The sequence below is a fragment of the Cryobacterium sp. TMN-39-2 genome, from assembly GCF_004402745.1.
Taxonomy (GTDB): Bacteria; Actinomycetota; Actinomycetes; order Actinomycetales; family Microbacteriaceae; genus Cryobacterium; species Cryobacterium zongtaii.
Genome location: NZ_SOFX01000041.1, coordinates 1 through 52,729 on the forward strand (window position 1 = coordinate 1; position 52,729 = coordinate 52,729).

A 52,729-nucleotide genomic window follows, 5' to 3' on the forward strand; every position below is an offset into this window, starting at 1 on the left:
AGGCCCGCAGCACCGCCGGCGGCGCCGAGCCTGGCCGTCGCCGGGCGCGCAGGTGGTCGATCAGCAGCGCCACCGCCGCCGCCGGGTCGGGGGCCCGCCGCGCGGTCTGCCGCAGCGCGTTGGTGTCACCGAGCAACCCCTGGCTCTCCCGCACGGTGCCGGTCAGCTCGTCGGCGGGCAGGTCGAGGAACCTGGCGGCGGCGAACGGCGCCAGCTCGGCGGCGACGTGCCGGATCGCCGACGGGCTCTGGGTCATCAGGAACCGTGGCTGCAGCCCGGACAGGAAGCCCGCCCCGAGCGTGCGCGCCGCGCCGGTCTCCAGGTCGAATACCCGATACGGGTCGGACAGGTTAAGGATCAGGTGCAGGGCGGGCTGCGGGAAGATGCGCTCGTAGCGTTGCTCCGCGGGCTGCTCGAGGTACCACAGCCGCAACACGTCCGGGGCCAGATCGGCCGGCACGGGCACCTCGAGGTAGGCCATGCCCCCACCGTAGGACCGACGGCTGCCGCTGGCTACTCGACCGGGCAGGGTCTGCAGGAGTTGTGCGGCTCAGCGGTCGACGGCGTCGGTGACCGGCGGCTCGGCGGCGGGGTGCGCGGGCAGGCCGGCGGGCATCCGCAGGGCGTAGAGGGAGGTGGCGACGAAGAGCAGCCCGCCGAGCAGGAACGCGGCCGGGTACGAGACGGTGTCGGCGAGCAGGCCCGCCACGAGGGGGCCGACGATGGCGCCGAAGTCGGAGAACATCGAGAAGATCGCCACCGGGCGGCCGCCCGCGGTGCCGGCCGCGTCGCCGACGGATGCCGCCGGCGCGGTGCCCATGAATGCCGCGGCGACGCCGTAGACACAGAGCAGCGCGGTGAGCAGCCAAATGTTCGGGGCGAATGGGATCGCCGTGATCGTCACGGCCGCCACCAGGAAAGCGCCGATGATGGCAGGTTTCCGTCCGACGGTGTCGACGAACCTGGACGCGGGCGCCAGAGCAAGGGTCTGCGCGACCGCGGCGACGGCGAACGCGATTCCGGTCCAGGCGCTCGGTCCTTTGAGTACCTCGACGACGAGCACCGGCACCAGGGCGCCGCGCACCCCGAACGACGACCAGCCCTGGGAGAAGTTGGCCAGGCAGGCGGCGCGGAACCGGGGGTCGCGGAGCACGCTGCGGAGCGGCAGCATCGGTGTCGGAGCGCCCGTCAAGCCGGCGCCGGCGCGCGTGGCCGGCTGCAGCAGAACCAGCCCGATCACCCCGGCCACGGCGAGGGTGCCGGCGTAGAAGAAGAACGGCGCGGTCAGCGAGATGGTGGCGAGCAGGCCGCCGAGCGCCGGCCCGGCCATTCCGCCGATGAGGAAGCCGCCCTGGTAGAAACCCACGGCGCGGCCGCGGATGCCCGGCGCGGTGGTGCGCAGCAGCAGGGTCATCGCCGCGACGGTGAACATCGCCGAGCCGATGCCGCCCACGCCCCGCAGCAGCAGCAGTTGCGGGTAGCTGCCGGCGATGCCGACCAGGCCGCTGGAGATCGCCACGATGCCGATGCCCACGGCGAGGATGGTGCGTTCGCCGGCCCAGTCGATGAGCTTGCCGCAGATCGGGCTGGCGACGAAGCGCATCAGGGCGAACGCCGACACCACCGCGCCGATCTCGAGGTTGCCCACGCCGAAGCTCTTCACGTACACCGGCAGTACCGGCACCACGACGCCGAAGCCCACCATGACGAAGAACGCGATCACACCGAGCACGTAGACATCCCGGCCGAGGCGGGGTTCGTTAGCCGTTCGGCTGGTGGTGGGCCCGAACGGCAAACGGATGCGTCGCATCCCTCCAGATTAGGCGCTCGCGGGCCCCTGGAAGGTCGCCAGGGTCAGCGGGTGGGCACCGGCTGTGTGGCCGCGGGAATTCGGGCGGCCACCCCGCGGGCGCGCACGTCGCGGCGCCCGCCGATGGCCCGCAGCGCGTTGAGGATGGTGGCCAGGTCCACCAGCTCCTGCAGCAACGCGCCCACGGTGGCGGGGATCAGCCCGAACGCGGCGGCGATCATCAGGCCGATGCTGAGTGCGATGCCGAGCCAGATGCTCTGCAGGGCGATCCGCACGGTGTCCCGGCCGATCGCGACGGCCCGGGCGGCGCGGGACAGGTCGTCGAGCAGGATCACGGCATCCGCCGATTCGCTGGCCGCGGTGGACCCCTTGGCGCCCATCGCGATGCCCACGTCGGCCACGGCGAGCACGGGCGCGTCGTTGACGCCGTCGCCGACCATGATCACCGGCCGCTCCCGGATGGCCCGCACGGCGTCGACCTTGTCGGCCGGCAGGCAGTCCGCCCGTACCCTGGTGATGCCCACCAGCCGGGCAATGTGGTTCGCGGTCGGCCGGGTGTCGCCGGTGAGCATCACCGATTCGCGCACGCCCAGCCGTTCGAGCGCCGCGATGGTGGCGCGGGCGTTGTCGCGCACCTGGTCGCTGGCGACGATGCAGCCCGCGTACCGGCCGTCCACGGCCAGGTAGATGGCCAGTTCGCCGCCGGACAGGTCGGCCGGGTAGGCATCCGGGGCGTGCTCGGCCACAAACGACAGCTTTCCTACGACCACCTCCTGGTCGCCGAACCGGGCCGTGACGCCGTGCGCGGGCACCTCCACGGCCGACTCGGTGCGCTGCATCACGAGGCCGCGCGTTTCGGCGGCGGTGATGACGGATGCGGCGAGCACGTGCGACGAGTACTGCTCGGCCGACGCGGCCAGGCTGAGCAGCTCGTCCTCGCTGAACGGGTCCTCCGGGCAGACCCGGGCGATGGCCGGCGTGCCGTAGGTGAGGGTGCCGGTTTTGTCGAACACCACGGTCTTGGCGCGGGCGAGTTTCTCGAGCACTCCCCCGCCCTTGACGATGATGCCGTTGCGGGCCGCCCGGCTCATCCCGCCCATGAACGCCACCGGGGCGGCGAGCAGCAGCGGGCACGGGGTGGCGACCACGAGCACCTCGGCGAAACGCACCGGGTCACCGGAGACGAACCAGGCCAGGCCGGCGATCAGCAGCGCCCCCGCGGTGAACGGCACCGCGTATCTGTCGGCGAGGCGCACGACCGGGGCCTTGCTCGCGGCGGCCTCCGCCACCAGCGCCACGATCTGCTGGTACTGGCTGTCGGCGGCCAGGGCGGTGGCGCGCACTGTCGCTGCGGCCTGCCCGTTGATGGAACCGCTGAGCACAGGGTCGCCCGCGTGCCGCTCAACGGGCAGGCTCTCGCCGGTCAGCGAGGACTCGTCGAACGCGGCCGAGGCGGAGACCAGGTCGGCGTCCACGGGTACGATCTCGGCGGGCCGCACCAGCAGCAGGTCGCCGATCTGCACCAGGGTGGCGGGCACGTCGTCAACGTCGGAGGAACCGCCCCGCAGCAGGTGCGCGATCTGCGGCACCCGGTCGAGCAGGGCGTTCAGCTCCCGCTGGGCCCGCCCCGCGGCGTAGTCCTCGAGCGCGGCGCCGCCGGAGAGCATCAGCACGATCAGCAGGGTGGCCACGTACTCGCCCACCAGGATGGTCGCGATGATGGCCATGATCGCCAGCAGGTCCACGCCGAACGAGCCCTGGCGCATCCGTTTGATCATGCCGACGCCCTGGATGCCGACCACGACCAGGCCGAGGGCGGAGAACAGCCACTGCACGGCGACCGTCAGCCCGGCGGCCCACAGCAGCAGTCCGAGCAGGCCGATGAGGATGGTTGCCGCCACAACCGGATACCGGCGGAATGCTCCCGTGAGCGTGGACATGGCTCCATTGTCACCTCGGATGCCCGTAGGCACCAGCAAGGAGAGCCTCCGCTTGTCGCCGTACCCGTCGGGCGAACTGTTCCCGGTGCGGACAATTGCGCCCGGCGCACCGGGCACATTTGTCCGTTTCGGCCACAGTTGGGCGCAGAAAAGGCCCCGCCGGATCGACGGGGCCTTTTCGGGTGCGGGCGGGCGGGTTAGGCCAGGCGGGTCTGCAGGTTCTCGGCGATCGCGGCCAGGAACTCCTCGGTGGTGAGGTAGCCCTGGTCCGGGCCGACCAACAGCGCGAGGTCCTTGGTCATCTTGCCGCTCTCGACGGTCTTCACGACCACGTCCTCGAGGGTGTGCGCGAACTCGGCGAGCGCCGGGTTGCCGTCGAGCTTGGCGCGGTGCGACAGGCCGCGGGTCCAGGCGTAGATCGACGCGATCGGGTTGGTCGAGGTGGGCTTGCCCTGCTGGTGCTGGCGGTAGTGCCGGGTCACGGTGCCGTGCGCGGCCTCGGCCTCGACGACGCTGCCGTCGGGGGTGGAGAGCACACTGGTCATCAGGCCGAGCGAGCCGAAGCCCTGCGCGACGGTGTCGGACTGCACGTCGCCGTCGTAGTTCTTGCAGGCCCAGACGTAACCGCCCTCCCACTTCATCGCCGATGCGACCATGTCGTCGATCAGGCGGTGCTCATAGGTGAGCCCGGCGGCCTCGAAGCGGTCCTTGAACTCGGTGTCGAAGATCTCCTGGAAGATGTCCTTGAACCGGCCGTCGTACGCCTTGAGGATGGTGTTCTTGGTCGACAGGTAGACCGGGTAGTTGCGCTCCAGGCCGTAGTTGAGCGAGGCGCGGGCGAAGTCGATGATCGACTTGTCGAGGTTGTACATGCCCATGGCCACACCGCTGCCCGGCGCCTGGAAGACTTCGAACTGCTGCGGGTCGCCGCCGTCCTTCGGGGTGAAGGTCATGGTGAGGGTGCCTTCGCCCTCGAAACGGAAGTTGGTGGCGCGGTACTGGTCGCCGAACGCGTGGCGGCCGATGATGATCGGCTTGTTCCAGCCCGGCACCAGGCGCGGGATGTTTGAGATGATGATCGGCTCACGGAAGATGGTGCCGCCGAGGATGTTGCGGATGGTGCCGTTGGGCGACGCCCACATCTTCTTCAGGCCGAATTCTTCGACCCGGGCCTCGTCCGGGGTGATGGTGGCGCACTTGACGCCGACGCCGTGCTTCTGGATGGCGTGAGCCGCGTCGACGGTGATCTGGTCGTCGGTCTCGTCACGCTTCTGGATCGAGAGGTCGTAGTACTCGAGGTCGATGTCGAGGTACGGGTGAATCAGGGAGTCCTTGATGGCCTGCCAGATGATGCGGGTCATCTCGTCCCCGTCAAGCTCGACGACAGTACCTGCAACCTTGATCTTCGACAATGGATTCTCCTCAGTGAGTCGGGGCGTGGTGGCCGTCAACAATCCTAGCCGAGGGCGGTAACTGTCTCGACATCGAGACAGTTGGCCGGCGTTTCGGTGACGGTCGCCGAGTCCCCCACAAACCCGACTACCTGCCGCCGTGGCCGGGCGATAGCCTTGGGTGTATGCCTGAACTCCGACTTGAAGAACTGTCCGCGCGCAACATCGTCGCGGCCAATAACCTGAGCCTCAAGCCTGGTCAGGAGCAATTCATCGCGCCGGTCTCGTATTCGGTCGCCGCATCCGTGATCAACCCGGCCACCGCCTGGCAGCGTGTCGTATTGCTCGACGGCGAGGTCGCCGGGTTCATCCACGGTAATTTCGACCCCGAATCCGCCCAGGAGGAATTCCGCGCCTGCATCTGGCGGATCAACGTCGACGCCGAGGCCCAGGGCATGGGTGTGGGCAAGTTCGCCGCCGATGCCCTCGCCGAAGAGGCCCGTCACCGCGGTTTCGACCGCATCACGGTGATCTGGGAGCCCGGCGAGGACGGCCCTGAGGCCTTCTTCCACCGCATCGGCTTCGTCGACATCGGCGAAACCGAGTTCGGTGAGGTCATCGGCGCGCTCACCCTCTAGCCGGTGCGCCTCAACCCGGCCAGCCCGTTCGTGGAGGCCGTGCTCGACATCGTCGATGCGATCCCACCCGGCCGGGTGATGACCTATGGCGACGTCGCCGCCGCCCTCGGCTCCCGCGCCGCCCGGGTGGTCGGCCAGACGATGGCGCAATTCGGGTCGGATGCGCCGTGGTGGCGGGTGATCCGCGCCGGTGGGCATCCGCCGATCGGCCACGAGAGCCGGGCGCTGGTGCACTACCGGGCCGAGCAGACACCGTTGCTGCCCGGTCCCGGGCCGGAGTCCGGCTACAGGGTGGACCTCAGCCGAGCGCGCTGGCGTCCCTGACAGGGCCGGCCGGCCCGGCAGTGTCAGCGTGGGCGTCGGTGTCGGTGGGGCTCAGGCTGAGCTCGAGCAACCGGGTCCGCCACTCCTCGACCCGCCCGGGCTGGTCGATGCCCAGCACCGCCACCGGCGTCTCGCCACGGCGGTAGACGGCCAGCAGGTCGCCGGTGTCGACCCCGCCCGCCTCGATCGTCATCGACTCGCCACCGTGTAACCGGCCGGCGAACTGCACCAGGGCGCCGGCCTGCTCCGAGGTCAGCGTGGCGGGCGCCGCCGCCGCGCCCGGGTCGACCCCGAGCAGCGCGGCCATGGCGATCGACGGTCGGTTGCGGGTGTCGCTGAAGTGCGCGATGCGGCGGTGCGCCCCGGTTGCCGGGTCAAGCCAGGCCGCACAATCGCCGACCGCGACGATCCCGGGCACGCCGGTGGCGCCGGCCGAGTCGGCGACCACCCCGCCGTGCAGGTCCCGGCCACCCGGGTCGAGTGCGGAGCCGCCGAGCCAGCCGACCAGCGGCACCGCGCCGATGTCCAGCAGCACCAGGTCGGCTCCGATCTCTTCCCCGCTGCTCAGCCGCACCCCGGACACCCAGCCGGGGCCGATCAGCTCGGTCACCCGCAGGTCGGTGCGCACGGTGATGCCCCGGCGCTCGTGCAGCCCGAACACGGCGCCGGCGACGGTGGCGCCGAAGGCCGTGTGGAGCGCATCCGTGCTACTGCCGAGCACCGTCACCCGCAGACCCAGGTCACGGGCGGTCGACGCCACTTCGAGGCCGACGACCCCGGAGCCGACCACGACCAGGTGGGCGCCGGGCAGCAGTTCTTCGCGGAGCGCCAGGGCGTCCTCCACGGTGCGCAGCGTGTGCACCCCGCGGGGCATGGTCGACATGCGGCGGGCGGCGGAGCCGGTGGCGATCACCACGGCGTCGGAGTCGACGGTGCGGCCGTTGGCCAGCGTCACCCGGTGCGTGGCCGCGTCGAGCGCGACGGCCGCGACCCCCAGGCGCCAGTCGGCGTCGAGGTCGTCGTGAGGGGCCTCGAGCGCCAGTTCATCGATCGTGGTCTGCCCGGTGAGGAAGCCGCGGCCGAGCGGCGGCCGGTCGTAGGGCCGGTGGCGTTCGCTGCCGAGCACGGTGATGCGGCCGGTGTAGCCGTGGGCGCGGAGGGCGACGGCACTGGCGTGGCCCACCACTCCCGCACCCACGATGGTGACTGAGTCCATGCTGGGTGATCCCCCGATCAGTCAGGCCGACACCAACGGATGACCGCGCGGCGCCGGCTCGGGAACGAGGCTGCTCGTTCACGGCGGTTGTGTTCTCTGGCACCAGATTCGCTGCCAGCCCAGGGAGTGTCAAGCGCGTCGGGCCGGTTCCCGGCAAGTGGTTCCCGACCCTCAACATCCCCGAAACACCCCCGACTCAAACCACCCGCGAACCGCGACCCAAGCACCGAAAGCCTCAAGTTTCGGGTGCTTGGCTGACAGTTCGCGAGTGGTCAGACGAGGGACTCGCGCCAGGCGGCGTGCAGCCGGGAGAACCGGCCGGTTCCCGAGATGAGCATGTCGGGGGTGCCGTCCTCGACGATGACGCCGTTCTCCATCACCAGCACCCGGTCGGCGATCGCCACGGTCGACAGGCGGTGCGCGATGATCACCGCGGTGCGGTCGCTGAGCAGCGTCTGCAAAGCCTCCTGCACCAGCCGTTCGCTGGGGATGTCCAGCGAGCTGGTGGCCTCGTCGAGAATCAGCACCGCCGGGTCGGCCAGGAAGGCCCGCGCGAACGAGATCAGCTGGCGCTGGCCGGCGGAGACCCTGCCGCCGCGCTTGTTAACGTCGGTGTCGTACCCGCCGGGCAGGCCCACGATGAAGTCGTGCGCGCCGACGGCCCGCGCGGCCCCCTCGATCTCCGACCGCGTCGCATCCGGTTTGCCGATCGCGATGTTGTCGGCGACGCTGCCACTGAACAGGTACGCCTCCTGAGTCACCATCACGATGGCCCGGCGCAGGTCCTTGGGGTGCAGGTCGCGCAGGTCGACGCCGTCCAGCAGCACCCGGCCGTGCGACGGGTCATAGAACCTGGAGATCAGCTTCGCCAGGGTCGATTTGCCGGCGCCCGTCGAGCCGACCAGGGCGATGGTCTGCCCGGGTTCCAGGGTGAGGCTGAAGTGCGGCAGGATGACCCGGTCGGCCTGGTACTCGAACTGTACGTTGTCGAAGTGCACGGCACCCTTCGAGGTCCACAGGTCCACCGGCGTGACGGGGTCGGGCACACCGGGCTGCTCCTCGAGCACCCCGGAGATCTTCTCCAGCGCGGCTGCGGCCGACTGGTAGGAGTTGTAGAACATCGCCATCTCCTCCATCGGGTCGAAGAACCGGCGGGTGTACAGCAGCGCGGCGAGCAGCGCACCGATGGCCAGCTGCCCGTCGGCCACGCGGAAGCCGCCGACCAGCAGCACCGCGGCGACGGTGACGTTGCCGATCAGGATCAGCCCGGGATCGAACACGCCGAACAGTTGGATAACGCGGGCGTTGACCAGCCGGTACGACTCGACGAGCTTGCCGAAGACACCCTCGTTGCGCTTCTCGGTGCGGAACGCCTTGACCGCGCGGATGCCGGTCATGGTCTCGACGAACTGCACGATCAGGCTCGCGGACGCGGTGCGGGACTGGCGGAACAGGTGCTGCGAGCGCACCTGGAACCAGCGGGTCAGCGCGAGCAGTGGCACGAGTGCAACGAGCAGCACCAGCCCGCTGACCCCGTCGAGGGCGAAGAGGGCGATGCCGGTGAAGGCCATGTAGAGCAGGCCCTGCACGAGCTGGTTGATGCCGGAGTCCAGCAGCTCCCTGATCGCATCCAGGTCGCTGGTCTGCCGGGAAATGATGCGTCCGGAGGTGTACGACTCGTGGAATTCAAGGCTCAGCCGTTGGGTCTGCAGGAACACGCGCTTCCGCAGGTCGATGAGCACGGCCTGGCTGATCCGGGCGGAGAGCACGGTGTACCAGGCGATCAGTAGCGCCCCGGTGATGCCGGTGATCAGGTAGATCGCCCCGGTCGCCGCCAGCGGCACCCAGTCCTGTTCGAGCAGGGCGGGCAGGCCCTTGTCGATGCCGAACGCGATCAGGGCCGGGCCGGCGACCTGCGCGGCGGTGGACACGACGACGACGAGCATCGCCATGACCACCGACCAGCGCACCGGGAACAACAGCGAGCCGAGCAGGCGCAACGACCGGCGCCGGATCTGCGCGCTTTCGGCCTTGGTGTAGTCGAGGCGTTCTTCGCCTTCGACACCGATGACACTCACAGTGCTTCTCCCGCTCGCTCGGACTCTCGTCGTTCTTCGTCCTCCAGGCTGGAGATGACGAACTTGTAGTGCGGGCTCGAGGCCAGCAGCTCGGAGTGCGTGCCGACGGCGGTGATCTTGCCCGCCTCGAGCAGCGCCACCCGGTCGGCGAGCATCACCGTGGACGGGCGATGCGCCACGATCAGCGCGGTCGTGGACGCGAGCACCCGGCGCAGGGCGGCCTCGACCAGCGACTCGGTGTTCACGTCCAGCGCGGAGAGCGGGTCGTCGAGCACCAGGACGGCGGGTGCCGCGGCCACGGCGCGGGCCAGTGCCACGCGCTGTCGCTGCCCGCCGGAAAGGCTCATGCCCTCCTCGCCGACGAGGGTGTCGACACCGTTGGGCAGGTCGTGCACAAACGCCGCCTGCGCGATCTGCAGCGCCTCGGCCAGGGCCGCGTCGGCCTCCGGGCTGCGCTCGGCGAACTCCGGGCGGCCCAGCAGCACGTTGTCACGCACGGATGCCGAGAACAGGGTGGCGTCCTCGAACGCCATGGCGATGTGCCGGCGCAGCTCGTCGCGGCGGAGGGCCCGCACATCGACCCCGTCGAGGGTCACCGAGCCATCCGTCACGTCGTACAGCCGGGTGGTGAGCGCCGTCAGGGTGGACTTGCCGGAGCCGGTGAGACCGACCAGCGCCATGGTCTCGCCGGGTTCGAGCACCAGGTTCACCCCGTCGAGCAGGTCGGGAAACCGTTCGGGTGAGTCCGCGTAGCGGAAGTGCACGTTCTCGAACGCGAGCCGGCCGCGCGGGCTGGTGATCGTGACCGGGCGGGGCGGGTCGGTGATGGTGTTTGGCGTGTCCAGGATGTCGAAGAACCTGTCGGTGGCGGTGCGGGTGTCAAAGGTCATCGACAGCAGGAAGCCGATCGACTCCACCGGGAAGCGCAGCACGGTGGCGGTGGCGAAGAACGCCACCAGCTCGCCGACGCTGAGCTGGCCCTGGCTGGTCAGCCAGACGCCGGAGACCAGACAGAGCGCGAACGCGACGTCGGGCACCAGCAGCAGCCAGAGCCAGATCCCGGCGATGGCGCGGGCCTTCTCGATCTCGGTGCCGCGCAGCTCCTCCGCCTGGCTGGCGAAGCTCTTGAGCGCGAAGCTGCCACGGCCGAACGCCTTGAGCACCCGGATGCCGTGCACCGACTCCTCGACGGCGGTCGCCAGGTCGCCGGACTGGTCCTGGCTGCGCCTCGCGATCACGGAGTACTTCTCCTCGAAGACGTAGCCGTAGATCCAGATCGGGATCGAGCAGACCAGGAAGATCACGCCGAGGATCCAGTTCATCGACAGGAGGATCACCACGCCGGCGATGATGGTGAGGAAGTTCACCACGAGCAGCACCAGACCGAACGAGATCCAACGGCGGATCATGTTGAGGTCGCTGACGGCGCGGGAGAGCAGCTGCCCGCTCGGCCAGCGGTCGTGGAAGGTCACGGGCAGGTCCTGCAGCCGGGCGTACAGGGCGTTGCGCATCCGGGATTCGATGTGGGTGCCGGGAACGAGCACGAACCAGCGGCGCAGCGCGATCATGCCGGCCTCGAGCACGCCGAGGCCGAGCACGATGAGTACGGCGGGCCAGATCGGTGCAGTGTCTCCCTGGCTGAGGGCGCCGTCGACGAGTTGCTGCAGCACCTGCGGGATGGCCAGGGCCACCAGCGAGGCCAGCAGTGCCGCGAGCATGCCCAGGCCCAGCCGTGGCAGCGCGGGCTTGGCATAGGGATAGAGCCGCAGCAGGGTGCGGAAGGTGTTGGAGCGCGCAGCGGGCGTGGGCGCAGTGTGCGGCGGATGCTGTGGAGCGGTGGTGGTCATGAGAGAGGTTCCTGGCTGGGCCGGCTCCGGCGCTGAAGCGCCGGTGGGCTGGATGATGCGGGGCTGGGTGGGTGCGGGAGCCGCGACGAAGCCGTTGGTGCTGGCGGCGGTGCCGACGGTGCTCCTGGCGGCGTGCGGTGGTGCCCGGTGCCGGCGCGGAATGACCACGTCCGGAAGAGGAAGCGGGCGGTGACGCCCGCTGAAATGTGCGGCCCGCGCAGACGCGGGCGGGTGGGGTTCTCTGGCCGGGACCTTAGACGGAGGCGAGTCGGAGCGCCGGGACGAAGGCAGCGCCGGTCGCAATCGATGCGTACCTGGTGCGAGCTGTCTTGGTCATGTCGGCCTCCTGAGCGTTTCGTGTCATCGTCTTGTGCCCCCCTTGTTCAGGCAGCCTTTCAGGATAGGGCCACGGACGACTCCGGCGCAAGCAGAATTTTCGCTCAGCGAACGCGCACGCTCAGGCAGGTGACACAGCCCTCGAGCTTCTCGAACTCGGTGATGTCCACGGTCACGGCCCGATAGCCGAGCCCGGTGAGCAGCTCGGTGGTGCGCGGCGCGGCGGCCGACATCAGCAGGGTGTGCGCGTCGAGCACAACCACGGCGGTACCCTCCGCTTCGGGTACCGGCACGAACCTCTCGAACAGTCCCGGGTCGTCCACGAGCGGCGGGTAGCCGATGATGGTGCCGTCCGGCAGAGCGGTGATAGCGGTCTTGAGGTGCAGGGCGCGGGTCACCGGAACCGGGACCACGGTGTAGCCGAGGGGTTCGACGATGGCGGCAAGCTGCGCCGCACCCTCAGCGTTGGTGCGCAGGCTCTGCCCCACGTAAACGGTGGCGCCCACCTTGAGCACGTCACCGCCGTCAAGGGTGCCGGGCAGGTCGATCCGGCGCACCGTGAGTCCCAGGGCGCGCACGGCCGCCTCGGCACCGGCCGTCTCGCCGCGTCGGCTGGGCGCACCAGGGCTGGCGAGCACGGCGGTGTCGCCGAAGAGGATCACGGCATCCTCGATGAAGACGGAGTCCGGCTGGTCGGGTGCCGGATCCACCTCGGTGATGGCCCAGCCCTCCGACTGCAGCGCCGCCACGTAGCCGTCCCACTGCGCCCGGGCCAGCCCGAGGTCGATCGGCACACGATCGATGTGGGTGATCTCGCCCTCGGCGAGGATGTCGACGGGCCGGCGGACCAGCACGCGCCGAGCGGTGCCCGGCAGAGTCACATCGCCAGGGAGGGCCGAGTCGCCGGAGGTTGTCATGCGCACAGCCTAATCGCAGACGAATTGTTCCCCGTGCGGACAACGCCACATCCGCCACTTGCCGCAAAGCAACCTCTCACACGCCCCGAAAGGGGAGGATGCGGCAAGTCGGCGAGCGAAGCTATTGGGCGGACAGGAACTCGAGGGTACGCGCGACGACGACCTCGGGTTGTTCCTCGGCGATGTAGTAGCCGGTGCCCGGAACGTGCTCGAGCGTGAAGTCGTCGGCGTCCCCTTCGTAGCCGCCGAGTATCTCCGGGTGCTCCCGGTTCGGGTCGTTGTTGCCGTAGAGGACGGTCCCGTAGAGCGACAGAGTCGGAGTGGTCAGACGTGTGCCGCGGTAGGCGCCTGTGCTGCTGCGTTTGGCCTCGCTCAGAATGAAGTGCCGGTACAGTGCCGATCCGGCATCCGCTCGCGCCGGGTCCTTTAGCCGGGACACAAAGGCGTCGATGTCTTCGGGTGCGAAGACCGACGGGTCGCTCGTGTCACCGGTCATCAGCCGGCGCGGCAGCCGTTGTCGTCCGGTGCGGAGGAGCCAGGGTCCCAGACCCGGTATTGCGATGGCGAACATCGACCAGATCCGCCAGACGTACAACAGCGCCCGGGGGTGGAATTCGGGGTACGGGTGCGGGGTGGCAAGTGCGACGAATCTCTCGACTCTCTCGGGATGAGCCAGGCACACCCGAAACCCGACGATGCCGCCCCAGTCGTAGCCGAGAATATTCACCTTGTCGAGGTGCAACGCGTCGAGCAGCGCAACGACATCCGCTACCAGCTGCTCGCTCGTGTATCCGTCGGGCGGGGCCTCGGTCCAGCCGGCACCGCGCAGGTCCGGGCAGATCACCCGGTAGTTCGCGGCGAGGGCCGGGATGACCTTGCGCCAGGCCCACCAGTGCTGCGGGAACCCGTGCAGCAGCACGAGCGGCGGGCCGCTACCGGCCTCGGCCACGTGCATCCGCAGCCCCGGAAGATCGAGGAACCGATGTCGGACCCCGGCCAACTCCGGCCACGAGCCCGTGCCATCGAGGCGGCTTGTTCCATGACTGAATTTGCCCGAGGGCTTCATCGCACTCATGCCGCCATCATACTACGGACATAGTGCCTCGTCCACTATGTCTATAGTGAAAGGATGACCCCGATTCGAGTGCGCGTCCTGGAAGCCGCGATCGACCTCCTCGCGACGGGCGGGTTGCGTGCGCTCACCCACGTTCGTATCGACGAACGCGCCGACCTGCCGAAGGGGTCCACCTCCAACTACTTCCGCACCCGGGCCGCCCTGCTGATCGGCGTCTCCGAGTGGATCGTGGAGCAGGAGCTTCGTCCAGTGCGAGTGGCGTTCTCGCCGCGTTCGCCGGCCGAGCTCATCGACGCGATGTGCACCCTGCTCGAGGTGACGACCCACGAGAACAGGGAGCTGACCACGGCGAGGCTGGTGCTGTTCATGGAAGCCAACCACAACGCCGAGCTTCGAGAGGCGCTGTCCCGGGGCCGGGCGGCCCTGGGCGAGGGCATCGTGTCCGCTCTCGCCGAGATGGGCGCCCGTGATCCGCAGGCCGCGACGGAGGCCATTGCCGCCTGTTTCGAGGGCCTCCTCCTGCACCGCATCGCCCGGCACGACAGCACCGATCCCCGGCCGATCTTCGAGACCGTCGTGATGGGCGCGCTCGCCTGACCCGCACCCTTGCCCAGCCTCGGCGCCGCCCCGCAACGCCGACGCGGCCGCTCCCGAGTTGCCGCAGAGTGCCCTTTCGTGCGGCGCGAAGGGGCCGGATGCCGCAAGTCGGCGAACGCCACCTCTGTGAGTTGCCGCAAACCTCGCCTAAACGCGCCGCGACGAGGCAGGATGCGGCACATCGGCGGCCCGACGGAGGGCGCGAGACTAGCGCGGCGCGGGCAGGGTCTCGGGGGCGTCTTCCCAGTCCTGCACGGTGATGGACTCGGTGAAGTGCTGGGCGCGTTCCTTGCCACCCTCGTCGCCGGAGAACAGTCCCGGCGCCTCGATCACCGGGCGCGCGGGCTTGCGCGAGTGGCTCGACGGGCGCACCGGCGGGGTCTCCGGCTGCTGGCGCACCTCGACGCGGTTCAGCGGCAGGGCATCGGGGTTCTCGGCGTTGACCCAGTCGATCAGGTTCTCCCGCACGAAGCAGCGCAGGTCGAACAGGGTGGGTGCGTCCTGCGCCGTCACGAGCACCCGCACGCGCACGAAGCCGCCCACGGCGTCCGTCACCTGAAGAACGACAGCCCGGCCGTCCCACAGGTCGGTCTGGGCGACGACCCGGTTGAGCTCGTCGCGCATCGCGGCGGGGTTGACACGCCAGTCCAGGTCGAAGTCAATCTGGCCCAGCAGTTCGCTGTTGTGCCGGGTCCAGTTCTGGAACGGGGTGGTGGTGAAGTAGGTGGACGGCAGCACCATCCGCCGGTCGTCCCAGATGTGCACGACGATGTAGGTGAGGGTGATTTCCTCGATCTTGCCCCACTCGCTCTCGACGATCACGACATCGTCGACCCGCAGCGCGTTGTTGAACGCCAGCTGCATGCCGGCGAAGATGTTCGCCAGGGTGGACTGGGCGGCCAGGCCTGCCACGACACTGAGCAGGCCGGCGGAGGCGAACAGGCTCGCACCCACGGTCGCGGCGCCGGGAATGCTCAGCAACACCGTGCCGATGGCGCAGATGATGATGATCACAACGCCGATGCGGCGCAGCATCCGCAACTGGGTGCGTACCCGGCGGGCCACCCGGTTGTCGCGCACGTCGATGCGGTACTTGTTGGCGGTGATTTCCTCGGCGTAATACAGCAGCGCGCACAGCAGCCAGGTGGCGCTGCCGATGAACAGGGCCCGGAAGACGAAGCCCACCGTGGCCTCCCAAGCTTCGGGCACATCGAGGTAGCCGGCGACGGCCAGCCACAGCGCGCCGATCAGCACGGTCATGCGGAACGGCACCCGGATCAGCTTCACGAGCACCCGCGCCCAGGACCTGCGCTTGCCGACCATGCGGAAGGAGAAGGCGGCGATCGCGGTGATCGCGAGGGCGAGAACGATCGCCGCGACAACGGCAACCGGGAAAGCGGGCAGGGACAGCCCGAAAACTTCGATCACAAGGGACCTTTCCGTGTCAGGTCTGAGGAGGACTGCAACGGCGGTGTCACGTGGACCTCCCATCATGTCAGCCCAGACTGAGAAGAGCCACACAACGACGAACGCCGGGGCGACATCCGAGAGATACGGATGCCGCGCCCGGCGTCAGGTCACTGCCTCACGGTCAGTGGAAGAAGTGGCGCTCCCCGGTGAAGTACATCGACACACCGGCGGCCGTCGCCGCGGCGATGACCTCCTCGTCGCGCACCGAACCGCCGGGCTGCACGACCGCGGTCACGCCCGCCTCCAGCAGCACCTCGAGGCCGTCGGCGAACGGGAAGAACGCGTCGGACGCGGCCACGGCGCCTTCGGCCCGCTCCCCCGCCCGGCTCACGGCCAGGTGGCACGAATCGACCCGGTTGACCTGGCCCATGCCCACACCCACGGATGCGCCGGCGTGCGCGAGCAGGATCGCGTTGGACTTCACCGCACGGCAGGCCTTCCAGGCGAACTCGAGGTCGGCGCGCGTGGCGTCGTCGACCTCGGGGCCCGACACCAGGCGCCACTCGGAGGTGTCCAGGGTGTCGAAGGTGTCGGTCTCCTGCACGAGCAGGCCGCCGGAGATCTGGCGCAGCTCCAGCGACGAACGACGGTAGTCGGCCGGCAGCTCGAGCAGACGGATGTTCTTCTTCGCGCTGAGCAGCTCGAACGCGGCCGGCTCGAAGCCGGGAGCAACGAGCACCTCGGTGAAAATCTGGCTGACCGTCTCGGCCATGCCCAGCGTGACGACGCGGTTGGCGGCGATGACCCCGCCGAACGCGGAGACCGGGTCGCAGTCGTGCGCACGGTGGTGCGCAGACGCGATGGCGTCGGGGGCCTTGGGGTTCGCCACGGCGATGCCGCACGGGTTGGCGTGCTTGATGATCGCCACGGCCGGTTCGCTGAAGTCGAACGCGGCGCGCACGGCGGCATCCGCGTCGACGTAGTTGTTGTAGGACATTTCCTTACCGTGCAGCTGCACGGCCTGGGCGATGCCCTGGCCGCCCTCGCCGAGGTAGAGAGCTGCGGCCTGGTGTGAGTTCTCGCCGTAGCGCAGCACGGCGCCGCGGCTGGCTTCGATCGCGAGGGTTTCCGGGAACAGCAGGTCGGTGGGGTCGTCGCTGTCGGCGCCGACGATGGAGTCGAACGCCTCGAGGATCTCCTCGCCGAGCGACTCCGCGTCGTCCTGCCACTGGTCGTAGACGTTCTCGGTGAACCAGGCCGACACACTCAGGTCGTAGTTGGCGGTGTGTTCGAACGCGAGCGACGCCAGCTTCTGCCGCAGCCGAAGGGTGCTGCCGCCGGCGCCGACGGCCGTGATGATCTCCGGGTAGTTCTCCGGGTCCACGACGATGGCCACGTTGGGGTGGTTCTTGGCGGAGGCACGCACCAGCGCCGGTCCGCCGATGTCGATCTGCTCGATCACGTCGGCGGGTTCCGCACCGGACTCGACGGTTTCGACGAACGGGTACAGGTTCACCACCACGAGCTGGAACGGGGCGATCGACAGGTCGGCGAGCTGGTTCTCGTGCGCCTCGAGGCGCAGGTCGGCGAGGATGCCGGCGTGCACGCTCGGGTGCAGGGTCTTCACCCGGCCGTCGAGCGATTCCGGGAACCCGGTGACGGCGGCGACATCCGTCACGTCGTGGCCGGCGTCACGGATGGTGGCTGCGGTGGAACCGGTGGAGACCATCTCGACCCCGGCGGCGGCCAGGGCGTTGGCCAGTTCGACCAGGCCGGTCTTGTCTGAAACCGAGATCAGCGCGCGCTGCACGGGAATGACGTCCCGGTCGCGGTAGAGGCTCCGGGCGTTGGTGTGACCGCTCATATGGGGGAATGCTCCTTGAGATCGACGTGTCCGTTGGCGATGTCGAGCACGGCCTGCACGAGCAGGCGGCGTTCGACGAGTTTGATGCGGTCGTGCAGCGAGTCCTGGGTGTCGTCGGTCAACACCGGCACCCGTTCCTGGCTCACGATCGGTCCGTCGTCCACGCCGTTGTCGACAACAATGATGCTGGCGCCCGTCTGGGTCGCCCCGGCGGCGAGTGCGTCGCGCACCCCGTGGGCGCCGGGGAACTCGGGCAGGTAGGCGGGATGGGTGTTGATCAGGTGCGGCGACAGTGCGCCGACGACCCGCGGCGGCAGCAGCCGCATGAAGCCGCTGAGCACGGTGAGGTCGGGCTCCCATTGCTGGATCTGCTCGAGCAGCGCGTCGCCCCACGCGTCACGGTCGGCGTAGGAGGCGAACGGCACCGTGAAGGTCGGGATGCCGAATTCCTCGCCGAGAGCGAGCCCCTCGGCGTCGCGGTCTGCACCGATGGCGATCACCCGGGCGGGGAACTCCGCATCGGCGGACGCCTCGAGAAGCGCGCGCAGGTTCGAGCCTCCGCCGGAGATCAATACGACCAGTGACAGCACCATCCGAGCCTACCGTTTCGTTGAGAGTTCCTCGGCACCGGAGTCCGTGCTCCGGGCCCGTCGGCCACCGACGAGCATACCGAGTGCGGCGGCGATGCCCACCTCCAGGGTGGTCAACGCCCCGACGAGCAGCGGGTTGGGACCGACTTCGGCGAGCCGCCCCGGTCCCATCGCCCCGGCCGACCACCAGGCGAGCAGGCCAAGCAGGATGCCGGCGACAACGCCCATCAGGGCACCGGTGCCGAGCATCCGCGCCGTGCCGTGCGGGGCGTTGGCGCGCTTGTCGACGCTTTGCCGCACGAGCACCGCCACCACGAAGCCGATCAGCACCGGAACGAGCAGGCCCAGGAAACCGAACTCCAGGGTGCCGTTCGGCAGCGCGCCGAACAGCGGCAGGCCGGGCACGGAGCCGAGCGTCGTGCCGAGCGGGGAGACGCTGTTGCCGGTGCCGAGGGCGATCCCGGGGCCGACGAACCAGCTGGCCGCCCAGACGACGACGTTCGGGATGAAAGCGAGCTGCCCGATCGTGAGGGTGATGCCGCCAATCACCCCGGCCTGCAGAGTCTCGTAGAGCCCGATCACGGTGGCGAAATTGGCCAGCACCGACACGCACACGGCCACGGCGGAGACGACCATGATGCCGGCGACGACGGCGGTGCCACCGCGGAGCGCGGTGCCGAGCTGGCTGCGCAGTTCGGCGGGGATCCGGGCCAGCTGGTTGGCGACCGGTCGTCTCACCCGGTCCGGCAGCACCGTCCCGGCCGTGCGGTTCGCGCCGGCCAGGCCGATCAGCACACCGGTGGCGAAGACCAGGGTGGGCAGCAGGATGCCCTGCACCGGCGCCGGTGTGACGACGGCGGTTCCGGCGGAGAAGGTGAGCAGCGCGGCGAGCAGCCCATAACTGAGCACGGCCACACCTGCCGCGGTGAGGCTGTACTCGGTGCCGGCGGCGCGGCGGCCGGTGCGCACACCCAACAGCACCGCGAGCAGGGCGAAACCGAGCAGCGCGATGCTCAGGGTGAACGGCAGTTCTGCGCCGGCCAGGCCCAGCGAGGCCGAGACGTCGACGGGCAGCTGCACCGCGAGGTCGACGCCGTTGCCGAGCAGCCAGACGTCCACGGCGGCACGCCAGAAGACGAACCAGTCGATGCCCAGACCGTAGTGGGTGCCCCACAGGATCGTGAGCGGTACCAGGGCGATGCCCACTCCGATGGCGACGATAATGAGCGCCTCGAGCGCGGCGAGCAGGGCAGTCGTTATACGGTTCATATCCGAGAGGGAGCTTATCCTGGCGCGGCTTCGGGTTCGACGTACCCCGCCGGGCTCGGGCCGAATCCAAGGCGAATCCGCCTTAGATCCCGCCGTCCACCGACCGGATCACCGGCAGATCCTCGTCGGGCACCAGCACCGCGGTGTCCCGGTTGAGCGACTCGCCGCGGAAGAACGGCTTGGCGCCGGCGAAGAACGACCAGACGACCATCAGCAGCACCCCGAACAACAGCGACCCGACGCCGACCACGAAGACACCGCCGACGCCGAACAGGACCGTGTAACCGTAGTCGGGGTCGAGCATGTCCCACACCGAGAACCCGAACGCCGCGGTGAGCAGCAGCGACCCGAGCAGCGGGAAAACGAAGCGCATCCAGGCGTTGCGCCAGCTGGTGAACAGGTCGTGCCGGAAGTACCAGACGCAGGCGTAGCCGGTGATGGCGTAGTAGAACGCGATCGCCAGGCCCAGGGAGAGGATGGTGTCGTTGAGGATGTTGGAGCTGACCAGGGTCATTCCCACGTAGAAGGCCACCGCCACGATGCCCATGATCAGGGTGGAGAACGACGGGGTGTGGAAGCGCGGGTGCACCTGGGTGAACCGGCTCGGCAGGGCCTTGTAGACGGCCATCGCGAGGGTTCCCCGGGCGGTGGGCAAGATGGTGGTCTGGGTCGACGAGATCGCCGAGATCATCACGGCGGCCACGAGCAGCCAGGCCCACGGCCCGAACACGGCGTCCTTGAGAGCAAAGAAGACGTCATCGGCGTTGCCCTCGTTGCCGAGGCCGAATCCCTCGGTGCCGAGGCCGGCGTAGGCCATCGCCGCGACGGCGACGCCCACGTAGGTGACCAGCAGGATGATCGTGGTCAGCACCGCCGCCTGGCCCGGGATCCGTTTGGGATCCTTGGTCTCCTCGTTCAGCGACAGGCAGGTGTCCCAGCCCCAGTAGATGAACAGGGCCAGCAGCACGCCCTCGACAAGGCCGGAGAACGAGGTGAGGGCGAACGGGTTGAACCACTCCGCCTGCGGGGTGGTCGAGCCGGCCGGGGCAGAGCCGTCGAACACCGCCCACAGGGTGAACACCGTGAAGAGGATCAGCGCCAGGTACTGGAAGCCCAGCAGCACGTTCTGCAGCTTTTCGCCGATCTCGATGCCCCGGTAGCTCACCCACACCATCAGCGCGATGAACACTGCGCCGGTGAGGGTCACGAGAAGCGCGTTCTCGGCCAGGTCCGGCGCCACCAGCAACCAGAAGTAGATGCCGCCGATCTGGGCGAGGTTGCCGAGCACCACGATGCCGGCCACCGCCACACCCCAGCCGCCCATCCAGCCCACCCACGGGCCGAACGCCTTGGTCGCCCAGGTGAACGTCGTGCCGCAGTCGGGGATGTCCCGGTTCAGCTCCCGGTAGGCGAACGCCACCAGCAGCATCGGGATGAACGCGATGACGAACACCACGGGGGCCTGCGCACCCACGGCGAGCACCACAAAACCCAGCGTGGCGGCCAGGGAGTACACCGGGGCCGTCGAGGCGAGCCCGATGACCGTGGAGCCGAATAGGCCCAGTGTTCCGGCGGCCAGGCCCTTGCCCGAGGCGGGGGCGGGCTCGGGCCGGACCGGGGCCGTGGCGTCGTTGCGGGACATGGTCCTCCGATCGAAGGCCGCGGCATCCGCTTGTGCGGGTACACGCGTGCGTGCATAGTACTCGCCGCCCCGCGCGCGACAAAGGGCCCGCCGGATCGGCGGGCCCTTTGTCGTTCGGTGCGGTCTACAGCGCGGCGAGGACCTCGCGCAGCAGGGTCGCGGTCTCGCTCGGCGTCTTGCCGACCTTGACCCCGGCGGCCTCGAGGGCCTCCTTCTTTCCCTGCGCGGTTCCTGCCCCGTCGGAGACGATGGCGCCGGCGTGGCCCATGGTCTTGCCCTCCGGTGCGGTGAAGCCGGCCACGTAGCCCACGACGGGCTTGGTGACGTGTGCCTTGATGTACTCGGCGGCCTTCTCCTCGGCGTCGCCGCCGATCTCGCCGATCATGACGATCGCGAGGGTCTCCGGGTCGGCCTCGAACGCGGCGAGCGCGTCGATGTGGGTGGTGCCGATGATCGGGTCGCCGCCGATGCCGATGGCGGTGGAGAAGCCCAGGTCGCGCAGCTCGTACATCATCTGGTAGGTCAGGGTGCCCGACTTGGAGACCAGGCCGACCGGTCCCTTGCCGGTGATGTTCGCCGGCGTGATGCCCACGAGCGCCTCACCGGGCGTGATGATGCCGGGGCAGTTCGGCCCGATGATCCGGGTCTTGTTGCCCTTCTCCTGGGCGTAGGCCCAGAACTCGGCGGAGTCCTGCACGGGCACGCCCTCGGTGATGATCACGAGCAGGCCGATTTCGGCGTCGATCGCTTCGAGAACAGCGTCCTTGGTGAAGGCCGGCGGCACGAACGCGATGGAGACATCCGCGCCGGTCTTCTCCATGGCTTCGGCAACCGTGCCGAAGACGGGCAGTTCGACGTCGCCGTGGGTGACGGTGGTGCCGGCCTTGCGGGCGTTGACGCCGCCGACGATCTGGGTACCGGCCTTGAGCATCAGGGCGGTGTGCTTGGTACCCTCGCCGCCGGTGATGCCCTGAACGATGACCTTGGAGTCCTTGTTGAGGAAGATTGACATTCTGTTCCCTTACTTCGCGGCGTTGGCGAGTTCGGCGGCCTTGGCGGCGCCCTCGTCCATGGTGGCGGCCAGGGTGACCAGCGGGTGGTTGGCCTCGTTGAGGATGCGGCGGCCTTCTTCGACGTTGTTGCCGTCGAGGCGCACCACGAGGGGCTTGTTCGCGGCGTCGCCGAGGGTGGCGAGCGCGCCGACGATGCCGTGGGCCACGGCGTCGCAGGCGGTGATGCCGCCGAAGACGTTGACGAAGACGCTCTTGACCTGCGGGTCACCGAGAATCACGTCGAGGCCGGCGGCCATGACGGCAGCGGATGCTCCGCCGCCGATGTCGAGGAAGTTGGCCGGCTTGACGCCGCCGTGCTCCTCGCCGGCGTAGGCGACCACGTCGAGGGTCGACATGACCAGCCCGGCGCCGTTGCCGATGATGCCGACCTCGCCGTCGAGCTTCACGTAGTTGAGGTCGTTCTGCTTGGCCTTGGCCTCGAGCGGGTCGGCGGCGGCCTTGTCCTCGAGCGCGGCGTGGCCCGGGTGGCGGAAGCCGGCGTTCTCGTCGATGGTGACCTTGCCGTCCAGGGCGATGATGTCGCCCTCTTCGGTGAGCACCAGCGGGTTGACCTCGACGAGGGTGGCGTCTTCGCCGGCGAACACGCTGTACAGCTGCACGAAGACCGGGGCGACCTTGTCAACCAGCTCGGCCGGGAACTTCGCCTGGACGGCGATCTCCTTGGCCTTGGCCAGGTCGATGCCGGCGGTGGGGTCGATGGCCACGTAGGCGAGAGCCTCGGGCTTCTCCACCGCGAGGACCTCGATCTCCACGCCGCCCTCGTAGCTGGCGAGCGAGAGGTAGGAGCGGTTGGAACGGTCCAGCAGCACGGAGAAGTAGAACTCCTGCTTGATGCGGGCTCCCCCGGCGACCATCACCCGGTGCACGGTGTGCCCCTTGATGTCCAGGCCCAGAATGGCGCGCCCGGCGGCTTCGGCTTCATCCGGGGTCTTGGCGACCTTCACGCCGCCGGCCTTGCCGCGGCCGCCGACCTTGACCTGCGCCTTGACGACGACGACACCGCCGAGCTTCTCGGCTGCGGCGCGCACCTCCTCGGGCGTGTCTGCGATGATGCCCGGCAGAACCGGGACTCCATACTGCTCAAACAGGTCTCTGGCCTGGTATTCGTAAAGATCCACGCTGCTCTTCCAATCCGCGTCATAGCGTTCCGTGCATGGGGTAGGTGTGGTCTGGCTCCCGGCGCGAAACTAGCTCGACGTCGAGAGATACTGACCATCTCAAACTCTACCTTCTCAGACGAGCGGCCGTGCCCGCTGGTCGAGCGCCGGTATTCTGGGCCCATGCCGAATCGCAATGCCAGCCTCGCCATCGTTTCGCTTGCGGCAGGTCTGGATGCGGCCATGCTGCTGCTCTTCGTGGTGATCGGTCGGGCCAGCCACGGCGAGGGCCTCTGGGGCGTGCTGGTCACCTGGTGGCCGTTCCTGGCCGGTCTGGTCGTTGCCTGGCTGGTTCTTACGGCCCGGCGCACACCGCTGCGGATCGTCTGGACCGGGGTGGGCGTGTGGCTGATCACCGTAGTCGTGGCGATGCTGCTACGAGTCGTCAGCGGCCAGGGCGTGCAGCTCAGCTTTGTGATTGTGACCTTCCTCGTCCTCGGGGTGTTCCTGCTCGGTTGGCGCGCCATCGCGCTGTTAGTGCAACGCCAGCGCCGCCTCGGCGCATCCGTAGAGGGCTCCCGCCTCGCTGGTTGAGCCTGCCCTCGCGGGTTGAGCTTGTCGAAACCCGGTGACGTGCCGGCGATACCCGGCCCGCTCGCGCGCCCCGACCCCGCCGATGCCCTGTGCCCGGCCGCCGGGCTGGGCCACAATATCTGCGAACGGTTCGCTCGCCCTGGCATCCCCGGGTGGCCCGACCCCGCAGGAGGATCACTCATGAGCACCCTGTCGATCGACCCGAAGACCCTGGCCGAGGAGGCCTACCTCTACCTGTACCCGCTGGTGCTGATGGAGGTCACCCGGCAGCAGAGCATCAACACGGCGCCGGGACGCATCTTCGGCCGGGGTCCCGAGAACACCTTCGTGCATACCCGCAGCTTCCCGGCGGCCGAGTTCCGCGACGTCGTGCGGCCCAACTTCGACACCCTCTATTCGATCGCCTGGCTCGAGCTCGGCGCGGGCCCTGTCGTGATCCACCTGCCCGACACAGCCGACCGCTACTACCTGTTGCCCCTGATCGACATGTGGACCGAGGTCTTCGCCAACCCGGGCAAGCGCACCACGGGGACCGCGGCGCTGGACATCCTCGTGGTGCCGCCCGGCTGGTCGGGCGAGCCGCCGGACGGCCACGCGCTCATCCAGGCGCCCACCCCGCACGTCTGGGTCGTGGGCCGGTTCCAGACCAACGGTGTCGACGACTACCCGGTGGTGCGGGCGCTGCAAGACCAGCTGTCGCTCACTCTGCCGCCGGAATACGTGGAGTTTCCGCTCGACCCGACGGTGGACTCAACCACTCCGCCGGTGCGCACGGTGGCCCAGCTGAGCGGTGTGGAGTTCTTCCGCCGCGCCGCCTCGGCGTTGCGGACCGTGCCGGTGCACGGGACCGACTTCTCGGTCCTTGCCCGGATCCGGCACCTCGGCATCGTGCCGGGCCTGTCCTTCGACAGCACGCGGCTGGATGCGGCGGACACCGCTCTGTTGGAGGACGGGGTGGCCGAGGCCAGGGCGACCATGCTGGCCACCCTGCCGCTGATGGGCCGGCGTGTGAACGGCTGGTTGCTCAACGTGGAGACCATGGGCAACTACGGCAACGACTACCTCAAGCGCGCCGTGGTCGCGCTGGTGGGCCTCGGCGCGAACCCGCCGGAGGACGCGGTCTACCCGATCCTCATGACGGATGCCGACGGCCGGCCCCTCGACGGCGGGAACCGCTATCGGCTGCATTTCGAGAGGCACGAGCTGCCGCCCGTCGACGCGTTCTGGTCCCTGACCATGTACGACGCGGACGGTTTCCCGGCCGCCAACCCGATCGACAGGTACGCGATCGGCGACAGGGATGCGCTGCACTACAACGCCGACGGGTCCCTCGACCTGGTCCTGCAGCACGAGCGGCCGGCGGATGGCTTGATCGCCAACTGGCTGCCGGCGCCGCTGGGGCCGCTCGGGGTGACGATGCGCCTGTACGGCCCTCGCCGCGAGGTGCTCGACGGCGCCTGGGTGCCCCCGGCGGTCACCCGGCTGGAGGTAAGGAAAAAGTGACTTTACCAGGACGGGATCGGACGCAGCATCCTTTTTTTTCGACCGATGTCCTGATCAACGGCCGTCAGCCGCACGAGGCCCCGCACGAGCAGTCGCCCAGGCGCGACGCTGCCGAACCGTCCCACCAGGGTCAGCGGTCGACGGACTCGTCATCGTCAGTGTCGTCGCCGAGGTCGACGAGCCGGTTGTCGGCGTCGTCGCCCCACTCGTCGGTGGTCTCCACGTCGGTCGGCGCGATGTCCTCGGCGTTGGGAAGCAGCTCTTCGTCCGCGGGGATCTCAAGGTCGTCGACGACGCGGTTATCGTCGAGCGCCTCGGGGTCGTGCGGCCACAGGCCGTCGGATTCCTGGGTCATGATCGAACCTCCTTCGGACGCGAGCCGACGCTGAACGGTGCGGGTATCGGGTGACCGGGACGGCTGCAGTGCGCGGGTCCCGGTGCAGGACACCGTACCGTCGTCGGTGGTCGGCGACAAGGCGTCGGTGGCCCACACGGCACGGGTCAGAGTGGGGTGCCGGCGCGCCGGGCCAGGCCCGCGCGGGTGGCGACCACGATCACCAGGGCGACGGCGCCGCCCAGAACCGTTTCCACGACCCTGTCGACCAGAAGGTCCGACACCGGCACCGGGCTGCCCAGGTGCGACACCGTCAGCGCCAGCGGTGTGATGAACAGCAGCGCGGCACCGTAGTGTTTGCCCACCAGGATCTCGGCGCCGAACTGGCCGATCGCGATCACCAGGATCAACACCCAGACGGGCGGGCCCGGCAACAGCACCAACCCCGTCACCAGGACCCCGAGCGCGGTGCCGAAAATACGGTGGAACGCGCGGGAGGTGGAGTGCCTGGCGCCGGGCGGCGGCAAGACTGCCACCACGCTCACCACCGCCCAGTACGGATGACCGATGCCCACGAGAATGGCCAGGCCGCCGGCGACCAGGCTGCCCACCACCATCTGCCCGATCGACAGCCAGACCCGGCCGTCACGGTACGCGGTCGGGTTGAGGCGGGGCTGCCTCGGCAGCTGCTTGAACAGCGGGGCCGACCGCTCCGGCGCGGCCCTGCGCAGCAGAGCGCCCGACATCGTCACCAGCCAAGCGAAGGCGGCACCGGCCACGCCCACGAGCAGCCGGGTCAGCACCTGGTCGGGCTCGGTGGGCACCTGGGCGCACACCGTGTAGGCGAACACGAAGAACAGCGGCGTGCCGGGGAACAGTCCCATCGTGTTGACCAGCAGCACTCCGAGAACCAACACCACGATCAGGCCCAGCGTCAGCAGGCCGAGCGGCGCCCCGAGCGCCGCCAACAGCAACCCGAAACCGATGCTGCAGACCATCCCCACGGCCGCCACGCTCACCGACCTGGCCCGCAGCCGGTACGGTTCGCTGCGTCCGAACAGGGCCGTCATGCCGCCGAACGAGGCGTACACGGCCCAGTCGATGCGCCCGGCAAGCACCAGCACGATGAGCGGAATCACCATAGCCAGCGTCGCCCGGGTGGCGACCTCCAGGTCGAGGGCGCGCAGGGACCGCGCCCACTGCCTCAGTGTCTCGGGCCGGGAGCGGGCATCCGCTGAATCGTCGTGGTGTGGCGCCGTCACTCGATCTTCTCGATCGGGGCGATCTTGATCAAGAGCTTCTTCGCCCCGCTGGTGTCGAACTGCACGTGCGCGATGCGTTTGGTGCCTTCGCCGGTGACCTGGTTGACCTTGCCGTCACCGAAGTCGACGTGACGGATGCGGTCTCCCGCGTTCAGGCTGAGGTCACCGTTGTCGCGCACCTGCGCGGTGACCCGGTTGGCCCACTCGGTCTTCGGCTTGGGTGCCGGCGGCAGCTGGCCCGGGGTGCCGCTGCGGCTGCCGAAGCCGCCGCCGTCGCGGCGCGCGTTGAGCGCCCGGGGCTGGGTGCCGCCGCGGGAATTGGCCATGCCGGGCGACTGTTTCCAGTCGATCAGCGTGGCCGGGATCTCCTGCAGGTAGCGGCTGGGCATGGCCACGTTGACCTCGCCGAACTGGGCGCGGGTCATCGCCAGCGACAGGTAGAGCCGCTGCCGGGCCCGGGTGATGCCCACGTAGAAGAGACGCCGTTCCTCGGCGGGCCCGCCGGGTTCACCGGCCGACATCTGGTGCGGCAGCAGCCCCTCCTCGACGCCGGTGAGGAACACGGCCTCGTATTCGAGGCCCTTGGCGGTGTGCAGCGTCATCAGCGACACGGTGCCGGAGGCGTCGTCGAGGTCGTCGGCGGCCGCGACGAGGGACACCTGGGTGAGGAAGTCGACCAGGCCGGCGTCGGGGTTCTCCCGGTTGAAGTCCTTGGTCTGGGCGACGAGCTCCTCGATGTTCTCCGCCCGCACCTCGTCCTGCGCGTCGCGGCTGGCGCGCAGCACCGCGAGCAGACCGCTGCCGTCGAGCAGGAAGGTGAGCAGGTCGCTGACGTTGGCGGCTCCGGCCGGGTTCTCCGGGTCCATCATGAGGGCGGCCGAATCGAGCAGGGTTGCCAGCTGCAGAATCGCGCCGGTCACCTTGGGCCCCAGGCCCAGCCCGCCGGAGTCGCGCATGGCCTGGCGGAAGGAGATGCCGTTGGTCTCGGCGAAGCTGGCCAGCTGGGTTTCGGTGGCCGGGCCGATGCCGCGCTTGGGGGTGTTCAGGATGCGGCGGAGCGCCAGTTCGTCCAGCGGGTTGGCGACGGCGACGAGGTAGGCCAGCGCATCCTTGATCTCGGCGCGTTCGTAGAACTTGGTGCCGCCGACGACGCGGTACGGCACCGCGGCGCGTACCAGGATTTCTTCCAGCGCACGGGTCTGCGCGTTGGTGCGGTAGAACACCGCCATGTCGCGGTAGGCCATACCAGCGCGGTGCAGCACCTCGATCTCGTCGGCCACGAATTGGGCCTCGTCGTGCCCGTTGTACGCGGTGTAGCCCACGATCTTCTCGCCGTCGCCGCCGGCGCTCCAGAGCCGCTTCTCGCGGCGGTCGAAGTTGTTGCCGATCACGGCGTTCGCGGCCGAGAGGATGTTCTGGGTGGAGCGGTAGTTCTGCTCGAGCAGGATCACCTTGGTGCCGGGGAAGTCCCGTTCGAACTCGGTGATGTTGCGGCTGGAGGCGCCGCGGAACGCGTAGATGGACTGGTCGGAGTCGCCGACGACGGTCAGCGACGCACCGGGGATCTGGCCGGAGGCATCCTGCAGGTTCTTGACGTGCAGGCCCGCATCCTCCATGTCGTCGGCCAGTTCGGCGTCGACAGGGCGGGTGAGCTCACGCACCAGCGCGTACTGGGCGTGGTTGGTGTCCTGGTATTCGTCGACCAGGATGTGCCGGAACCGGCGCCGGTACAGTGCCGCGACCTTGGGGAAGGCCCGGAACAGGAACACGGTCTCGCCGATCAGGTCGTCGAAGTCGAGGGCGCTGGCCGCGCGCAGCCGCCGCGTGTACTGGCGGAAGATCTCGACGAACATGACCTCCTGCGGGTCGCTCATGTTCGCGTTGCGGGCGTAGGAATCGACATCCGCCAGCTCGTTCTTGAGCTTGGAGATCTTGGACGCCACGTTGCCGGGTGTGAAGCCGAGGGTGTCGGCGTCGAGCTGTTTGATGATGCGTTTGATGGTGACCTTGGAGTCGGCCGAGTCGTAGATGCTGAAGTTCGCCGACAGTCCCGCGCTCTCGGCCTCGCGGCGCAGGATGCGCACGCACGAGGAGTGGAAGGTGCTGATCCACATGCCGTCGGATGCCTGACCGAGCAGGGCCTTCACTCGTTCGCGCATCTCGGCGGCGGCCTTGTTGGTGAACGTGATCGCCAGGATCTGGCTGGGCCACGCCTCGCGGGTCTCGATCAGGCCGGCGACCCGGCGGGTGAGCACGCTGGTCTTGCCCGAGCCGGCGCCGGCGACGATCAGCAGGGCCGGGCCGCGGTACTTGACGGCCTCGAGCTGCTGCGGGTTGAGGCCGTCGAAGAGCGGGCTCTGCTGCTCAGAACCGGCGTCGGGGCCCGCTCGTCCGTCGAGGATGATCGGGGTCGCGGACGCCCTGGTCGCGGGGGCGTTGGGCAGGTCTGGAGACAAAGTCATGGCCAGCCAATTCTAGGCGCAGCCGCCGACATCCGCCCCGCGGCGGATAGGGGTCAGGCGGGTGAGAGCGGATGCGGCAGCCCGGCGGACAGCCCGTCGCGCACGTGTACCGCCAGGTCGGGCTGGTCGGCGAAGACCCCGTCGATGCCGGTGTCCATGATGGTGCGGAACTCGGCCTGCCAGTTGCCGAAGTCGGCCTTGCGGGTGCCGACCCTGAAGCTGGGGGCCAGGAACCGGTTCTCCGGTCGCAGCGTCCAGGTGTAGATCGCCAGGCCGGCGGCGTGGGCGGCGTCCACCAGGTCTGAGGCGCCGTCGATGTTGCCGTCGGGGCCGGTGTGCAGGATGAGGGATTTGGGCACGCTGATGCCGTCGAGCTGGTGGCCGAGCTGGTACAGCGCCAGGTCGGTGAGGTAATCCGCGTAGGTGGTGGCCCGGTCGCCGAACCTGGCAACGAGATCGGCGGGTGCTCCGCTGGCCTCGAGCAGGAACACCCGACGGCCGAAGACGCCGCGCGCCTGCACCTGGGCCAGCACCGTGCGTTCGAAGCTCTCGATGGTGAGCCGGCCCTCCCCGGTGTTCCAGCCGGCTTCGTTGACCTCGGCGGCGAACAGTTCGTCCAGCGGCAGCCCGATGGACTCGAAGTAGCTGGCGTGCTTGATCTCGGCGACAACGCCGAGCTCCCGATCCAACGGCGCCTCCACCCGATCGACCAGACGGAACACGTCGCGCAGCCGCAGGATCGGGAAGAGTCCGTCGAAGCTGGCGCTCAGGCCGCGCAGGGCGGGCAGCCGCTCGCGGGCGCGCAGGGTGCGCAGCTCCGCCCAGGTGAAGTCCTCGGTGAACCAGCCGGTCATGGCGACACCGTCGATCACCTTCTCCGTGCGGCGGCCGGCGAATTCGGGGTGGGAGGCCACATCCGTCGTGCCGGAGATCTCGTTCTCGTGCCGCACCACCAGCACGCCGTCCTTGGTGGCGACGATGTCGGGCTCGACGGCGTCGGCGCCCAGGGCGAACGCGAGCCTGTAGGCGGCTTCGGTGTGCTCCGGGCGGTAGCCGCTGGCACCGCGGTGAGCGATCACGAGGGGTGGCATGTCCCAAGGTTAGCCGCGGCCTGCCAGAATCTTGTGTTGTGACCACCTGGATCGACCCGACACCCCGCGTGCGCTGGGGCGACCCCCGATGGCGGTATGCGGTGGGCCTCCTGATGATCCTGCTCGGCGCGGCCCTGACCAACATGGTCAGCACCTACAGTCTGTGGTTCGTCCTGGTCGGGCCCTGCGCGCAGCTGCTCGGCTGGCTGATCCTGCCCGGTGCCCTTTGGCGCCGGCTGGTCGTGATCCTGCCGTGCCTGCTGGCCGCGCTCGTGCTCATCGCCGGCCCGGATTTCGCGGGAGCATTCGCGGTGTTGCTGGCCGGATGGCTGTTCACCCGGCACCGGCCGGGGCGCAGCTATCTGGCCCTGATCCCGGTGATCGTCCTGAGCTTCGTGCTCAAGGGCGCCCTGAACGAGTACAGCCAGCACTGGATTGGGCTGCTGAGCGGTTCTCTGGCCAGTGTGGCGTGCGCCTGGTTGGGCTGGGCGCTGGCGCTCTGGCGTCAACGCGAGATGGCCGCCGGGCCCGCCGCAGCCACCGTTCCCGACCCGGTCAAGGCTGAGTAGACTCTCAGCAAACTACGGGTTGATCCGGTAGATTTGTGGCACAGACTCGCGCGTCGGACACCGGCGCGCACCCCTCACCAGCTGATTGTTAGGCAGGAAACCATGGCTACCTCCAACCCCGCATTTAGAAACGCCGCGTTCGGCGCTCCCGGCGCCGTTGCCACGTCCAAGGTGCTCTCCGACAACGACCTGCAGGCGCTCTACAACTCGCCCTCCGCCGGTTCGCAGGACACCGACCGGATGACCTACGAGGACACCATCGGGAAGACCGTCCTGGCCTTCGCGATCCTGCTGGCCGCCGCGGCGACAGCGTGGGTGCTCACCCCGGTGATGCCGTTCCTGTTCATCGTCGGTGCAATCGGCGGGCTCGTGCTCGGCCTGGTCAACGCCTTCAAGAAGGAGCCGTCGCCGCCCCTGATCCTCGCCTACGCCGCGCTTGAGGGACTGTTCGTCGGTGGCATCTCCCGCTTCTTCGAGGAGATGTCCGGTGGTGGCGTCGTCGTGCAGGCCGTCATCGCCACCCTCGTGGTCGTCGGCGTCACCCTGGCGCTGTTCTCCAGCGGCAAGATCCGCGCCTCGAAGCGGGCCACCAAGGTGTTCCTCATCGCGATGGTCGGCTACGCGGTCTTCTCCCTGGTCAACTTCGGCATGATGATGTTCGGCGCCGTCGACGGTGCGTTCGGCATGCGCAGCGGCACCATCGCGATCGCCGGTTTCGAGATCAAGCTGGGACTGCTCATCGGGGTGCTGGCCGTGCTGATGGCGGCGTACTCCCTCGTGCTCGACTTCGACTTCATCCAGAAGGGCGTCAATAACCGCGCTCCCCGCAAGTACGGCTGGAGTGGCGCGTTCGGCATCATGGTCACGGTCGTCTGGCTCTACATCGAGCTGCTGCGCATCTTCATGATCGCCCGCGAGTAGCGCTCCCCCGCACACCCCGAAAGGGCCGGCCCACCTCGGGCCGGCCCTTTCGTCGTCTCGCAGGCGCCAGCGCCCAGTTTGGGCTAAGCGGGCAAGGCGCCGTTATGCGGGTGGCGCGCCACCCGCAGAGCGGCGCCTGACCCGCATACCGCGCCCGTGGCCCCCTAACGACGGAAGCACCCTCGCGCAAGGCGAGGGTGCCTCCGGCACAACTACGGGAGCGGCGGAACGCCTACTCCCATTCGATGGTCCCCGGCGGCTTCGACGTGACGTCGAGAACCACGCGGTTGACCCCGTCGACCTCGTTGGTGATGCGGTTGGAGATCTTCGCGAGCAGGTCGTACGGCAGGCGGGTCCAGTCGGCCGTCATGGCGTCCTCGGAGGACACCGGGCGCAGCACGATCGGGTGACCGTAGGTGCGGCCGTCGCCCTGCACGCCCACCGAGCGCACGTCGGCGAGCAGCACCACGGGGCACTGCCAGATCTCCCGGTCAAGGCCCGCGGCGGTCAGTTCGGCGCGCACGATCGCATCCGCCTGGCGCAGCAGGTCCAGACGCTCCTGGGTTACCTCGCCGACGATGCGGATGCCCAGGCCGGGTCCGGGGAACGGCTGGCGTTGCACGATCTCGGCGGGGAGGCCCAGCTCGGCGCCGATGGCCCGCACCTCGTCCTTGAACAGGGCGCGCAGCGGCTCGACCAGCTCGAACTGCAGGTCCTCGGGCAGGCCGCCCACGTTGTGGTGACTCTTGATGTTGGCGGTGCCGCTGCCGCCGCCGGACTCGACGACGTCGGGGTACAGGGTGCCCTGCACGAGGAAGCGGATCGGGTCGCCGTCGATCTCCGCGGCCTCCTTGATGAGCTCGGCCTGAGCCTGCTCGAAGGTGCGGATGAACTCGCGGCCGATGATCTTGCGCTTGGTCTCCGGGTCGCTGACGCCGGCCAGCGCGTTGATGAACTGCTCGCGCACATCCACCGTGACCAGGCGGATGCCGGTGGCCTTGACGTAGTCTTCTTCGACCTGGCGGCGCTCATCCTCGCGCAGCAGGCCGTGGTCCACGAACACACAAACCAGCTGGTCGCCGATGGCCTTGTGCACCAGGGCGGCGGCGACGGCGGAATCGACCCCGCCGGAGAGACCGCAGATGACCTTGCCCGTGCCCACCTGGGCCTGAATCAGCGCGACCTGCTCCGCGATGACGTTGCCGCTGTTCCAGTCGGCGGGGATGCCGGCGGCGCGGTGCAGGAAGTTCTCCAGCACGTGCTGGCCGTGCGCGGAGTGCTTGACCTCGGGGTGCCACTGCACGCCGTAGAGCTGGCGTTCGTCATTGGCGAACGCGGCCACAGGGGTCGACACCGTGGAGGCGAGTACCGTGAAGCCGTCGGGGGCCTTGGACACCGAGTCGCCGTGGCTCATCCACACGGTCTGCTCGGCGGGCTGGTCGGCGAGCAGCGCGTTGGTGCTGTCAGAGACGACCACCGGGGTGGAACCGTATTCGCGCTGGCCGGTGTGCGAGACCTCGCCGCCGAGGGCGGTGGCCATCACCTGGAAGCCGTAGCAGATGCCCAGCACCGGGATGCCGAGGTCGAAGATCGCCGGGTCGAAGGTGGGGGCACCCTCGGCGTAGACGCTGGACGGTCCGCCGGAGAGCACGATGCCGATGGGGTTCTTCTCGGCGACCTCCGCGGCGGTGATCGAGTGCGCCACGATCTCCGAGTACACGGATGCCTCGCGCACGCGCCGGGCGATCAACTGCGCGTACTGCGCGCCGAAGTCCACCACGAGCACCGGGCGGCTGATGCCGGAGGTGGCAACTGAAGCGGCGCCTTCCTCGGTTCCGATCAGGTTCTCCAGGCCCTCAGCGCCCTCGGCGCCGTCGGCGCCCACGACGTCCATCGGGTTCACGGCGCTCATGCGCGGACCCCGCTTTCGACGGCGGCGACGGGGTGCGCGGCGAGATATGCCTTGACCCGCTGGCCGACCTTAGCCTCGAGGAAGAAGGACAGGAATGGGATGATGCCTCCGAGTGCGATGAGTAGGAAGGTGGGGAAAGGCCAGCGCATGATGCTCCAGATGCGGAAATCGGCGAACAGATACAGAACGTAGAACCAGCCGTGCACCATCAGCAGTCCGGTGCTCAGATTGACGGCCGTCACGGTGCCATCCGGCACCAGGGCCAGGAAACCGTTCGGGCCGCCGGCTTCAAGCTCGGTGCCGAAGAGGTACTTGGCGATCACCTCGGCGCAGAGCAGTAGCAGCAGAACACCGGTGATGATCGACGAGACCTGGTACAGCCGAAGCGCACCGGGGATTCTGGACAGGTCGGCGGGCTTGGGTTCAAGTGGCATGGGCTAATTCTACGGGGCCTTGGCGTGCGACCGGTCGGTGCCAGCGGCCGGGCCGGCTGCCTCGTCCGGCGTACCGGCGGCGTCCTCGGCCGCATCGGCAGCGGCGACCTCGGCCTCCTCGGTTTCGCGCTCCCAGGCATCCCGCACCAGGCGGTACCAGAGGAACACGGCGAAGCCGGCGAAGACGACCCACTCGAGGGCGTAGAAGATGTTCAGCCAGTTCAGCGGAACCTCCACTTCGGGCTCCGGGGAATCGATGACCGTCAGACCGTCGGGGGCGACGGTGTCGACGATGTAGCCCTGGTAGACGGACTGGTCGGACCAGTTGGCCCAGAGGTTGATCAGCGCCGCGGTGGACACCGTGGTCATCGTGTGCGGGTCGGCGTCTTCGTCGGGCAGCGCGGGCGCCTCGGACGAGAGGAACCGGCCGGTGAGCGGCTGCAGGGACAGGATCGACATCTGTGTGGCGAGCCGTTCGCGGACCGCGGCCGCCTGGTCGGCGTCGGCGGTCCAGCCGCGGGCCACCGCGATGCTGGCACCCTCATCGGTGACGAAGTGGCTGACTATCCAGAAACCGGATTCGCCGCCGTTGTGTCGGCCGCTGATGATCTGCTCGTCACCGGCCACGAACGAGCCGATCGTCTCGATCATCTGGCCCTCCGCGACCTTCGCGGGCGGCCCATCCGGTGACACCGTGTCTTTGAGAGGTTGCACGGTCTCGGTGGTGCGCTCGATGACCTCGCCGGACGAGATGGCGCGGGCCAGCTGCCACTGGCCGAGGGCAGCGAAGGCGCCGGCGATGGCCAACGCCAGCAGCAGCGCGGCGATCCACCGGGGACGCACCATCATGCGAATCATGAGTAATCACCCGTCTGGTCGTCCTGGCCGGCCTGGTCGGTCTTTTTCTTGGGGGTCGGGTACGTGTCGGAGATGAAGTCCACCATCGGGTCGCCGGATTTCTGGTCGTGGGTGACCGCCTCAACCAGAGCGATCTCTTCGGCGCGCATGGCGTCTCGCTCCGGGGTGCGGGTGGGCGGATGCGCCGCTCGGGAGCGCCGGCTGAGGGCGGCGCCGATCTTCTCCGAGTTGGCGGTGAACAGGGGGCCGAGGATCGCCATGGTCAGCACGTAGAGGCCCGCGAAGGGTTGCAGCCGCGGGTCAAGGCCGGCGCTGACCGACAGGGTTGCCAGGATCAGGGTGAACTCGCCGCGGTTGACGAAGATCGCGGCGGTGTTCAGTCCTTCGCGCAGCCCCATCTGGTGCATCCGGGCCAGCAGCGCGCCCGAGGCCAGGCTGAGCGCGAAGGTCATCACGATAGCGATGCCCACCAGGACGATGACCGAGCCGAATTCGGCCACGTTCAGCGCCAGGCCGAAGTTGAGGAAGAAGAACGCCCCGAAGACGTCACGCAGCGGCACCGCCACCCGTTCGATGCGGCCCCGGTAGGTGCTCGCGCCCAGGACCACGCCGATGAGGAATGCGCCGATGGCGTCGGTGACGCCGATGATCTCGCCGATGCCGGCGAAGAGCACGGCCAGGCCGAAGAACAGGATGGTGAAGAGTTCGTCGTCCTTGGTGCGCATCAGTCTGGACACGACCCGGCCGCCCCACCGGGCGACGGAGAACATCACCACGAGGAACAGGAACGCGATGCCCAGTTGCAGCACGATCGGCCAGATCTCGGTCTTGCCGCTGAGCACCACGGACACGATGGCCAGGTACACGGCGATGAAGATGTCACCGACGACGGTCACCCCGAGGATCATCGGGGTTTCCTTGTTGGCCAGCCGTCGCAGTTCGATGAGCAGTTTGGTGATGATCGCACTGGACGAGGTGCCGGTCATGCCCGCGATGACCAGGGCTTCCCTGGCCCCCCAGCCTGTCATCAGGCCGAACGCGAACCCGGCGCCCATGTTGATCAGGATCCACGAGCCGCCGGAGATCAACAGTTTTCCGGCGTCGCCGAAGAAGGCCTCCTGGTCGAACTCGAGCCCCAGGCTGAACAGGAGCAGGATGAGCCCGAAGACCGCAATCAGTTCGATGTCGGCCGAATTGAAGTCCAGCGGGAACCATCCGGTGTACGGGCTGGCCAGCAGGCCCACGATCATGTAGATCGGGATCGACGGCAGGCCGATCAGTTTGCCCAACCGGCCGAGCACGTAGGCCACCACGAGCAGGATGCCCAGGGTGAGGAGATCTTCACCGAGGTGCATCGGCTACCCTCCTGGCGGCGCGTCGACGGGCTTGGACGTGATCGCACCGGTGCGGAAGAAGGCGAAGGCCTTCGCCACCTTCTCGGGAGAGCCGGCCACGACGAGGGTGTCGCCGGGGAAGACCTTGAAGTCGGGCGCGGGCGCCGGGTTGGCGGATTCGCCGCGCACCACGGCCACCACCGTGAGCCCGGCGATGCCGCGCTCGGCGGGGTTGCCCAGCGGCTGGCCGGCGATGTGGTCTTCGTAGTCCACGGTGAACCAGTCGATGCTGAGCCCGGGGATCTGGTCGAGCGCGGTGAGCGACTCGGTGATCTGGGTGCCGCCGAGCAGTTCGGCGAGGGTGTGCGCCTCGTCCTCGCTCAGGCGCAGCGACACCTTGCTGGCGTCGGGGCCACCCTCGTCGTCGGCGAAGGTGATCAGATCGCTGTGACCGGAGCGGTGCGCGATGACACCGACCTTGCCGCCGTCGTCGGTGATGAAGGTGTGCAGTACACCCACACCGGGGAGCTTGACCCGTCGAACGTCAACCATGGTGCGACTCCTGAAGGCTTGAGGGCGGTCTAGTCATTCTACCGGAGCGTGTTCGCCGGTCGGGCGGGCCGCGGCAACGGCGCATCCGCTCGGCTCGTGGCTGGGTCCGGCGCCGCGCCCGGCGGATGCCCTCCCCACGGTCAGCGCGCCCCCTGCGGCGTGGCGCGCCCGCTGTAGCGGGCGCGAGCGGTAACAGGAGGTGCGGTGACCAGCGGACGGGCCATTCGGCGCACCCCGTACCGTCTATGGCGCGCGGGATCGCACTGAGGAGGCCTAGTGCACAGCTCGGGATGGCCCGGAAAAGTGCACAGATGTCGCCCTCCGACACAGGCGGGCACCACGCTCCACGAGCCTGGCTGCATGACCACCACGCCATCGGGCACCCTGGACATTCTGGCCGCGCTGTCCAGCCACAGCGGACTGATCCTCGCGAGCGACGCGTCGCGAGTCGGCCTTCAACGGGAGCTCCGGCAGGAGTTCGACAGACACACCGTCATCCGTCTCCGCCGAGGGGTGTACGTGCTCACCGCAGAGTGGGATGCCCTGGGTGCGGATGAGCGCTACCTCCGCCGGATCCATGCCCACGCCGCCGTCGCGGAGACGCCGGCCGTCTACTCGCACTACTCCGCTGCCGCGATCTGGGGCTTGCCTGTGGTCGGGGCTCGGCCCACGGAGATTCACCTGGCCACTCCGGCAGCGACCGGCGGACGGTCCCGGCGCGGCATAGTCCGTCATCCTCAGGAGCACAACCTCGAGGTCATCGAGCATGCGGGGCTGCGTGTCACCTCCGTTCCGACCACCGCGGTCGCGCTGGCCAGGGTGCTCCGGTTCGGCCAGGCAGTGGCGGTGATGGACAAGGCTATCCACGAACCGCGCGACGGTGACGCGTTGGCCACCAGACACGACCTTGACCGAGCGTTCGCGCAACTCGGCCGTGTTCCCGGCCGCGCCGCGGCGGGCCGCGCGCTGGAGTTCGCCTCGCCGCTCTCCGGCTCAACGGGCGAATCGATCAGTCGCGCGGGCATCTTCCTGCTCGGTTTTCTCCTCCCGGAGCTGCAGACACCGCACTGGGACCGGGACGGACTGATCGGGTTCAGCGACTTCTTCTGGCGGGGCATCGGCAGGGTCGGCGAATTCGACGGCCACGGCAAGTATCTGCGCGACGAGTTCACCCACGGGCGTACCGCTGCCGACATCGTCATCGCCGAGAAGGTCAGGGAAGACCGACTGCGCGCGTTGGGCCTGGGCGTGTTCCGGTGGGACTGGCAGATCGCCACATCCCTCGAGGCCTTGGGCGACCTCCTCACCCGCAACGGGATCCCCCGCGCCCCCTGAGCCCATCGCCGCGCGCCCAATACGGCGTCGCCGCACCCCGTGTGGCGCGGCGCCCCCGCTACAGCGGGTGCGCCCGGCCACAGGAGGTGCGGTGCGCCGCAGCGGATGCGGCGAACGCGGCGTCCGCGTCGCCCGATCCACGGCCGCGGGCTCAGCTCGTCACGATGTCCGGCGCCTCCAACCGCACCCGGTCGGCGGATTCGTCGTCGGGCTGGGTCTGCGAGGCCCGTTCGGCGGCGACCCGCTTGAGGTAGATCGACACCTCCCGCTCCTCACGCTCGGTGTCCCAGCCGAGCACCTCGGCCAACAGCCGGGCCGCGACGGGTGCCGCGGACACCCCGCGGTCCCAGGCCTCGATGGAGATGCGGGTGCGTCGGGCGAGCACGTCCTCGAGGTGCAGCGCGCCCATGTGGGTCGCGGCGTACACAACCTCGGCCTGGATGTAGTCGTCGGCGCCGGGCAACGGGTCGGCCAGCTCCGGCTTTTCCTTGATCAGGTCGAGCAACTCGTCGGTGAGGGTGCCGTAGCGGTTGAGCAGGTGCTCGATGCGCACGGTGTGCAGGTTGAACGCATGGGCGATCTTGCCGCGCTTGTTCCACGCCGCCCGGTAGCCCTCGGCGCCGAGCAACGGGATCTCCTTGGTCGTGGACGGCGGAACCAGCCCGTCGAGGGCATCCACCGCGGCGTCGATCGCGTCCTTGGCCATCACCCTGTAGGTGGTCCACTTGCCGCCGGCGATCACTACCAGGCCGGGCACCGAGTGCCCGACGAGGTGCTCGCGGGAGAGCTTGGAGGTCTGCTCGGACTCCCCCGCCAGCAGCGGGCGGAGGCCGGCGTAGACACCCTCCACGTCTTCCCGGGTCAGCGGCACCTGCAGCACGGCGTTGACGTGTTCGAGCAGGTAGTCGATGTCCGCGGCCGTGGCGGCCGGATGCGCCTTGTCCAGGTGCCAGTCGGTGTCGGTGGTGCCGATCAGCCAGTGCCGGCCCCACGGGATCACGAAGAGCACGCTCTTCTCGGTGCGCAGCAGCAGGCCCATCGACGACTGGAACCTGTCCCGCGGCACGACGAGGTGGATGCCCTTGGACGCGCGCACCTTGAAGGTGCCGCGTTCGCCGACCATCCGCTGGGTGTCGTCGGTCCAGACGCCGGTGGCGTTGACGACCTGCTTGGCCCGCACCTCGAAGCGCTCCCCTGTCTGCAGGTCGTGCGCCTGCACGCCGACGACCCGTTCGCCCACCTTGAGGAAACCCTCCACCCGCACCCGGCTGGCCACGTGGGCGCCGTAGGCCGATGCCGTGCGCGCCAGCGACGCCACGTAGAGTGCGTCGTCGACCTGAGCGTCGTAGTAGGTGATGCCGCCGACGAGGGCGTCGTGGCTGAGGCTGGGCACCAGCTTCGCCACCTGGCTGCGGCTGAGGTGCCGGTGGTGCGGCACGCCGGGCCGACCGCCGATATAGGAGAGCACGTCGTAGAGCAGCATCCCGGCGCCCACATAGCCGCGTTCGACGACCCGCTTCTGCAGCGGGTAGAGAAAGCGCACCGGCTTGACCAGGTGCGGGGCGATGCGCTTGAGCAGCAGACCGCGTTCGGTGAGGGCCTCCCGCACCAGCCGAAAGTCGAGCTGTTCCAGGTAGCGGATGCCGCCGTGCACGAGCTTCGACGAGCGGCTGGAGGTACCCGACGCCCAGTCTCTGGCCTCGAGCATGCCCACGCTCAGCCCGCGGGTGACGGCATCCAGCGCGCTGCCGGTGCCGACGATGCCGCCGCCGACCACGAGAATGTCGAGTTCCTTGGATTTGAGGCGTTCGATCGCCGCCGCGCGTTCCTCAGGTCCGAGCTTCGTGGACCTGGTAACCGAGTTATCGTGCGTCATCTGCAAACTCCCATCGCCATCGGTGGTGCTTGCTTCGACGCTAGTTCACTCAGTACGGCGCGACAACTACCTCAACCCGTTGAAATTCCTTGATTCCGCTGTAGCCGGTGGTCGCCATCGAGCGGCGCAGGGCGCCGACCAGGTTAGCGGTGCCGTCGGCGACCGGTGCCGGTCCGTAGAGGATCGCCTCGAGCGGGGCGACGGTGCCGACCTCCACGCGCTTGCCGCGGGGCAGCTGCGAGTGGTGGGCTTCGGCACCCCAGTGGAAACCGCCGCCGGGGGCGTCGGTGGCGCGGGCCAGGGCGGTACCGAGCATCACGGCATCCGCACCGCAGGCTATGGCCTTGACGATGTCGCCGGAGGTGCTCAGCCCGCCGTCGGCGATCACGTGCACGTAACGGCCGCCGGATTCGTCCATGTAGTCGCGTCGGGCGCCGGCGACGTCGGCCACGGCGGTGGCCATGGGGGCGTGGATACCGAGGCTGGTGCGGGTGGTGGACGCCGCGCCGCCGCCGAAGCCGACGAGCACGCCGGCCGCGCCGGTGCGCATCAGGTGCAGCGCCGCGGTGTAGGTGGCGGCGCCGCCGACGATGACGGGAACGTCGAGGTCGTAGATGAACTTCTTGAGGTTCAGCGGCTCCTGGTTGCGCGAGACGTGCTCGGCACTGACCGTGGTGCCGCGGATGACGAAGAGGTCGACGCCGGCGGCGACGACGGTCTCGTAGAGCTCCTGGGTGCGCTGCGGCGACAGGGCGGCCGCGACGGTGACGCCGGCGGCGCGGATCTCGGCGAGACGCTCGGTGACCAGGGCCGGCTTGATCGGCTCGGCGTAGATTTCCTGCATGCGCGCCGTGGTCTTGTCGGCGGGCAGCTCACGGATCTCGGCCAGCAGCGGCTCCGGGTTCTCGTACCGGGTCCAGAGGCCCTCGAGGTCCAGGACACCGAGGCCGCCCAGCTGGCCCATCATGATCGCCGTCGTCGGGGAGACGACGGAGTCCATCGGGGCGGCAAGGAACGGGATGTCGAACTGGTAGGCGTCGATGGACCAGCCGACCGACACATCCTCGGGGTCACGGGTGCGCCGACTGGGCACCACCGCGATGTCGTCGAAGGCGTATACGCGGCGTGCGCGCTTGGACCGGCCGATTTCGATTTCCATACTCACCCGCTCAGTTTAGTCGCAGCCCGCACTCAGCCCCGCCCCCGACCCTTCTGTTGCCAAAACGGACATGTGCGCCCGGCCTACCGGGCGCACATGTCCGTTAGGGCAACAGTTGCGGGATGTTAGCGGCGGTAGTTGGGCGCCTCGACCACGATCTGCACGTCGTGCGGGTGGCTCTCCTTCAGGCCCGCGGCGGTGATGCGCACGAACTTGCCCTTCTGCTTGAGCTCGTCGATGGTGCGCGCGCCCACGTAGAACATCGACTGGCGCAGCCCGCCGATGAGCTGGTACGCCACGTTCGACACCGGGCCACGGTAGGGCACCTGGCCCTCGATGCCCTCGGGGATGAGCTTGTCGTCGCTGGGCACATCCGACTGGAAGTAACGGTCCTTCGAGTAGGAGGTCTTGTTGCCACGGGTCTGCAGCGCGCCCAGCGATCCCATGCCGCGGTAGGTCTTGAACTGCTTGCCGTTGACGAAGACGAGCTCGCCGGGGCTTTCGTCGCAGCCGGCCAGCAGGGAGCCGAGCATCACGGTGTCGGCGCCGGCGACGAGCGCCTTGGCGATGTCACCGGAGTACTGCAGTCCGCCGTCGGCGATGACCGGCACGCCGGTCTCCCGTGCGGCCAGGGAAGCCTGGTAGACCGCGGTGATCTGCGGCACGCCCACGCCGGCGACGATGCGGGTGGTGCAGATCGAGCCGGGGCCCACGCCCACCTTGATGGCATCCGCGCCCGCGTCGATGAGCGCCTGCGCGCCGGAGCGGGTGGCGACGTTGCCGCCGATGACGTCGACGTCGGCGAAGGCCGAGTCGGACTTCAGCTTGCGGATGATCTCGAGCACGCCGGCGCTGTCGCCGTTGGCGGTGTCGACCACGAGAACGTCAACGCCCGCCTCGAGCAGGGCGGATGCCCGGCGCCAGGCGTCACCGAAGAAGCCGATGGCCGCGCCGACGCGCAGGCGCCCGGCGTCGTCCTTGGTGGCGTTGGGGTATTCCTCGCTCTTGTCGAAGTCCTTGACAGTGATCAGGCCGGTCAACCGGCCGGCGTCGTCGACGAGCGGCAGCTTCTCGATCTTGTGGGTGGCGAAGATGGCCACGGCGTCCATGGGGGCCATGCCCACCTTGCCGGTGATCAGCGGCGACGTGGTCATGACCTCGCGCACCCGGGTGGTGTGCTTGGCCACGGCGGAGACGAAGCGCATGTCGCGGTTGGTGATGATGCCCACGAGCACACCGTCGTTGTCGACGACCGGCAGGCCGCTGATGCGGAACTGCCCGCAGAGGGCATCCACCTCGGCCACGGTGGCGTCGGGCGAAGTCGTTACCGGATTGGTAATCATGCCGGATTCGCTGCGCTTGACCAGGTCCACCTGCTCGGCCTGGTCGGCGATCGACAGGTTGCGGTGCAGGATGCCCAGGCCGCCTTCACGAGCCATGGCGATGGCCATGCGGGTCTCGGTGACGGTGTCCATCGCGCTGGACAACAGCGGCGTCGCGACGCTGATTCTGCGGGTTAGCCGGGACTTTGTCTCGGCCTCGCTCGGAATGACGTCGGTGTGACCCGGCAGGAGAAGGACGTCGTCGTAGGTGAGTCCGGTGAAACCGAACGGATCTGGCTGATCCATGAAACCCCTTTTGCATTCGCGGATATGGAAAAAAGTCCGGAAATCCCTGGGATGCAACCGGTACTCAATGTTAAGCGACGATGCGCTTGGCGCATTCCGCGATCCAAAATCGATTGCCCTGAATTCGGCGTACGAAACATATGCGACATAATCGGCACGTACTGTCAGCAAGGTCGCTGGCAGGCAAGTCCGTGCCAGTTCGAATACGCACCGACGGTGCCGCCATGGAGGTGCAGTGAGCAATACACACGCTGTCCGCAGATTCACGCCCAGGATGATGGTGCTGCTTTTCGGCCTACTCCTGACCGCCCTGACGTTTTCAACGTTCGCGGCGAGCGCGGCTCATGCCGACGAGATCAACACTGACCAGTACGAATATGTGCTCTCGGGAAATGTGCAATTCGGTGGCGAACCCATCGAAGACGTGCTCATCTCCGTTGAAGGCTCCGGCTACGAGGCCGAGGTCGTCACGGATGCCGAGGGCAAGTGGCGCATCGGCGTTCCGGAGAAGGAGACCTACACGGTCACCCTCGACGAGGACACTCTCCCTAAAGGTGTGGTCGTCGCCAAGGGCGGTGCCGAGATCGAAGCCGAGTTCGGCCTCACCCAGGTGAAGTCGGTGAACTTCTTCCTCGGCGAGGGCGAACGCACGACGGTCAGCTTCTTCGACCAGTTCGTGAACCGCTTCGTCAACGGCCTGAACTTCGGTCTGCTGCTGGCCTTGGCCGCGATCGGCATGTCGCTGATCTTCGGCACCACGGGCCTGAGCAACTTCGCGCACGCGGAGATGATCACCTTCGGTGCGTTGGCCACCCTCACCCTCAGCACGACGCTCGGGCTGCCGATCTGGCTGGCGATCCTGTTGGCGATCGCCCTCAGCGGTCTGTTGGGCTTCGGGCTCGACGCCACCATCTGGAAACCCCTGCGGAAGAAGGGCGTCGGGTTGATCCCGCTGATGATCGTCAGCATCGGCCTCTCGCTGGCGCTGCGGTACACCTTCCAGCTGTTCTACGGCGGCGGCACCAGCCAGCTGCCCGGCTCCGGCATGACCGACCTCAAGTTCGGCCCGATCTCGCTGTCGCCGATCGACCTCGCCAGCATGGGTATCAGCATCGTCGTGCTTCTCGCGGTCTCCTACTTCCTGCTGCGCACCCGGATCGGCAAGGCCACCAGGGCCGTTTCCGACAACCCCAGCCTCGCCTCCGCCAGCGGCATCGACGTGGATGGTGTCATCCGCATCGTCTGGATCGTCGGCGGGTCGCTCGCCGGCCTCTCCGGTGTGCTCTGGGCCTACTTCCGGCCGGGGGTCAGTTGGGACATGGGCTTCCAGATCCTGCTGCTGGTCTTCGCTGCCACCACCCTCGGCGGTCTCGGCACGGCGTTCGGCGCCCTCGTGGGATCGATCATCGTGGGCCTGTTCGTCGAGCTGTCGACGCTGTGGATTCCGTCCGACCTGAAATACGTCGGTGCACTTGTCGTTTTGATCCTGGTGCTGCTGCTTCGGCCGCAAGGCATCTTGGGTCGCAAAGAGAGAATTGGCTAGGGGCTGACGATGATCGACTGGGGAGCAATCTTTAGCAACGCGGCCGTCGAGCTGATCAGCCCGACCACCGCCGCCTACGCCCTCGCGGCGTTGGGACTGGCAATTCACTTCGGCTACACCGGCCTGCTCAACTTCGGCCAGGCCGGCTTCATGGCCCTCGGCGCCTATGGGTACGCCATCTCGACCCTGAGCTTCGGCTTCCCGGTCTGGGCGGCGGTGCTCGTAGGGATCGGCGCATCCGTGATCTTCGCGTTGGTTCTGGGTATCCCGACCCTGCGGTTGCGGGCGGACTACCTGGCCATCGTCACCATCGCGGCCGCGGAGATCGTGCGCCTGCTGTTCACGACCAACACCTTCGAACCGATCACCGGTTCGGCCAACGGGCTCAGCGGGTACAAGGGCGGATTCGCTGCCCTCAACCCGATCCCCGACGGCACCTACGGGTTCGGTCCGTTCGAGTACAACGCCTACGACTGGTGGCTGCGCATCGTGGCCTGGACCATCGTGATCCTCGCCTGCCTGTTCACCTGGCAGATCATGCGCAGCCCGTGGGGCCGCGTGATCAAGGGCATCCGCGAGGACGAAGACGCCGTTCGCGCCCTGGGCAAGAACGTGTACTTCTACAAGATGCAGTCGCTGATCCTCGGTGGCGTCTTCGGCACCATCGCGGGCATGATCTTCGTGCTGCCGCGTGCCGTGGTGCCGTCGAACTACCAGACCTCGCTGACGTTCTTCGTCTACGCCATCCTGCTGCTCGGTGGAGCGGCGACCATCCTCGGTCCGGTCATCGGCTCGATGGTCTTCTGGGTGCTGCTGTCGTTCTTCTCCGGGTTCATCGCCCGGGCCGTGGAGGCCGGCTGGATCCCGTTCCTGACGAGCATCCAGGCCGGACAGCTGCGTTTCATCCTGGTGGGCGTCGCGATCATGCTCATTGTGATCTACAGACCCCAGGGCATCTTCGGAAACAAGAAGGAGCTGGCTTTTGTCAAGTAACAGTGTTCCCACCGGCAAGCCCGTCAAGACAGTTGACATGCACATCGGCGAGGCCGTCCCCGGCTGCAAGAAGAAGGACCCGATCCTCGTGGTCGACGGCGTCAGCCGCACCTTCGGCGGCCTCAAGGCGGTGGATGTCGAGCACCTCGAGATTCCCCGCGGCGCCATCACCGCTCTGATCGGGCCGAACGGGGCCGGCAAGACCACCCTGTTCAACCTGCTCACCGGGTTCGACAAGCCGGACACCGGCTCGTGGACCTTCGAGGGCACCCCCATCGGCGGCATGGCCGCGTTCAAGGTCGCCCGGATGGGTCAGGTGCGCACCTTCCAGCTCACCAAGGCCCTGGGCCTGCTGACGGTGATGGACAATATGCTGCTCGGCGCGAAGGCGCAGGTGGGCGAGAACCTGTTCCGCGCCGTCCTGCCGTTCCTCTGGCGTCAGCAGGAGGCCGACAACAAGGTCAAGGCGCTGGACCTGCTCACCCGGTTCAAGCTCGACACCAAGAAGGACGACTACGCGGCCAGCCTCTCCGGCGGGCAGCGCAAGCTCCTCGAAATGGCACGGGCGCTGATGAGCGACCCCACCCTGGTGATGCTCGACGAGCCCATGGCCGGCGTCAACCCGGCGTTGACTCAGTCGCTGCTCGACCACATCCTCAACCTCAAGGCCGAAGGCATGAGCGTGCTCTTCGTTGAGCACGACATGCACATGGTGCGGCACATCGCCGACTGGGTGATCGTGATGGCCGAGGGCAAGGTGGTCGCCGAGGGCGACCCGCACGAGGTGATGCGCAATCAGGCTGTCATCGACGCGTACCTGGGCCAGCACCACGACGAGGACCTCGGTGAGGATCCCGACGCCGAGAAGGAACATGTCGGAGCCATTAAGGAGCTGCTCGATGACGAACTCTAGCCCGCTGATCGACGCCACCCCGGCCCCGGTGCGGAAGGCGGTCGTCGAGGTCAAGAACGTGACGGCCGGGTACGTGCCCGGCGTCAACATCCTCAACGAATGCTCGCTCACCGCCTACGACGGCGAACTGATCGGCATCATCGGCCCGAACGGGGCCGGCAAGTCGACCCTGCTCAAGTCGATCTTCGGCCTGGTCAAGGTACGCGAGGGCGAGATCCGGTTGCGCGGTGACGACATCACGAACCTCAAGGCCAACAAGCTGGTCGCCAAGGGCGTGGGCTTCGTGCCGCAGACCAACAACGTCTTCCCGACGCTGACGATCCAGGAGAACCTGGAGATGGGCATGTACCAGAAGCCCAAGGGCCTGGCCGAGCGGCTCGAGTTCGTCACCGAGATCTTCCCGGAGCTGCGCAAGCGCCTCGGCCAGCGGGCCGGGTCGCTTTCCGGCGGCGAGCGCCAGATGGTGGCGATGTCGCGGGCGCTGATGATGGGCCCGCACGTGCTGCTGCTCGACGAGCCTTCGGCCGGTTTGTCCCCGGTGCGTCAGGACGAGGCGTTCCTGCGGGTGAAGGAGATCAACAAGGCCGGCGTGACCACGATCATGGTGGAGCAGAACGCCCGCCGCTGCCTGCAGATCTGCGACCGAGGCTACGTGCTCGATCAGGGTCGGGATGCCTACACCGGCACCGGGCGGGAGCTGCTGAACGACCCCAAGGTGATCGGCCTGTACCTGGGCACCCTGGGTCAGGACGACTAACCCTCCCGCACCATCCGCACCACCGACTTGCCCCGTTGCGGACGAGTTGCCCCGGTCTACCGGGGTAACTGGTCCGCAGCGGGGCATCTCGCGTTTCACCGGCGGCGCCAGGAGCCGTTCTGACGCCGTTGGCCGCCCCAGCCGCGCAGCTCCGCGCCTCCGCCGCCTAAAGACCCGCAGCGGGCCCGTGGCGGCCGCCATCTACTGGCCGGTCTCCGCTGCTGCCGCCCACGGCTGCCGCTCCCCCTGGCCGGCATCCGGCGCCCCGTCACTCGGCGGTGACCGGCCACCGGGCACGCGAAAGGGCCCCGGCCGAAGCCGGGGCCCTTCTGTGCGTGTCGCGGTACGTCTGCTGTGGTGTACCGCGAGTCAGCGGGGGTGACTAGTTGATGCGGCTGTACTTGTTGTCTGCACCGAATTCGAAGATGCCGATGGTTGCGTCGGTCGGGTCGCCGTTCTCGTCGAACGTGATCGTGCCGGAGTAACCGTCGTAGTCGATCTGCTTGCCCTCGGCGAGGAGCGCGGCGCCCGACGCGAAGTCGGTGACCTTCTCGCCCTCACCGGAGCCACCGGATACCTGCTGGAGGTACTTGGCGATCGACTCACCCGACACGTCGTTGGCTGCGTACGCAGCCAGGGCGATCAGGATGACGGCGTCGTAGGATTCAGCCGCGTAGCTGAAGTCGGTCAGGGCCGGGTCGATCTCGAGCAGACGGCCGGTGAAGTCACCGAGGGTCGCGGTGTCCAGGCCGGGCAGCGTGCCCTTCGAGCCCTCGATCAGGCCGGCAGCGAAGTCCTCGCTGTAGTCGGCCAGGTTGCCGTCGACGAAGTACAGCTTGTCGCCGGGGAAGCCGCTCGCCACGAGGTCCGGGGTGATGACCTTGGCCTGGTCGAACGTGATCAGAGCGATCGCGTCGGGGTTGGCCGCGGTGACTTCGGCGATCTGGGCCGAGAAGTTGGCGTCGCCCTCGTTGAAGCTCGCGCTGGCGACGACCTCTCCGCCGGCAGCCTCGAAGGCCGTGGTGGTGAACTCGGCCAGACCGGTTCCGTAGGCGTCGTTGAGCACGATCAGGCCCAGGGTGCTGTTGCCGTCTTCGGCGATCAGGTTGCCCAGGACTTCACCCTGCAGGATGTCGGACGGAGCGGTGCGCCAGAAGAGCCCCTTGTCGTCGTAGTCCGTGAAGTCCGCCGAGGTGTTGGCCGGCGAGAACTGCACGACGCCGGCGCCGGTGATCTGGTCGATGACGGTCTTGGAGACACCCGAGGACGCCGCACCGACGATCGCCGAGACATCCTGCGAGAGCAGGTCGGTCACGGAGACGGTGGCGGTATCGGTCGTGGTGTCGCCCGAGTCGCGGAGGATGGCTTCGATGTCGATGCCCAGGCCGGCAGCTTTGATCTCCTCGACGGCGAGCTGAACACCGGCTTCTTCGGGCGGGCCGAGGAAGGCGAGCCCACCACTCTGGGGGAGGATCGTGCCGACCTTCAGGTCCAGGGCGCGGTCGCCGGCGGTGATCTCAGCGACAGTGCTTTCCGCCGCGGGTGCGTCCGAAGCGGCCGGCTCGGCTGCGTCGGTGCTGCATCCGGTGAGCAGAAGGGCGCTGACGCCGAAGATGGCGACGCCGGTGACGACGGCGCGGGCCGAGCGGGAGGCCGAGGCCTTCGCGAATACGCTCATGTTGCTCCTAGGGTAAGGGGAATCGAAGGTTAGAGCACGGCAAACGATCGTTGCCGTGCTGCAAAGGTATTCACCCGAACGACATCAAACAAGGCGGTCGTGTTACAGCCGTGTAACGCGACCAAATCGTTACGAACGGCCCCCTGACCAGGATGCTTGGCTCTGAGCCCCTAAATCGGGTCGATAACCGGCCGGCGCTGCGCCCGCCCCGCCCGCACCATATCGACGGTCAGCACGATCAGCGCGAGCCAGACCAACCCGAATCCGAGCCACCGTTCCGGCGGCATCGGCTCGTGCAGGATGACCACGCCGGCGATGAATTGCAGCACCGGTGCGAGGTACTGCACGAGTCCCATCGTGGTCAACGGCAGGCGCCGGGACGCGGCCGCGAAGAAGAGCAGCGGCACCGCGGTGAGCACACCGGTGCCGATCAGCGCGATGGTGTGCACCGTCGAGACGGTACCGAAGGTGAGGCCGGAGATCAGCGAGACCACGACCAGTTGGATGATCGCGATCGGCGTGAGCCAGAGAGTTTCCAGGGTCAGCCCGGAGAGCGCGTCGATGTGACCGCCGACCCGCTTCTTGATCAGGCCGTAGAAGCCGAAGGAGAACGCCAGGATCAGGGAGATCCAGGGCACGGTGCCGTAGCCGACGCTGAGCACGATCACGGCGATGAAGCTGATCACCACGGCAGCCCACTGGGCCCTGCGCAGCTTCTCGTGCAGCACCAGGACGCCCAGCAGCACCGTGATGATCGGGTTGATGAAATAGCCCAGCGCCGTTTCGACGACGCGGCCGCTCAGGGTGCCGAGGATGAAGGTCTGCCAGTTGATGAAGATCAGCACCCCGGCCAGCCCCATCGTCCACACGATGCGCGGCGAACGCAGTGCGGCCACGAGCGGCCGCCAGGCCCGGGTGGCCAGGATCAGGACCGCGCAGAACACCAGCGAGAACAGCACCCGCCAGGCCACGATCTCGAACGCTCCGGTCGGGGCCAGGAAAAGGAAATACAGCGGCAGGAATCCCCACATGCCGTAGGCGCAGATCGCGAAGATCAGGCCCGTGCTCGCGGAACTGCGGACCGGGCGCATCCCGCTCCGGGCGGCGTCCACCGGCTCGGTCGGCTCGGCGGCCCCGGTGGGATCTGTCGGATTCTCGTGCACGTTGTTACCCCTCTGGACGCGAAAAATCCCGGATGGCCGAGGCCATCCGGGATTCAACGATATGCGGTGTGACTAGCGAACGACGACCGCGAGAACGTCGCGAGCCGACAGAACGAGGAGGTCCTCGCCACCGAACTTGACTTCGGTTCCACCGTACTTGGAGTAGATCACCTTGTCGCCGACGGCGACGTCGAGCGGGATGCGGTTGCCGTTGTCGTCAATGCGGCCGGGGCCGACGGCGACAACTTCGCCTTCCTGGGGCTTCTCTTTGGCGGTGTCCGGGATCACAAGTCCGGAAGCGGTGGTCTGTTCTGCATCCACCTGCTTGATGACGATGCGATCTTCGAGCGGCTTGATGGAGACCGACACGGTTGACCTCTTTCTTAGCTAAGACGTAGTTAGCAGACTCACAGCGAGAGTGCTAAGTCGAGTTTAGGGCGCAACTGGCACTCACGCAACGTGAGTGCCAGAGTGCTCGGGGTGCGGCCCGGTTTGGCTTGATAGGTTTGCGGGATGGAACGCGCCGAGCTCGTTGAGCTGCTCTCACCCGAAGGCCTGCGCCTGCTGGACTCCCTGCCCGTCTACGAGGCCGGTGCCGACGTCGTGCGCACGGTCAGTGCCCTACGCAAGGCCGGGCACTCCCCCGCCCTGGTCAACGCGGTGCTCTACCAGTCCCGGCTGCGGGCGAAGGCGACGGGCAAGTTCGGCGACTTTGCCAGCCGGATGCTGTTCACCGAGGCCGGCCTGGAGCAGGCCACCCGGTTGCGGGTCGCCGCCCTGCACGCCGGCCGGTTCGTGGAGGCCGGCCTCACCCGGGTCGCCGACGTGGGCTGCGGCATCGGCGGCGACGCCATGGCGATGGCCGCGATGGAGCTGACGGTGACCGCGATCGACGTCGACGAGGTCACCGCCACGGTCGCCAGCTTCAACCTCGCCCCCTTCCCGACCTCTTCAGTGCGCTGCGCCGACGCGGCCGACATCGACCCCACCGAGTTCGACGCGCTCTGGTTCGACCCGGCCCGCCGCACGGCCGGGCACGGCAACACCAGCCGGCTCACCCGGTCAGAGGACTACTCCCCCAACCTCGATGACGTCTACGCGCTGAGCAAACGGATTCCCGTCGGCGTCAAGCTCGGTCCCGGCCACGACCGCGACCAGATCCCCGAGACCGCGGAGGCCCAGTGGGTGTCGGTGGACGGCAAGCTGGTGGAGATGGGTCTGTGGTTCGGTGCGCTCGCGCGACCGGGCATCCGCCGGTCGGCGCTGCTGCTCAGCAAGGACGGAGTCGCGGAGCTGACCGCGGCTGCCGACAGCGAGGATGTGGCTGTCGGCGAGCTCGGCGACTACGTGTACGAACCCGACGGCGCCATCATCCGCGCCCGGCTGATCGGTGCCCTCGCCAGATCGATGGAGGCGTCGATGCTCAGCGAGGGCTTGGCCTACCTGACCAGCCCGACGCTGACCCGCACCCCGTTCGCCACGGCGTTCCGGGTGCTCGAGGTGCTGCCCACCGACGAGAAGAAGCTGCGGCTGGCGCTGGCTGAACGGAAGATCGGCACCCTGGAGATCAAGAAGCGCGGCGTGGATGTGGATCCGGCGACCCTGCGCACCCGGTTGAAGCTCAAGGGTCCGGAGTCGGCCACCCTGGTGGTGACCCGCGCGGCCGGGCACAAGGTGGCGCTGCTGGTGGAACGGGTCTGACCGGCGTCAGCCGGCTCGCGGGTTCGGCTCAGCCGAAGTAGGCGGGCAGCATCCGGGTGATCACGACGAACCACAGCACCGCCATCAGGATGCCCAGCAGACCGCTGAGCAGGCCGAGGAGCCAGAGGACGCCGGAGCGGCGCTCCACGTACCTGGCCACCAGAGCGAGCACGACCGCGGCGATGCTCAGGGGCGCCCCCCAGATCACGAATATGCCGGCCAGTACCCCGAGCACCCCGCAGACCGCGGCAGCGACGCTGAGACCACGGCGGGCCGCATGGGTCTGGATCTCGGCGGTGGTGTACACGTAGGGCACCCACTCGGTGGGCGCGGTGATGGTGGACTCGTAGGCGAGCTCGCCGGCGACCGGCGGCCGGGTCAGGTCGGGCGAACGCCCGGCGGGTGCCCGCAGCTCAGCGGCCCTGGCCTCGGCAGCCCGCGCCTGTGCGCGCGACAACGCCGGCGTCCCGGCGGGCGGAACTGACTGCTCCCGCTCCGCCCGGGTTTCGGGCTGCCCGGACTGCAACATGCGTGTGGACTCGATTCTCGACTACTCGCTGTGCGGCTAGTAGTTGTAATTGTTCATCGGCACGGTCGCGAACACCAGCGCCCAGAGCAGAATGCTCAGCAGCGCCAGGGCGATACCCATGAAGCCTGTGATGATCCCGGTCAGCCAGAAGCCCTTGCCGTTCGGTTCCTTGTTGCGGGCGATGAAACCCAGTACCACGCCGGCGGCCGGCAAGATGATGGCGAGGATGCCACCGAAAATCGGGAAGAACGCGACCGGGGACCCGAGGATGCCGATGACACCGGCGATCATCGACAGGATGCTCAGGATCGGCTGCTTGGTGGCCGACGGCATCCCGGGCTGGCCGGCGTAGTAGCCGGCGGCGGGGCCACCAGAGGGCGGCGGGGTGCCGTAACCGGAGCCCGGCGGGGTGTAGCCCGGCGGCGGCGAACCGTAGGGCGGCGGCGGGGTGCCCTCGCTCGGGGCGGGCGGGCCGTAGGCGGGCGGCGGCGTCGGCTGGCCGGTCGGACTCACC

46 protein-coding genes are annotated in these 52,729 nt (G+C 68.5%); 13 read left to right on the plus strand and 33 right to left on the minus strand.

Going from position 1 to position 52,729, the window contains the following annotated elements:
• The 4 genes from E3O57_RS15345 to E3O57_RS15360 all read right to left on the minus strand — a co-directional run.
• Positions 1 to 481: DUF6597 domain-containing transcriptional factor (locus tag E3O57_RS15345; protein WP_370290158.1), on the minus strand; the 481-nt coding region annotated here is incomplete at its 3' end.
• 69 nt (positions 482 to 550) lie between these two features.
• Positions 551 to 1,810, minus strand: coding sequence for an MFS transporter (locus tag E3O57_RS15350; protein ID WP_103478927.1), 1,260 nt, complete (start codon positions 1,808 to 1,810; stop codon positions 551 to 553).
• Positions 1,811 to 1,854: 44 nt separating this feature from the next.
• On the minus strand, positions 1,855 to 3,750 hold the full coding sequence (locus E3O57_RS15355; protein WP_103478926.1) for a heavy metal translocating P-type ATPase: 1,896 nt from the start codon (positions 3,748 to 3,750) through the stop codon (positions 1,855 to 1,857).
• A 197-nt stretch (positions 3,751 to 3,947) separates the two neighbouring features.
• Positions 3,948 to 5,162, minus strand: a complete 1,215-nt coding sequence (locus tag E3O57_RS15360; RefSeq protein ID WP_103432194.1) for an NADP-dependent isocitrate dehydrogenase — start codon at positions 5,160 to 5,162, stop codon at positions 3,948 to 3,950.
• Between the two features lie 164 nt (positions 5,163 to 5,326).
• Between E3O57_RS15360 and E3O57_RS15365 the strand changes: the two genes are divergently transcribed.
• Together E3O57_RS15365 and E3O57_RS15370 are read left to right on the plus strand one after the other, a co-directional pair.
• Positions 5,327 to 5,779, plus strand: a complete 453-nt coding sequence (locus tag E3O57_RS15365; RefSeq protein ID WP_088457109.1) for a GNAT family N-acetyltransferase — start codon at positions 5,327 to 5,329, stop codon at positions 5,777 to 5,779.
• 3 nt (positions 5,780 to 5,782) lie between these two features.
• The gene (locus tag E3O57_RS15370) at positions 5,783 to 6,103 is read left to right on the plus strand and encodes an MGMT family protein (protein ID WP_103459193.1); all 321 of its coding nucleotides are present in this window, start codon (positions 5,783 to 5,785) and stop codon (positions 6,101 to 6,103) included.
• Here E3O57_RS15370 and E3O57_RS15375 read toward each other — a convergent pair.
• From E3O57_RS15375 to E3O57_RS15395, 5 genes are all read right to left on the minus strand, one after another.
• Positions 6,078 to 7,319, minus strand: a complete 1,242-nt coding sequence (locus tag E3O57_RS15375; protein ID WP_194088222.1) for an NAD(P)/FAD-dependent oxidoreductase — start codon at positions 7,317 to 7,319, stop codon at positions 6,078 to 6,080. The two genes, E3O57_RS15370 and E3O57_RS15375, sit on opposite strands and share 26 nt — an antisense overlap.
• A gap of 272 nt (positions 7,320 to 7,591) precedes the next feature.
• Positions 7,592 to 9,397 (minus strand): ABC transporter ATP-binding protein, encoded by a 1,806-nt coding sequence (locus E3O57_RS15380; RefSeq protein WP_103478925.1) that lies wholly within the window; start codon positions 9,395 to 9,397, stop codon positions 7,592 to 7,594.
• Positions 9,394 to 11,244: an ABC transporter ATP-binding protein gene (locus E3O57_RS15385; protein WP_103459191.1), complete on the minus strand. Its 1,851-nt coding sequence runs from the start codon at positions 11,242 to 11,244 to the stop codon at positions 9,394 to 9,396. The genes E3O57_RS15380 and E3O57_RS15385 overlap by 4 nt, the downstream gene beginning before the upstream one ends.
• A gap of 440 nt (positions 11,245 to 11,684) precedes the next feature.
• Complete coding sequence (ddaH, locus tag E3O57_RS15390) at positions 11,685 to 12,497, minus strand: dimethylargininase (protein WP_103478924.1); 813 nt, start codon at positions 12,495 to 12,497, stop codon at positions 11,685 to 11,687.
• 121 nt (positions 12,498 to 12,618) lie between these two features.
• Positions 12,619 to 13,446 (minus strand): alpha/beta fold hydrolase, encoded by an 828-nt coding sequence (locus tag E3O57_RS15395; RefSeq protein WP_198416854.1) that lies wholly within the window; start codon positions 13,444 to 13,446, stop codon positions 12,619 to 12,621.
• A 180-nt stretch (positions 13,447 to 13,626) separates the two neighbouring features.
• Here E3O57_RS15395 and E3O57_RS15400 point away from each other — a divergent pair, with 180 nt between their 5' ends.
• Positions 13,627 to 14,169, plus strand: coding sequence for a TetR/AcrR family transcriptional regulator (locus E3O57_RS15400; RefSeq protein ID WP_088457114.1), 543 nt, complete (start codon positions 13,627 to 13,629; stop codon positions 14,167 to 14,169).
• A gap of 207 nt (positions 14,170 to 14,376) precedes the next feature.
• Here E3O57_RS15400 and E3O57_RS15405 read toward each other — a convergent pair whose 3' ends face one another.
• The 7 genes from E3O57_RS15405 to sucC form a co-directional block, all read right to left on the minus strand.
• On the minus strand, positions 14,377 to 15,597 hold the full coding sequence (locus E3O57_RS15405) for a mechanosensitive ion channel family protein (RefSeq protein WP_241990457.1): 1,221 nt from the start codon (positions 15,595 to 15,597) through the stop codon (positions 14,377 to 14,379).
• 163 nt (positions 15,598 to 15,760) lie between these two features.
• On the minus strand, positions 15,761 to 17,443 hold the full coding sequence (gene purH / locus E3O57_RS15410) for a bifunctional phosphoribosylaminoimidazolecarboxamide formyltransferase/IMP cyclohydrolase (RefSeq protein ID WP_088457115.1): 1,683 nt from the start codon (positions 17,441 to 17,443) through the stop codon (positions 15,761 to 15,763).
• Positions 17,440 to 18,033: a phosphoribosylglycinamide formyltransferase gene (gene purN / locus E3O57_RS15415; RefSeq protein ID WP_103459277.1), complete on the minus strand. Its 594-nt coding sequence runs from the start codon at positions 18,031 to 18,033 to the stop codon at positions 17,440 to 17,442. The genes purH and purN overlap by 4 nt, the downstream gene beginning before the upstream one ends.
• A 9-nt stretch (positions 18,034 to 18,042) precedes the next feature.
• Positions 18,043 to 19,302, minus strand: coding sequence for a DUF6350 family protein (locus E3O57_RS15420; RefSeq protein ID WP_174776350.1), 1,260 nt, complete (start codon positions 19,300 to 19,302; stop codon positions 18,043 to 18,045).
• An 82-nt stretch (positions 19,303 to 19,384) separates the two neighbouring features.
• Positions 19,385 to 20,944: an APC family permease gene (locus tag E3O57_RS15425; protein WP_103478923.1), complete on the minus strand. Its 1,560-nt coding sequence runs from the start codon at positions 20,942 to 20,944 to the stop codon at positions 19,385 to 19,387.
• Positions 20,945 to 21,068: 124 nt separating this feature from the next.
• A complete protein-coding gene (gene sucD / locus E3O57_RS15430) occupies positions 21,069 to 21,956 on the minus strand; it encodes a succinate--CoA ligase subunit alpha (protein ID WP_088457117.1) in 888 nt (295 codons plus the stop codon).
• A 9-nt stretch (positions 21,957 to 21,965) separates the two neighbouring features.
• Complete coding sequence (gene sucC, locus E3O57_RS15435; protein WP_103432187.1) at positions 21,966 to 23,135, minus strand: ADP-forming succinate--CoA ligase subunit beta; 1,170 nt, start codon at positions 23,133 to 23,135, stop codon at positions 21,966 to 21,968.
• 162 nt (positions 23,136 to 23,297) lie between these two features.
• Here sucC and E3O57_RS15440 point away from each other — a divergent pair, with 162 nt between their 5' ends.
• Both E3O57_RS15440 and E3O57_RS15445 read left to right on the plus strand, forming a co-directional pair.
• Positions 23,298 to 23,708, plus strand: a complete 411-nt coding sequence (locus tag E3O57_RS15440; RefSeq protein ID WP_103478922.1) for a DUF3054 domain-containing protein — start codon at positions 23,298 to 23,300, stop codon at positions 23,706 to 23,708.
• Between the two features lie 180 nt (positions 23,709 to 23,888).
• A complete protein-coding gene (locus E3O57_RS15445; protein ID WP_088457120.1) occupies positions 23,889 to 25,211 on the plus strand; it encodes a DUF1254 domain-containing protein in 1,323 nt (440 codons plus the stop codon).
• Positions 25,212 to 25,341: 130 nt separating this feature from the next.
• Here the strand turns inward: E3O57_RS15445 and E3O57_RS15450 are convergent, their stop codons facing one another.
• From E3O57_RS15450 to E3O57_RS15465, 4 genes are all read right to left on the minus strand, one after another.
• Positions 25,342 to 25,566 (minus strand): hypothetical protein, encoded by a 225-nt coding sequence (locus E3O57_RS15450; RefSeq protein ID WP_133159732.1) that lies wholly within the window; start codon positions 25,564 to 25,566, stop codon positions 25,342 to 25,344.
• Between the two features lie 146 nt (positions 25,567 to 25,712).
• The gene (locus E3O57_RS15455) at positions 25,713 to 26,807 is read right to left on the minus strand and encodes an FUSC family protein (RefSeq protein WP_241983597.1); all 1,095 of its coding nucleotides are present in this window, start codon (positions 26,805 to 26,807) and stop codon (positions 25,713 to 25,715) included.
• The gene (locus E3O57_RS15460; RefSeq protein ID WP_088457122.1) at positions 26,804 to 29,269 is read right to left on the minus strand and encodes an ATP-dependent helicase; all 2,466 of its coding nucleotides are present in this window, start codon (positions 29,267 to 29,269) and stop codon (positions 26,804 to 26,806) included. The genes E3O57_RS15455 and E3O57_RS15460 overlap by 4 nt, the downstream gene beginning before the upstream one ends.
• Before the next feature lie 53 nt (positions 29,270 to 29,322).
• On the minus strand, positions 29,323 to 30,360 hold the full coding sequence (locus tag E3O57_RS15465; RefSeq protein WP_103478920.1) for a glycerophosphodiester phosphodiesterase family protein: 1,038 nt from the start codon (positions 30,358 to 30,360) through the stop codon (positions 29,323 to 29,325).
• A 38-nt stretch (positions 30,361 to 30,398) separates the two neighbouring features.
• Between E3O57_RS15465 and E3O57_RS15470 the strand changes: the two genes are divergently transcribed.
• Both E3O57_RS15470 and E3O57_RS15475 read left to right on the plus strand, forming a co-directional pair.
• On the plus strand, positions 30,399 to 30,929 hold the full coding sequence (locus E3O57_RS15470) for a hypothetical protein (RefSeq protein WP_088457124.1): 531 nt from the start codon (positions 30,399 to 30,401) through the stop codon (positions 30,927 to 30,929).
• Positions 30,930 to 31,031: 102 nt separating this feature from the next.
• Positions 31,032 to 31,850 (plus strand): Bax inhibitor-1/YccA family protein, encoded by an 819-nt coding sequence (locus E3O57_RS15475; protein WP_103478919.1) that lies wholly within the window; start codon positions 31,032 to 31,034, stop codon positions 31,848 to 31,850.
• A 232-nt stretch (positions 31,851 to 32,082) separates the two neighbouring features.
• On the opposite strand, the gene guaA is transcribed toward E3O57_RS15475, so the two are convergent.
• The 5 genes from guaA to E3O57_RS15500 are packed head-to-tail and all read right to left on the minus strand — an operon-like array spanning position 32,083 to position 36,940.
• The gene (gene guaA, locus E3O57_RS15480) at positions 32,083 to 33,762 is read right to left on the minus strand and encodes a glutamine-hydrolyzing GMP synthase (protein WP_255416755.1); all 1,680 of its coding nucleotides are present in this window, start codon (positions 33,760 to 33,762) and stop codon (positions 32,083 to 32,085) included.
• Positions 33,759 to 34,196: a DUF3817 domain-containing protein gene (locus E3O57_RS15485; protein ID WP_103478918.1), complete on the minus strand. Its 438-nt coding sequence runs from the start codon at positions 34,194 to 34,196 to the stop codon at positions 33,759 to 33,761. The genes guaA and E3O57_RS15485 overlap by 4 nt, the downstream gene beginning before the upstream one ends.
• 9 nt (positions 34,197 to 34,205) lie before the next feature.
• Positions 34,206 to 35,045: an SURF1 family cytochrome oxidase biogenesis protein gene (locus E3O57_RS15490; protein ID WP_165787890.1), complete on the minus strand. Its 840-nt coding sequence runs from the start codon at positions 35,043 to 35,045 to the stop codon at positions 34,206 to 34,208.
• 5 nt (positions 35,046 to 35,050) lie between these two features.
• Positions 35,051 to 36,409: a cation:proton antiporter gene (locus tag E3O57_RS15495; protein ID WP_088457128.1), complete on the minus strand. Its 1,359-nt coding sequence runs from the start codon at positions 36,407 to 36,409 to the stop codon at positions 35,051 to 35,053.
• A 3-nt stretch (positions 36,410 to 36,412) separates the two neighbouring features.
• Positions 36,413 to 36,940: a cation:proton antiporter regulatory subunit gene (locus tag E3O57_RS15500; protein ID WP_088457129.1), complete on the minus strand. Its 528-nt coding sequence runs from the start codon at positions 36,938 to 36,940 to the stop codon at positions 36,413 to 36,415.
• 360 nt (positions 36,941 to 37,300) lie between these two features.
• Between E3O57_RS15500 and E3O57_RS15505 the strand changes: the two genes are divergently transcribed.
• On the plus strand, positions 37,301 to 38,275 hold the full coding sequence (locus E3O57_RS15505; RefSeq protein ID WP_103478916.1) for a hypothetical protein: 975 nt from the start codon (positions 37,301 to 37,303) through the stop codon (positions 38,273 to 38,275).
• Positions 38,276 to 38,426: 151 nt separating this feature from the next.
• On the opposite strand, the gene E3O57_RS15510 is transcribed toward E3O57_RS15505, so the two are convergent.
• The 3 genes from E3O57_RS15510 to guaB all read right to left on the minus strand — a co-directional run bounded on the left by E3O57_RS15510 (position 38,427) and on the right by guaB (position 42,938).
• Positions 38,427 to 40,151 carry a glycerol-3-phosphate dehydrogenase/oxidase gene (locus E3O57_RS15510; RefSeq protein WP_088457131.1) on the minus strand — a complete coding sequence of 575 codons (1,725 nt, stop codon included), beginning with the start codon at positions 40,149 to 40,151 and terminating at the stop codon, positions 38,427 to 38,429.
• A gap of 49 nt (positions 40,152 to 40,200) precedes the next feature.
• On the minus strand, positions 40,201 to 41,310 hold the full coding sequence (locus E3O57_RS15515) for a GuaB3 family IMP dehydrogenase-related protein (RefSeq protein WP_088457132.1): 1,110 nt from the start codon (positions 41,308 to 41,310) through the stop codon (positions 40,201 to 40,203).
• Between the two features lie 125 nt (positions 41,311 to 41,435).
• The gene (guaB, locus tag E3O57_RS15520; RefSeq protein ID WP_103459177.1) at positions 41,436 to 42,938 is read right to left on the minus strand and encodes an IMP dehydrogenase; all 1,503 of its coding nucleotides are present in this window, start codon (positions 42,936 to 42,938) and stop codon (positions 41,436 to 41,438) included.
• A 235-nt stretch (positions 42,939 to 43,173) separates the two neighbouring features.
• On the opposite strand from guaB, the gene E3O57_RS15525 reads away from it, so the two are divergent.
• From E3O57_RS15525 to E3O57_RS15540, 4 genes are read left to right on the plus strand one after another with little or no spacing between them, the layout of a single operon-like run.
• A complete protein-coding gene (locus E3O57_RS15525; protein ID WP_370290164.1) occupies positions 43,174 to 44,481 on the plus strand; it encodes a branched-chain amino acid ABC transporter permease in 1,308 nt (435 codons plus the stop codon).
• A 12-nt stretch (positions 44,482 to 44,493) separates the two neighbouring features.
• Positions 44,494 to 45,474, plus strand: coding sequence for a branched-chain amino acid ABC transporter permease (locus E3O57_RS15530; RefSeq protein ID WP_088458110.1), 981 nt, complete (start codon positions 44,494 to 44,496; stop codon positions 45,472 to 45,474).
• 37 nt (positions 45,475 to 45,511) lie between these two features.
• Positions 45,512 to 46,387, plus strand: a complete 876-nt coding sequence (locus E3O57_RS15535) for an ABC transporter ATP-binding protein (RefSeq protein WP_088457135.1) — start codon at positions 45,512 to 45,514, stop codon at positions 46,385 to 46,387.
• Positions 46,374 to 47,144 carry an ABC transporter ATP-binding protein gene (locus E3O57_RS15540; protein ID WP_088457136.1) on the plus strand — a complete coding sequence of 257 codons (771 nt, stop codon included), beginning with the start codon at positions 46,374 to 46,376 and terminating at the stop codon, positions 47,142 to 47,144. Before E3O57_RS15535 ends, E3O57_RS15540 begins: the two co-directional genes overlap by 14 nt.
• Positions 47,145 to 47,526: 382 nt before the next feature.
• Here the strand turns inward: E3O57_RS15540 and E3O57_RS15545 are convergent, their stop codons facing one another.
• From E3O57_RS15545 to groES, 3 genes are all read right to left on the minus strand, one after another.
• A complete protein-coding gene (locus E3O57_RS15545) occupies positions 47,527 to 48,822 on the minus strand; it encodes an ABC transporter substrate-binding protein (protein ID WP_088457137.1) in 1,296 nt (431 codons plus the stop codon).
• A gap of 170 nt (positions 48,823 to 48,992) precedes the next feature.
• Positions 48,993 to 49,913 carry an EamA family transporter RarD gene (gene rarD / locus E3O57_RS15550; RefSeq protein WP_088457138.1) on the minus strand — a complete coding sequence of 307 codons (921 nt, stop codon included), beginning with the start codon at positions 49,911 to 49,913 and terminating at the stop codon, positions 48,993 to 48,995.
• A 144-nt stretch (positions 49,914 to 50,057) separates the two neighbouring features.
• Positions 50,058 to 50,354, minus strand: coding sequence for a co-chaperone GroES (groES, locus tag E3O57_RS15555; RefSeq protein WP_066597535.1), 297 nt, complete (start codon positions 50,352 to 50,354; stop codon positions 50,058 to 50,060).
• A gap of 144 nt (positions 50,355 to 50,498) precedes the next feature.
• On the opposite strand from groES, the gene E3O57_RS15560 reads away from it, so the two are divergent.
• Positions 50,499 to 51,686: an SAM-dependent methyltransferase gene (locus E3O57_RS15560; RefSeq protein ID WP_103478915.1), complete on the plus strand. Its 1,188-nt coding sequence runs from the start codon at positions 50,499 to 50,501 to the stop codon at positions 51,684 to 51,686.
• 28 nt (positions 51,687 to 51,714) lie between these two features.
• Here E3O57_RS15560 and E3O57_RS15565 read toward each other — a convergent pair whose 3' ends face one another.
• The gene (locus tag E3O57_RS15565; RefSeq protein WP_103478914.1) at positions 51,715 to 52,215 is read right to left on the minus strand and encodes a hypothetical protein; all 501 of its coding nucleotides are present in this window, start codon (positions 52,213 to 52,215) and stop codon (positions 51,715 to 51,717) included.
• A gap of 36 nt (positions 52,216 to 52,251) precedes the next feature.
• A partial coding sequence (locus tag E3O57_RS18785) for a DUF4190 domain-containing protein (RefSeq protein ID WP_166804765.1) occupies positions 52,252 to 52,729 on the minus strand: 478 nt, incomplete at its 5' end.

Bases quoted from the DNA above. Each gene is read 5' to 3' on its own strand.
- E3O57_RS15400 (WP_088457114.1), top strand. From the start codon at position 13,627: ATGACCCCGATTCGAGTGCGCGTCCTGGAAGCCGCGATCGACCTCCTC.
- E3O57_RS15500 (WP_088457129.1), bottom strand. From the start codon at position 36,940: ATGGTTGACGTTCGACGGGTCAAGCTCCCCGGTGTGGGTGTACTGCAC.
- sucD (WP_088457117.1), bottom strand. From the start codon at position 21,956: ATGTCAATCTTCCTCAACAAGGACTCCAAGGTCATCGTTCAGGGCATC.
- E3O57_RS15540 (WP_088457136.1), top strand. From the start codon at position 46,374: ATGACGAACTCTAGCCCGCTGATCGACGCCACCCCGGCCCCGGTGCGG.
- E3O57_RS15510 (WP_088457131.1), bottom strand. From the start codon at position 40,151: ATGACGCACGATAACTCGGTTACCAGGTCCACGAAGCTCGGACCTGAG.
- E3O57_RS15565 (WP_103478914.1), bottom strand. From the start codon at position 52,215: ATGTTGCAGTCCGGGCAGCCCGAAACCCGGGCGGAGCGGGAGCAGTCA.
- rarD (WP_088457138.1), bottom strand. From the start codon at position 49,913: ATGCGCCCGGTCCGCAGTTCCGCGAGCACGGGCCTGATCTTCGCGATC.
- E3O57_RS15495 (WP_088457128.1), bottom strand. From the start codon at position 36,409: ATGCACCTCGGTGAAGATCTCCTCACCCTGGGCATCCTGCTCGTGGTG.
- E3O57_RS15450 (WP_133159732.1), bottom strand. From the start codon at position 25,566: ATGACCCAGGAATCCGACGGCCTGTGGCCGCACGACCCCGAGGCGCTC.
- E3O57_RS15560 (WP_103478915.1), top strand. From the start codon at position 50,499: ATGGAACGCGCCGAGCTCGTTGAGCTGCTCTCACCCGAAGGCCTGCGC.
- E3O57_RS15425 (WP_103478923.1), bottom strand. From the start codon at position 20,944: ATGTCCCGCAACGACGCCACGGCCCCGGTCCGGCCCGAGCCCGCCCCC.
- E3O57_RS15535 (WP_088457135.1), top strand. From the start codon at position 45,512: ATGCACATCGGCGAGGCCGTCCCCGGCTGCAAGAAGAAGGACCCGATC.
- E3O57_RS15545 (WP_088457137.1), bottom strand. From the start codon at position 48,822: ATGAGCGTATTCGCGAAGGCCTCGGCCTCCCGCTCGGCCCGCGCCGTC.
- E3O57_RS15355 (WP_103478926.1), bottom strand. From the start codon at position 3,750: ATGTCCACGCTCACGGGAGCATTCCGCCGGTATCCGGTTGTGGCGGCA.
- E3O57_RS15515 (WP_088457132.1), bottom strand. From the start codon at position 41,310: ATGGAAATCGAAATCGGCCGGTCCAAGCGCGCACGCCGCGTATACGCC.
- E3O57_RS15505 (WP_103478916.1), top strand. From the start codon at position 37,301: ATGACCACCACGCCATCGGGCACCCTGGACATTCTGGCCGCGCTGTCC.
- E3O57_RS15465 (WP_103478920.1), bottom strand. From the start codon at position 30,360: ATGCCACCCCTCGTGATCGCTCACCGCGGTGCCAGCGGCTACCGCCCG.
- guaB (WP_103459177.1), bottom strand. From the start codon at position 42,938: ATGGATCAGCCAGATCCGTTCGGTTTCACCGGACTCACCTACGACGAC.
- E3O57_RS15490 (WP_165787890.1), bottom strand. From the start codon at position 35,045: ATGATGGTGCGTCCCCGGTGGATCGCCGCGCTGCTGCTGGCGTTGGCC.
- E3O57_RS15350 (WP_103478927.1), bottom strand. From the start codon at position 1,810: ATGCGACGCATCCGTTTGCCGTTCGGGCCCACCACCAGCCGAACGGCT.
- E3O57_RS15375 (WP_194088222.1), bottom strand. From the start codon at position 7,319: ATGGACTCAGTCACCATCGTGGGTGCGGGAGTGGTGGGCCACGCCAGT.
- E3O57_RS15440 (WP_103478922.1), top strand. From the start codon at position 23,298: ATGCCGAATCGCAATGCCAGCCTCGCCATCGTTTCGCTTGCGGCAGGT.
- E3O57_RS15445 (WP_088457120.1), top strand. From the start codon at position 23,889: ATGAGCACCCTGTCGATCGACCCGAAGACCCTGGCCGAGGAGGCCTAC.
- E3O57_RS15385 (WP_103459191.1), bottom strand. From the start codon at position 11,244: ATGACCACCACCGCTCCACAGCATCCGCCGCACACTGCGCCCACGCCC.
- E3O57_RS15420 (WP_174776350.1), bottom strand. From the start codon at position 19,302: ATGAACCGTATAACGACTGCCCTGCTCGCCGCGCTCGAGGCGCTCATT.
- ddaH (WP_103478924.1), bottom strand. From the start codon at position 12,497: ATGACAACCTCCGGCGACTCGGCCCTCCCTGGCGATGTGACTCTGCCG.
- E3O57_RS15475 (WP_103478919.1), top strand. From the start codon at position 31,032: ATGGCTACCTCCAACCCCGCATTTAGAAACGCCGCGTTCGGCGCTCCC.
- guaA (WP_255416755.1), bottom strand. From the start codon at position 33,762: ATGAGCGCCGTGAACCCGATGGACGTCGTGGGCGCCGACGGCGCCGAG.
- E3O57_RS15460 (WP_088457122.1), bottom strand. From the start codon at position 29,269: ATGACTTTGTCTCCAGACCTGCCCAACGCCCCCGCGACCAGGGCGTCC.
- purH (WP_088457115.1), bottom strand. From the start codon at position 17,443: ATGAGCGGTCACACCAACGCCCGGAGCCTCTACCGCGACCGGGACGTC.
- E3O57_RS15365 (WP_088457109.1), top strand. From the start codon at position 5,327: ATGCCTGAACTCCGACTTGAAGAACTGTCCGCGCGCAACATCGTCGCG.
- E3O57_RS15485 (WP_103478918.1), bottom strand. From the start codon at position 34,196: ATGCCACTTGAACCCAAGCCCGCCGACCTGTCCAGAATCCCCGGTGCG.